This window comes from Pseudolactococcus insecticola, from assembly GCF_011170065.1.
Taxonomy (GTDB): Bacteria; Bacillota; Bacilli; order Lactobacillales; family Streptococcaceae; genus Pseudolactococcus; species Pseudolactococcus insecticola.
Map to the genome: position 1 here is coordinate 1 of NZ_BLLH01000003.1, position 57,671 is coordinate 57,671.

Here is a 57,671-nt window from a genome sequence, read left to right on the forward strand (position 1 = left end):
CTACCCTTTTAATTACCCTTTTGTTGAAATGTATTGCGATTCAGTGAGTATCACTTTTTACGAAATGGCTTAACGGAGCGTTTCACACTATCAGTTGCTTTCTAATGATATAGTGTAGTAAAATAGATGTTTTAACAATATTGAAGAGCTTCAAAGAAGTTAGACAAATTATTTTCATGGCGTTGTATCAGCCTTTTGCTGGTTGTCAATATGCGCTATTTTTTTAAGTAAACGATAAAAACTGTAGGGCTTGCTGTTCAGGCATTTGCGAGGATTGTGTTTTGCCACATGAAACGCAGCGAAAACGTGCAATTGTCCCCATCAAAAGCAAGGAGGCCTATGTCGTATCTTTCTCGGGCGAGGCGTTGTACCGTACGGATATAGCTTGGTTTCTGGTATTTTGGACAGGACTCAAAAGAACACCAGAGACTCTGAGCTCAAAGTGATTCCCAACGGGAACAGGCGCTGGCTCTTTGCATGACCTGTTTTTCTCTTGTAAATGATAGTGACTTAGGATATGATAAAACATATCTTTCCTTCTTTTTTGTGTGGTTTACTAACTTACATTATAGAGGGAAGGATTTTTTTTTGCAAAAAATCGCATGGAAATTTTTCCCACACAATTTGACAAAGAGCCGCGCTTTGTCTAGTTTCAGTTAACTCGCCGTTTTTTCTGATTCTTCATCAGCAACGTGTTTCTCGAGGTCGTCTTGTGTCCAGCCTTTTTCTTTGAGGGCACGGCGTTTGCATGTTTATGCTATTTTTCACTTCCTAAATCAAAAATAGCATATTTAGGTGAGTTTAACAAGACTTTACAGCATCTTTTTAAGCTCAAAAAGCTGATTGAGCGCTTCAAGCGGCGTCAGATTCATCACATCTAACTCATCTATTGCGGTAACAATGGCGCGCGACGCTTCAGACTCGGGTGCGTTAAACAAATCTAGCTGCCCACTTGTTTGACTAGGCGCAGAAACTACTGCTACGCTGTCAGATTCTAAACCAGCGAGTACATCACGCGCTCGGTTTAGCAATGCAGACGGTAGACCTGCGATTTTCGCCACATGAATCCCGTAGGATTTGTCTGCAGCACCTGGCTCAATCTTATGTAGAAATGTCACTTCTCCATCCTTTTCAAGTGTGGCAACGTGGACATTTTTCAAGTGGTCAAGTGTGTTTTCAAGCGTCACGAGTTCATGGTAATGTGTGGCAAACAACGTTTTTGCGCCAACATTTTCATGGATATACTCGACAATCGCCTGAGCAAGCGCGATCCCGTCATAAGTCGCCGTCCCACGCCCCAACTCGTCAAACAAGATCAGAGAGTGCTTGGTGGCGCGACGAATGGCGTGGTTAGCCTCCATCATCTCCACCATAAAGGTCGACTGACCACTGATCAGATCATCAGCTGCGCCAATGCGGGTGAAAATCGCATCAAAAATCGGCAGCTCGACCTGATCAGCAGGGATATAACTGCCCATCTGGGCCATGACAACGGTCAGCGCAAGCTCCCGCATATAGGTCGACTTCCCTGACATATTTGGTCCCGTAATCAGCTGAATCATGGTCGATGCGTCAAAATCAATCGAATTTGGCACGTATTCTTGTGCGCCCATGACTTTTTCAACAACGGCGTGACGACCGTTTTTGATATGGATTTCCTGGGTATTTTTGATAACGTCAGGTCTGATGTAGTGGTTGTTTTCAGCGACCACGGCAAGCGACTGCAAGACATCGATTTCTGCGATGATTTTTGCTAACTGCTGAATCCTTGCGATGAAAACTTCTGTCTGATTTCTGACTTCTAAAAACAGGTCATACTCCAGATTTGACGAGTTTTCTCTAGCATCCAGCATCTGACTTTCCAGTCGCGCAAGCTCCTCTGTCCCGTAGCGCTCCGAGTTTTTCAGTGTCGCCTTACGGAAAAAATGCGCCGGTACCTGAGACAAGTTTGACGCCGTCACGTGAAAATAATAACCATCTTTTTTATTATAGTCAATCTTGAGATTGTTGATGCCTGAATTTTCCCGTTCTTTTGCCTCTAACGCTGCAATCCAGCTGGTGCCATCTCGCATGACGACACGATACTCATCCAGCGTTTCATTGAAACCACTTCTGATGATGTTGCCCTCCGTGATGACGGCCGGCGCATCTGGTGAAATGGCCTGTGTGATCAGCGTCAGAAGCTCTGGCATCTCATCAAGTTGACTGATCAAAGAAGCGAGCACTGGGCTTGCCATATCCGTCAGAACAGCCTTGATGGCTGGGACATTTGACAGCGTTTGCGCCAGTTGCAGTAAGTCTTTAGGGTTTGCCTTACCAAAAGACACGCGCGACGCCAGCCGCTCAATGTCATAAACGCCCTTGAGTGTCTCCGTCAGATCGGAACGCTCAAAAAAATGATCCAAAAAACACTGAATAATCGCCTGACGCATCTTGATAGCAAGCTCACTGACCAGTGGACGATCTATCCACGTCCGAAGCATCCGCGTCCCCATCGCCGTCCGTGTTTCATCTAAAAGCCAATAAAGACTGCCGTGTTTTTTTCCCGTTCGCGCATTGCTAATCAAGTCCAGACTTTTTTTACTCGCTGCATCCATGAGCAAAAAGTCCTTGATCTCATAGTGTTTAACTGGTTGCAAATGCGTGAGATGACGTTTTTGCGTTGACATGATATAGTTCAGCAGCTTACCTGATACCTGTTTTTCAAGATCTGACAGATTATCAGAAATCAGCTCAGGATTATCAATAGTAATGGTTTCACGTGAAACCAGAACATTGAGCTGAGTCTGTAAAATCTGCATCTCGGCATCTGACGGCGCATAGCCCATCACGACTTCACGTGCCTTGAGCGAAGCAATTTCATCCAAAACTGCATCAAAATCTGACAGCAATGTCACAAAAAACTCACCCGTCGCAAGATCCAGATAACTAAGCGCATACTCTTGTGCAATCTTATCTACTGCGGCTAGAAAGTTATTGTCCTTACCGGTATTTAATGCATCCACCGCAGTCCCTGGCGTAATCACCTGGACCACGTCACGCTTGACCACGCCAACTGCTTTTTTAGGATCTTCTAGCTGCTCAGCAATGGCAACCTTATAACCAAGGTCGATCAGAACGTCGATATATTGCTGTACACTATGATGCGGGACGCCTGCCATCGGGATTGGATTGTCAGAATTTTTATTGCGACTGGTCAGAGTCAGCTCAAGAATCTGCGCTGCTTTGACGGCGTCGTCATAAAAGAGCTCATAAAAATCACCCATCCGAAAAAGCAAAAAAGCATCTGGATAGTCTTGCTTAATATCCAGATACTGCTGCATGCCCGGCGAAATCTTGTCAGTTGCCATAGTGTAATTCCTCGTTGATTTGTGTTTCTAAGTTTTCTAAAACATGCTGTAAAACAGCATTTGCCGCGACTAAACGTCTGCGATAGTCGATGATCAGTGGCTCTTCGTTGAGCGTTAGCTCAATCTCTTTTGCACGTGCCATCGTCGCTTTATAGGCATTTTTTTTGTTGATTTTTTTGTATAAAGTTGCGTCTTGCGACAGATCTTTCATTTCTGTTTCCAGATCATAGAGCGTTTTAGCAGCTTTCAAGCGCCTTTCCGCTTTTTGAAACTTGATAATATCAGGATGTTGGGCTAGTTTTGCTTTTAGGGCTGAAACTGCCGCTTCATATTGATTTTCAGGTGATGGCATTTTTTATTTCTCTTTCAACGCGCTCGGCACTTTCAATGTCACGACAGGTGATGAGCAGGGTATCTGCGCCAGCAATCGTGCCCAAAATATCATAACGCTCAGCAGCATCAATGGCGTTTGCCACCAAATCAGCCTCCCCAAGTCCAGTATGCGCGACAATCATAAACATGGTGCGATCCACTCGCAGCACATAGTTCTTAAACGTCGCAAGAAGTCCCGTCACAAGACTTCCCCCAACATGATCCGCAAGTGGACTATTTTGAGAAAACTCAAAAAGTGTATAAAAACTACCTTCGTCATATCGATTTTTGATGATACCAAGCTCCCGAATATCACGCGACAAAGTGGCCTGAGTAGTCGAAATACCTTTCTTCAAAAGGCGTTGCGACAGATCATCTTGTGTTTCTATTTTTTCGTTTTGGATGAGTTGTCTGATGATTTGTTGACGTTCTGATTTCTTCATATGTATATTATACCATATTTTGTATAATTATTACATTTCTTCTGGTGCGTCGACGCCTAGCAGTCTGAGGCTTTCTTTTAGCACCACGCCTGTGGCGTATGCCAGCGCCAAACGTGCGTTCTTTTCGTCATTTTCATCCAAAATCCGCGTGTGTGCATAGTACTTGTTGAAGGCTTGCGCCAAGTTGATGCTATATTTGGCGATGACCGACGGCTCAAAAGTCCTTGCAGCACGTGCCACAGTCGCGTCAAACGCCTGCAATAACTTGATAATTTCCCAGCTTTCATCATCTAGCAAGCTAAGCGCTGACAGGTCAGCCTTTTCAGGAGAAAAGTCAGCTTTTCGTAAGATTGACTGGATGCGGGCGTGTGCGTACTGTACGTATGGCCCTGTTTCCCCTTCAAATGACACCATTTCTTCAAGGTTGAAGTCATAGCCGTTGAGACGTTCATTTTTCAGGTCATAAAACTTGATGGCACCAACACCGACTGCGTGTGCAACTGCGGTTTTATTTGCCAGATCAGGATTTTTGGCATCGATCTGCGTTTGGGCACGCTTGACAGCTTCCTTAAGGGTCGGTTCAAGCAGGATAACGTTACCTTCACGCGTTGAGAGTTTTTTGCCATCTTTTGTGACCAAACCAAACGGCACATGGAAAATGTCATCAGCCCAGTCATAGCCCATTTTCTTAAGGACTGCTTTGAGCTGTTTGAAGTGACCCGACTGCTCATTTCCGACAACATAGAGGGCTTTTTCAAACTTGTAAGTGCGTTTGCGATAAAGCGCTGCTGCTAGGTCCCGTGTGATATAAAGCGTTGCGCCGTCTGACTTTTTGATCAATGCTGGAATTTCAAAGCCTTCCAACTCAACAACTGTTGCGCCGTTTGACTCTGTGAGCAGATCTTTTTCTGCCAAGATGTCTACAATCTCATCCATTTTGTCATTGTAAAAAGCTTCGCCATTCATGCTGTCAAACTCGACGCCAAGCTCCGTATAGATACGGTCAAACTCAACGAGCGACTCATCACGGAACCATTGCCAGAGCGTAAGCGCCTCATCATCACCATTTTCCAGCTTCAGGAACCAGTCACGCGCGGCAACATCGATTGTCGGGTCGACTTTTGCCTCTTTATTGATTCGCACATAGAGTTTGAGTAGCTCTGCGATCGGATTTTCGCGGATAGCCGCCTCGCTGCCGTATTTTTTATAGGCTACGATGAGCATGCCAAACTGCTTGCCCCAGTCTCCTAGGTGGTTGATTTTTACAGGATTATAGCCGATTTTTTGGTAAATCTTAGCCAGGCTATCGCCGATGACAGTCGAGCGCAGATGCCCGATAGAAAAGGGTTTCGCGATATTTGGTGAACTCATGTCAATCGCGATATTTTCACCATTTTGCGGCTGTGTGCCATAGGCTGCACCGTCTTTTAAAATGGTTGTCAGAACGGTTGCGACTGTGTTTGACTTATCCAGAAAGAAATTGACGTACGGCCCTGTTGCGACAACCTTTTCAAAGGCATCAGAACTGATTTTTTCAGCCAGATCGCTAGCAATGAGATTTGGTGCCTTGCGCAGGCTTTTTGCCAAAGTAAAAGCAGGAAAGGCGATGTCTCCCATCTCTGATTTTTTCGGTGTTTCAAGTAGCTTTGTAATCTCGCTCTCGCTCAAAGCACCATCAAGCACTGCAGCAAGCGTCTTTGCGACTAATAATTTATCGTTCATTTTCGTTCATCCTTAAACTAGCATTTGTATAATCGTATACTTCCTATTTTACCATAATTTTAGGCAAATAAAATAAAACAATCAGCCAATAAAAAGGCTGATTGTCTGGTTATGAAATAAGTGCACTACAACACAAGTGAAAGTCAAAAAGCAATCACCTCATCATAAAATGCTTGATTTTTTTCTGTCAGATGGTGCGTCACGACGATGACGAGCACGTCGCTTAGTTTGCTGATGGCTTCATCGACCAGATGCGCATTTTCTGCGTCCAGGGCGCTCGTTCCCTCGTCTATGAGGAGTATCGGTTTGGCATCGTAAAGCCCTTGCGCAAGTGAAATCCGTTGCGCTTGCCCCCTGATAACTCTGCGATTTGCTTGTCGCTAAAATCTCCTGCCTGTGCTTGTGATAAACTGGTCGCAAGTCTATCTGGATCCAAAACGCCAAGCGTGATATTGTCAACGGCTGATTCGTTAAATAAATGCGAACTTTGCTCCACATAAGTCAGATTCCCATGAATATCAGCTGATGACAGTGCGCTGTAAACTTTGTCGTCAGCTAAGACATTACCCTCATAGTCCGTCAAATCTCCTGCCAAAATCTTGAGCAACGTTGATTTCCCAACGCCACTCTGACCAGTAATCGCATACTTTTTACCGTGTTCAAATGTCAGATTTGGAAAGCTAATCTTCTTTTTATCAAAAACCACCGCTAGATTTTCTAAGACAAGCTGACGCTCAAACTTGTAATCTGACGTCACATCACGTGGTGCCACTTTGGGAAATTTATCAAGCAGATTGGCATTGGCTTTAACTTTGGCATAAAACTTCGTAAAACTGCTCAGGTTATTGAAAAACGGCCCTGAGAGATTGCCAATCGTCCAAACAAAACCAACCGTCAAATCTCCTCTCAAAACAAAATAACCTGCGGTTGCGCTCATAGCAAGCTGAGATAGCATACTAAAAAGCGTTAAAACCGTCGCCATGACGGTTTGCGCTTTTTCATTTGTCATGGTTTTCTGACGCAATATCTCATAGCTTTCTGCAATCTTTTCTTTTAGCAGACTGAGTCTTTCATGATGAAATAGCAGGCTAAATCCTGTCAGATAGTCGCTTGATACCTTGGTCAGATTTTCATTTGCCGTTGAGACATCATTAACCGTTTTAGCAAGTTTTTTATCAAAAATCCGAGGGACAAATAACATGGCAAACGCTAAAACAATCATGACGACAACAAGCACTGAGTTATAAATAAAGACGGTAACCGCCGCAAAAGCTACATAGACAGCCATGTCAACCATGTCAAAAAAGTTAATAAAGACTTCGTTTGAGATCATGGTGATGTCGTTGGTCAGCCAAGAAACATACTCACTCGACTTCTTTTTGTTAAACTCCGAAACCTCCATCTCAGCTAGCGACGCAACGATATCACGACGAACTGAGTTGTTCATCTTTTGTGCGATGTTTTCAGTCGCATAATCAAAATATGGCAAGAGAAAAGACCAGACGATATATAACCCGAACTGAAAAGCAATCAACATCCAAAAATGCATCACATCTCTTGATGTTAAAAAATTAACCAGTTGATTAAGTAATAATGAATTTCCTATAGCAAAGGATGTTTTTACGATTGATAATATCAGGACAACTAGACTAGCAAGTTTATTTTGCAAAAGATATTTTTTCATCGGTTACTCCCTTTGTTAGTTTACGCTTTTGTTAGTTTTTACTAGTATAGCATCTTTTGTGAGCTATTACGCAAAATAACTTAAAAAGCCTTGATAGTTGTGGCTTTCTTACTGATTCAATTGCTGCCAAGCATGATACGTATCAGCAAAAATATCAGCTAATACCGCATCGTCATTTGGCTGTGCCAGCCATTTTTCGTAAGCGGTATGAAACACGACGTTCATGGATTGCACGGAGAGACGCGTGGCTAATGGTTCAAACTCGACGCTGAGTTGTTCGGTTAAAAATTGGACAACTTCATAGGCTTTATATAATTCGCGTTCGATAAGTGCTGGTTCGGATTGAATAATCAACTGACGCTGTTTAGCATGCCCATGCAAATTTTTAAACAAGGTCGATGCGACAAAATAATAAACATCATAGACCTTGCTTAGCAAGGTATCAGCTGTACTCCGACTTAAACCATCAGCGTAGTGTGCGATGTAATCTTCGGTTTTACTGAACAGCACATCGCTTTTATCTGAAAATTGCCGAAAAAACGTACGTTCGGTAACGCCCGCGCGATCAGCAATTTGTTGGGCGGTGGTTTGTTGGTAGCCTTGTTGCGTGATCAACTCAATGGCTGCTTGTTCTAATTTTTCTCGACTAGACATATTTTTAACCTCATTTTTGTCAGTAACTGACAAAATACTTGACGTCAGTTACTGACAGTGTTATACTAGTTGTGTCAGATACTGACACTTATACTATCAATTATAGCAATATTTCGCGTAAATTGCTATAAGACATGAAAAGAGGATGCAATGAAAATTTTTGTTACAGGCGGTACAGGATTTATTGGTTCACATGTGGTACCAGAACTATTAACGCATGGTCACAGCGTGCTAGCACTAGCCCGCACACCAGAAAAAGCGGCTCAATTAGAAGCACAAGGCGCAACACCAGTGCTGGGCACATTAGCTGACATTGATTTGCTAAAGCAAACAGCAGGTAAAGTTGATGCAGTAATTCATCTCGCCTTTATTCATAATTGGGCAGATATGTCACAGTCTGGGCCGACTGACCAAGCAGCGATTAACGCCTTCGGAGATGCTTTGCGAGGCACGAACAAAGCCTTGGTCATCACGTCTGGCGTAGCGATTGTACAAACGCAAGGCGCCGTGACGGAAGTTGATCTACCAGCGCACGATTCAATGCGTGGTCCGAGTGAATTTCTAATCCATGATTTGGCTAAACAGGACATTCGAGCGGTGATTGTCCGACCTGCACCAACCGTTCATGGTGTAGGTGATCACGGTTTTGTTAAAATGATTTCTGATGCGGCGGCAGCCAACAAAGAAAGCATCTACATCAGTGACGCGAATAGCTGGGCAGCGGTCAATGTGGCTGATTTAGCTGTTTTGTATCGTTTAGCGGTTGAAAGTGCACCGGCCGATAGTGTCTTGCATGGTGTGGCGGAAAACGTGCCGTTTAAAGCGATTGCTACGGCAATTGGCGAAGTTTTACAAGTGCCGGTTACCCAAGTTGACGCTGATGAAGCACAGAAGCGTGTAGCTGGATTAGCGGGTAATTTAATCGGGGTCGACGCGATTGCGACCAGTGATAAGACACGTGATGTCACCGGCTGGACGCCAACACATGACAGTCTGCTGGCTGATATTGAGAGCGGGAATTATATTTAAAACGAAAAATAAGCGTATCCAGCAAAGTGGATACGCTTATTTTTGGCTATACTTACTTCGAATCTGGGTCAGTTTGCAACATATAATTCGCTTCATAGGCCATTGCCACGCCGTATTCATTGATGACTTGACCTTGGAAATTTTTACCATTGGTAAGCAAATCAACGATGAGCTTGCCACCTTCAACCACAGTTTTCATGTGTGGACCAGTGGCGTTACCGTTCAAATCCGTGGTAATACCGCCGGGCATAATCCCGAAAATTTCAACCGGAATCGCTTGTTTAGTGAATGATTGACCAAAGGCTTCAATCATCATATTAAGCGGGGCCTTGCTGACTTTGTAGGCGAACGGTGAGAAAAACGCGCTCGCGGCGGTTGGAATGGTTAAATTCGCAATGCGACCGTTATTTTCCGCCAAAATCGGGGTAAACGTTTTAATCATTTCAAAATTGCCGTAGAAATTCACGTCAGTGACCTCGCGCAATTCATCAACGGTAAAGTCCAATGGTGCTTTTTGCATATCGCCAGGAATACCGGCGTTGTTAATCAATAGATTAAGTTCAGGATGATTGGCGCGCACGTTGTCAGCTGCTTGGTGAATGGTGTTAAAATCATTCAAATCAATCTTGATCCATTCAGCTGCAATGTTTTCATCTTGTAATTTAGCAACTGCTTCAAGGCCGCGTGTTTCATCTCGCGCGCCAAGTAAAATCGTCCAACCTAAAAGTCCGAGTTGACGAGCAGTTTCAAAGCCAATGCCTTTATTGGCACCGGAAATTAAGGCCATATTTGCCATATCTAAAATTCCTTTTATTCGACTGAGAAAAGGTAAGGATAAACGGGTTGTCCGCCGTCAAAAATGTCGACTTCGATATCTGGATAGCTCGTTTCAAGCTCTTCTGACAAGGTTTCAGCCAGTTCTTTTTTACCGTCAGAACCGACATAGATGCTAACAACTTCTGCGTCTTCATTGTCCGCTAACATTTTACTAAAAGTCGTTGTAAGGACACTATGAATGTCTTTTTCAGACACGACAATCTTGTTATCAATCATGCCAAGCCAGTCATTTTCATGAATGTCAATGCCTTCGATAGATGTATCACGGACGGCATTTGTCACCTGACCGCTGATGACTTCTGACAGGTTAGCCGTCATGTCACTTGCATTTTCATCAAGCGTTTTACTTGTTGCGTCAAAGGCAAGAAGCGCCGTCAGACCTTGTGAGACAGTTTTTGACTCGACAACTTTGGCTGGAATATCGACAACATCTGCTGCAGACTGCGCTGCCATGAAGATATTTTTGTTATTTGGCAAGATGATGACGTTGCGCGCATTAACATCTTCAATCGCTTTAACGATGTCTTCTGTTGATGGATTCATCGTTTGACCGCCAGAGATAACGTAGTCAGCACCCATGTCTTTGAAGATTTTCGCAAGACCATCACCAGCTGCGATTGCGATAACCGCAAACTCTTTTGTTTCTACTGGTTTTGTGGCTGCTGCTGTTTCTTCTTTGATGACTTGCGCATCATGCTGCTCACGCATGTTATCGACTTTGACCTTGACAAGTGAGCCATATTTCAAACCTTCTTGCATAACGATACCTGGGTCTTCAGTGTGGACGTGGACTTTGACGATCTCATCGTCGTTGACAACTAAGAGTGAATCCCCGATTTCGTTAAGATAGTTGCGGAATTCATCATAGTCAAACGACTTGGTTGCCGTTGGTCCTTGGCCGATTGCGACCATGATTTCAGTACAGTAGCCAAACTTGATATCTTCAGTCGCAACGTGGCCTGCCACAGATTTGTGGTGCTCAGCATTGACCATTTCATCCATAACAGCTGGTGTCGCTTCAAACTCGTCAGAAGCGATATAGTCACCTGTCGCTGCCGCCACAAAGCCTTCATAGATGTAGACAAGCCCTTGACCGCCAGAATCGACAACGCCGACTTCCTTGAGTACGGGCAGCATGTCTGGCGTTTTTGCGAGCGCGATTTTTGCCCCTTCAAGCGCGGCTTTCAGCACTTCAATCGCATCATCAGTTGTTTCAGCTTTTTTTCCTGCCAATGATGCCGCTCCACGAGAAACGGTCAAAATCGTCCCTTCGACAGGTTTCATAACAGCTTTATAAGCGACTTCGACGCCATTTTGGAAAGCCTTGGCTAAGTTTTCTGCTGTAAATTCGTCAGCGTCTTTGACAGCTTGACCAAACCCACGAAAAAGCTGGGACAAGATCACGCCTGAGTTGCCACGCGCGCCCATAAGAAGGCCTTTTGAAAGGACTGCTGCAACGTCACCAACAGTGTCTGCTTTGCTGTCAGAAACTGCTTTTGCACCATTTGTGATGGTCATGCCCATGTTTGTTCCTGTATCGCCATCAGGCACAGGAAAAACATTGAGGGAGTTGACATATTCGGCTTGCTTGTTCAAGCGTGTGCTTGCCGCTTGAATCATCTCTTGAAACAAGCTTGCATTGATTGTATTTGCCATGTTACTCAGCCACCACCTTCACGTTTTGTACGAACACATTGACAGAGTTTGCAGTGATGCCTAGTTGGTTTTCTAGGTTAAATTTCACGCGCTCTTGTACATTTTTTGCGACCTCAGAGATTTTCACACCAAATGATACAATCACGTAAATATCAACATCAACGCCATTATCTCCTGCTGCAATCACAACACCTTTCGAGTAGTTTTCTTGGCGTAGCAGTGTTTTGAAATTATCTTTGACAGCGTTTTTGCTGGTCATGCCGACCACACCAAAAATCTCAGTTGTTGACGCACCTACGATCGTAGAAATCACGTCGTTTTCGATGTCAACCGTGCCGTTTTTTGTATTTATTGTAACAGTCATAGAATTGTCCTCGTTTTTAGGGTGGGTATCTAAAGATACCTTTTCCCCATTTTACCATATTTTAAGAAATAAAAAAGCCGTGAAGTGTTTTCACGGTTTTCTACTCAATTAAACGCGTTCAACTGAAAGATTTTTAAGTGCACGAGCTGATGCCCATACTGTTTTAACTTTACCGTTTTCAACGATTTTGATCTTTTGCAAGTTTGGTTTCACTTGTTTTTTCGTTTTGTTCATTGCGTGTGAACGGTTGTTAGCAGATGATGTCTTGCGACCTGTAAAATAACATACCTTAGCCATTTTATATTTCTCCTTATTTGATTTCTTATTTTATCGTTTAGATAACATACTAGATTATTTTATCATATTTTCACGAGATTGCAAGTGTTTTTGCCTGATTTTATGGTAAAATTATCTTATGGAAAATTTTATCGACCAATTAACCGCTAAAAATAGCGAATATGTACACATTGTCACCCGAGAACTTGTCAAAATCGGCAAATCTGACGACGAGATCAAAACAATCTTGTCAGAGATCCTACCGCAAATTGTCGCTGCGCAAAAAGAACGCAAGTTAGCCAAGGATATTTTGGGCACGCCAAACGAATTCACCAGCAAATACGCTCCGAAAACTGCTGCTAAAGGTGCCAAAAACACAACTCCCGCAAGTGACAGATTTACCAATGATAAGCCTGTCTTGATGTGGCTGGATAGTTCCCTTTTGATGTTGGGCGTGCTTGCTGTCATTAACGGCATCATGGCGCTTTTCAGCAAAAATGCACGAACTTACGGTATTATCACTCTGATCATCATGAGTTTTGCTGCTGGTTTTGTCATGTATCTCATGTACCGCCTTGTCTACAAGCCACAGGCTGAGGGCAAAAAAGTCCCTTGGCTGCGCTCATTTGGTCCGCTAACGCTCGCCTTTCTAGCCTGGATTTTGCTCTTTATGGCGACCATGCTCTTGCCTAGCAGCATAAACGTTTCCCCTGCTGGCTATCTCGTTGCTGCTGTTGGTTTGATCGCACTCGCCCTGCGCTATTTTCTCAAACGTCGCTACAACATCAAGTCTGCCATGGGCACACAACCTGTCCGCAAGTAAATAAAATCAGAAAAACACTGACGCATTTTCTGGCGTTAGTGTTTTTTGTTTATTTATTTTGCCTCATACCACGTCTTCCCACTATTTTCATCGACTAAAAGCGGGACTTTGAGTGCGATGGCGTCTTCCATGGTGGTTTTGACGAGTTTTTTGACGGTTTCAAGCTCATCATCTGGGACGTCAAGAACGATTTCATCGTGGACTTGCAGCAGCATTTTCGTCTTGAGCTTGCGCTCACTCAGATTTTTGTCCAGATTGATCATAGCAACTTTGAGAATGTCAGCTGCCGAGCCCTGAATCGGGCTGTTAATCGCTGTTCTTTCAGCAAATGATCGAACAGAGAAATTTCTCGCATTGATGTCTGGCAGATTCCTGCGGCGGTGATAGAGTGTCTCGACAAATCCTGTATCTTTCGCACTTCTGACGATATTTTCCATGTAATTTTTAATGTCAGGGTAGCGCTCAAAGTAGGTGTCAATATAGTTTTTAGCAGCTTTTCTGGAAATACCCAAATTGTTTGACAAACCGAAATCTGAGATGCCGTAAACCACGCCAAAGTTGACCGCTTTCGCATTTCTGCGGTCATTTGCCGTCACGTCCTCAGCTTTTTCGATACCAAACACCCGCATGGCAGTCGCTGTATGGATGTCGGCGCCATGGTTGAAGGCGTCAATCAAGTGCTGATCGCCAGAGATATGTGCCAAAACACGCAGTTCGATCTGAGAATAGTCACTTGATAGCAAGACTGAGTTGGCATTTTCAGGGAGAAAAGCCTTGCGAATCTTGCGACCCTCAGGTAGTCTGACGGGGATGTTTTGCAGGTTGGGATTGACACTCGACAGGCGCCCTGTCTGCGTCAGATCCTGCACATAACGTGTGTGTATCTTACCATCACCCATGATGTCGCCCAAAAGTCCTGTGACATAGGTCGACTGAATCTTTGAAATCTGGCGAAAACGTAGGATTTTATCAACGATTGGTGCTTGTGGTGCGAGTTGTTCTAAGACGTCAACCGCCGTCGAATAGCCTGTTTTCGTCTTTTTTATGACTGGCAAGCCCATTTTTTCAAACAAGATAACTCCCAGTTGCTTGGGCGAGTTGATATTAAACGTCTCACCTGCGAGCTCATAGATCTCCGCTGTCAACTCACTGATGACTTTTTCGTTTTCAAGGCCGATTTCGCTCAATACGCCACCCGATACTTTGATACCTGCGATTTCCATCTTGGCAAGGACGTTTGCAAGGGGCAGCTCCATATCTGACAAGAGTTTTTCTTGATCATTTTCACGGAGTTTTTCGACAAGCAACGGTTTTGTTTTAGCAAGCACATTAATCTTGCGTGCAAGGTGTTCAAACAGCACGGCGTCAGCAGGGACAGCACGTTTCGCACCTTTCCCATAAACGGTGTCATCTTCTGCCAATTGCTCTCCAAAAAGCGATGCAATGGTCGCAATTTTATTATTTTCAATCGTTGAATACAAGTATTTCGCAAGCATGCTGTCAAATGAAACGAGCGGGTAGTCGATGTTCTGACGGGCGAGCAAGACCTTGTTTTTCTTGAAATCATAGGTGTTTTTCGGAAATGGAAAAGTCGCAAGAAGCGCGAGATTATTTGACACATAGATGCCATTTTCTGCATCACCCCAGGCAAAGCCAATGATGTCATCTCTATGGTAATCCTCGTCCAAAATCTCCAGATAGAAAAACTGGTCGTCGCATACCATGTCGTCAGAAATCGCATCGTTCACGATGGTAAAATTGATGACTTCAACTGGTTTTTCAGTCGCACCATCAAGTTCCTCCAGAAATTTATTAAAGCCCATTTCTTGATAGAACTTTTTGAGCTTATCATAGTCGGCGCCGTTGTAAATGGTCTCGTCAAGCGTGAGTTCAATCGGCGCATCCAGATCAATTGTTGCAAGTGTTTTTGACAAAAAGGCTTGCTCACGGTCATTAATCAGGTTTTCTTTCATTTTTGAGGCTTTCATGCCGTCAATATTGTCATAAATACCTTGGAGCGAGCCGTGTTCCAAAAGAAGCTTGATACCTGTTTTTTCGCCAATCTTGGTCACGCCTGGAATATTATCAGACTTATCACCCATAAGTGCTTTGAGGTCTATAAATTGCGCTGTTGTAAGACCTAGTTTTTCAAGCAGATAATCAGGTGTGTAAGTTTCAAGTTCGGCTACACCTTTTATCGTGATTTCCACCGTCGTTTTTTCTGTGGTCAGCTGGGTCAAATCGCGGTCGCCTGAAACAACCGTAATCGCATCAAATCCCGCATTTTCAGCCCGCGTCGCAAGCGTTCCTATGATGTCATCAGCCTCGTAGTTTGCAAGCTCATAGTGTTTGATACCTTGCGACTCAAGCATTTCTTTGATAAATGGCATCTGTTCTCTGAACTCGTCAGGGGTTTTCGCGCGCCCGCCTTTGTAGTCGGCGTACATCTCCGTGCGAAAAGTCGTTTTGCCCGCGTCAAATGCTACCAAAATATGCGTCGGTTGCTCCGCCTCAAGGACGTTGCGCAACATGGTATGAAAGGCGTAAATAGCGTTGTTATGCAAGCCAGAAGGCGCAATAAAGCGGTCAATCTGCGTATAAAGTGCAAAAAAAGCACGAAAAGCGATCGACGAGCCATCAATCAGCAACAATTTTTTCTCTGTTTTAGTCATGTTTCTATTTTAGCATAATTTCAACGTAAAAAGCCGCAATCACTTTGGCTGTGACTGCGACTCATTTCTAAAATCCTGCCCATGCCTCGGCGTCACGGTCATCTTTTATCTTGACAACAACGCGAAACTGTCGCTCAGGATGACTTTCTAGATTGACAAACTGAATCCGTGACTCAAATATAGCAGCATGACCATAGTAAAGCAGCGTGCTAAGCAGGCTATTTTTATTGCTTGGCACGTAGCCAAGCTTGTGACTGCCAAAGTAAATCGCAACAGCTTCAGGATCATGCGGATTATCCGACTCAACCACCAAGGTCACATTTTGCCCAAGCATCAGCTGGTCAATCACGTCGAGCCCGTCATAATAAGCAAAACCTGCGATATGAAAATCCATATAATGCCGACTGGGTTCCCACTTGTGATTTTTCAGTGATTCTCTGATTTTATCTGCTTGACTCGTCATTTCACTACCGCCATTTTCTATTTTTGCAAAGGCAACTGTCGATTATTATTATTTATCTAGTTCTGCGTACAATAATTCTTGTACAACTTGCGGGTTAGCTTGACCTTTTGTTGCCTTCATGAGCTGTCCAATCAAGGCTTTGGCAGAGTTTTTGTTGCCACCTTTGTAGTCTGCGACAGCTTTTTCATTATTACCAAGGACTTCAGTGATGATTGGAATCAAGACAGCAGGATCTGAGATTTGAACCAGACCTGCTTTTTTGACGAATGCTTCAGCAGAGCCGCCATTTTTGGCAAGTTCGACGAAGACTTTTTTCGCGATTTTGCTTGAAATGGTGCCGTCAGAAATGAGTTTGATCATTTCTGTCAGATTTTTAGGCGTCAGACCAATCTCAGATAGGTTTTTACCTTCAGCGTTGAGGTATTGTGCAACCTCACCTTGCAGCCAGTTTGATGCCAGTTTTGCATCAGCACCTGCTGCAATCGCTTTTTCAAAGAAATCAGCCGTTTCTTTTGTTGCTGTCAACTGCTCAGCATCGTAGTCTGACAAGCCGAGTTCAGCGATATAACGCGCACGGCGTTCTTTTGGAAACTCTGGCAATGTTGCTTTGACATCAGAAATCCACTCGTCAGAAATCTCAAAACGTGGCAGATCAGGTTCTGGGAAGTAACGGTAGTCTGATGAGCCTTCTTTGACACGCATGAGCGTTGTTTCACCCGTTTTTTCGTCATAACGACGTGTTTCTTGTTGGATGACACCGCCAGCACGCAAAACTTTTGCCTGACGTTGTACTTCATACTCCAAACCTTTGCGAACAAAGTTAAAAGAGTTCAGATTTTTCAGCTCCGTTTTCGTACCAAATTCTTCCTGACCGTAAGGACGCAGGGAGATATTAGCATCACAGCGCATTGAGCCTTCTTCCATTTTTACGTCAGAAATGCCCGTGTACTGGATGATTTCCTTGATAGCCGTCAGATAAGCATAGGCTTCCTCGGGCGAGCGCATGTCTGCTTCTGACACGATTTCAATCAGCGGCACGCCTTGACGATTGAGGTCGACGTAGGAATAACCATCTGTGCCATGCGTGTTTTTACCGGCATCTTCTTCCAGATGCGCGCGTTCGATCCGCAACGTCTTCTTAGTCCCATCCTCAAGCTCAATTTCAATCGAGCCATTGTAACCAATTGGTTCATCAAACTGCGAAATTTGGTAGGCTTTTGGATTGTCAGGGTAGAAATAGTTTTTGCGATCGAAGTGCATGTTTTGGTGAATGTCCATGTTAAGGGCAAGCGCAGCCTTGATACCAGACTCAATCACGCCTTTATTCATAACGGGCAAAACACCAGGGAAACTCCAATCGACAATATTCGTATTCTCATTTGGTCCAGCACCAAAATGCGCAGGCGCAGGTGAGAAAATCTTCGAGTTGGTATTTAACTCAACGTGGACTTCAAGTCCAATGACTGTTTCAAAATTCATTTGATCAAAGTCCTTTCTTAAAAAATAACCGGTTTATTCTTATGAAACTCAGTCGTCGCTTCAAACGCTGCTGCTGCTTGATAAATCGTTTCTTCACCGAAAGCTTTACCGATGATTTGCAGACCGACTGGTAGGCCGTCAACTTGCCCCGCAGGAATCGAGATGCCAGGAAGGCCAGCTAGGTTGACGGGAATCGTCAACAAATCAGCCAGATACATGGCAACAGGGTCGTGTCCTTGCGTGTCAAGATCGTAAGCCACACTTGGCGCCGTTGGGCCGATGATGAGGTCGTACTTATCAAAAACCTGCTTGAAATCATTCATGATGAGCGTGCGAACTTGCCCAGCTTTTTTGAAGTAAGCATCATAATAACCTGATGACAGGCTAAATGTCCCCAGCATGATCCGACGTTTCACTTCTTCACCAAAGCCTTGCGAGCGAGATTTGACGTAAATATCTTCCAAATCAAGCGCGTCCTCAGCACGAAAACCATAGCGAATGCCGTCAAAACGTTGCAAGTTTGAGCTCGCTTCTGACGAGGCGATGATGTAGTAGACGGCAACGCCGTATTTGCTATGTGGCAAGCTGACTTCTTCAACTGTCGCACCTAGTTTTTCAAAGTGTTTTGCCGCAGCGAGCACTTGTTCTTTGACTTTTGGATCGATTCCTTCGCCCAGATATTCCTTTGGCAAAGCGATTTTCAAGCCTTTGATGTCTTGACCGATTTTTGATGTAAAATCAGGCACGGCAACTTTTGATGACGTTGAATCCTTAGGATCATATCCTGCCACAGCATTGAGCAAGAGCGCATTATCTTCGACATTTTGTGAAAATGGTCCGATTTGATCAAGCGAACTACCAAAAGCGATCAGGCCAAAACGTGAAATACGACCATAAGTCGGTTTCAAGCCAACTACACCGTTAAATGACGCTGGCTGACGGATTGAGCCACCTGTATCAGAGCCGAGTGAGAGCAAGACTTGGTTTGAGGCAACAGCAGTCGCAGAGCCACCAGATGAGCCACCAGGAACCTTGCTTTCGTCCCAAGCATTTTTAGTGGTTTTAAAAGCTGAGTTTTCAGTCGATCCACCCATGGCAAACTCATCCATGTTGGTCTTCCCAACGATGATCATGTCTTTTGCGTAAAGGTTTTCGACAGAAGTCGCATCAAAAATCGGCTCATAGTTATAAAGCATTTTTGATGCTGCCGTCGTCAGAATCCCTTTTGTCGAGATATTGTCCTTGACAGCAAGCGGGATACCTGACACTGGATTGCTTACGTCGATGCCTTTTTCGTCAATGGCAGCAGCAGCCTGCAGGGCAGCATCTTCTGTGATCGTGATGAAACTGTCAACTTTGCTTTCACGAGCTGCTATGTTTTTCAGGGTTTCTTTGGTTAATTCAACTGCTGAAATCTCTTTATTGACCAGCTTTTCGTGGAGTGATTTGATTGTTGTCATGTTTAGTTATCCTCCATAATTGCAGGGACTTTGATGAAACCATCTTCGGTTTCAGGAACGTTTTTGAACAATTCATCGCGATTCCAGCCTGCAACCGCTTCATCTTCGCGCCAAGCATTGACATTATCTGCGACATTTGATGTAAATGGCACATCAGTCGTATCAACTTCTTCTAACATCAAAAACATGTCGACAATTTTGGTCAATGTTGTGGCAAATTCAGCAGTCTCAGCCTCATCAAAGGCCAACTTTGATAAATTTGCGACGTGTTTCACGTCATCTTTTGTGATTTCCATAAGGGAGTTTCTCCTTCATATTTCGGGACAATTGAACTGTCATTTTCATTCTCAATTATACCAGTTTTTATCGCATTTCGCTCAAGCTATCTCACTCAAAATCAATATCCAGCTGTAATTTCAACTCATTCAATTGTTTTGGATCAACGTCGCTTGGCGAATCCATCATCAAGTCAACACCGGCAGCACTTTTTGGAAAGGCAACAACTTCACGAATATTATCTTCGCCAGTCAACACCATGAAAATACGTTCCAAGCCAAAAGCACAGCCAGCATGCGGTGGCGCACCAAATTTGAAGGCTTCAAGCATAGCGCCGAATTTTTGCTCAACAAAGAATTTGTCATAGCCAAGCACTTCAAAAGCCTTATACATGACCTCGGGATTGTAGTTACGAACCGCACCAGAACTGATCTCATAGCCATTCATGACCATGTCAAACTGATCGGCTTTGATTGCAAGTTTATCAGCATCTGTTTTAGCACTTTCTAGTGCCTTCACGCCACCTTTTGGCATTGAAAATGGATTGTGACCAAAGTCGACTTTGCGGTTGCTTTCGTCAAACTCGTAAAATGGAAAATCAACCACCCAGCAAAGTGCGACTTTATTTTTATCTTTCAGATCATAAAAGTCAGCAAATTCATTACGCATGCGACCCAGCACACGATTGACAACAGCCGGTTTTCCCGCACCAAAGAAGACAATATCGCCATCTTCAGCACCAGTTTTTTCAGTGATTTCAGCAAGTTCCGTCTCACTCAAGAACTTAGCAATCGGTGATTTGATGCCGCCGTCCACATAAGTCAGGTAAGCAAGGCCGCCAGCACCTTCTTTTTTGGCAATTTCAGTGAAATTGTCAATCTGTGAACGTGTCATGCTCGCTGCGCCTTTGACAGCAATAGCTTTGACTTTTTTCGCATTTTTGAAGACTGCAAACTCAGTATTTGCAAGCGTTTCGTCAAGGTCAATCAAAGTCATACCGAAACGCAAGTCAGGCTTATCGCTACCGTAGATATTCATGGCATCTTCATAGGAAATACGTGGAATTTCAGTCGTGACAAGCTCTTTTCCGGCAAAATCCTTGACCAAATTTTGGATCAAAACTTCCATCTCAGAGCGGATTTCTTCGCCATCTTCGACAAAGGCACGCTCCAAGTCAAGTTGATAAAAATCACCATAAAGACGGTCAGCACGCGGATCTTCGTCGCGGAAACATGGCGCAATTTGATAGTATTTGTCAATGCCACCAACCATAAGCAACTGTTTGAACTGTTGTGGGGCTTGTGGCAATGCGTAAAATTTACCAGCTTGCAAACGGCTTGGAATCAAGAAATCACGCGCACCTTCTGGAGATGAATTTGCGAGAATCGGCGTTTGAACTTCCAAAAATTCTTGGTCTTCCATAAAACGACGGATAAACGACAGGTATTTTGCCCGTTGTTTCAAAGTCTCCTGCATTTTCGGACGACGCAAATCCAGATAACGATATTTCAAACGCAAGTCTTCACTTGATTTATTGGCTTCGTTTAGTGAGATTGGGAGTGGTTGTGAGGCGTTTAGAATCTCAAAACGCTCAGCCACAAGCTCAACATCACCTGTGACAAGATTAGGATTTTTAAGGCCTTCACCACGGGCGCGCAAGATCCCTGTCACTGAAATTGCGTACTCATCACGCAAATGCTCAGCTGCTTCAAAATTAGCCACATTTTCAGGCTGAATAACAACCTGTAAAAGTCCTGAATAATCACGCAAATCGATAAAAATCACGCCACCATGGTCTCGCCGTGAATTGACCCAGCCTTTAACCGTGAGTGTTTCACCTAGTTTTGAAATCGTCTGTGTTGCTTTTGTTCTCATCTTTTTTTCCTTATCATTTTGTGATAAAAAAGCGCACCACAAATCTCGTCAGAAAAGGACGAAATTCGTGGTGCCACCTTAATTCGTTGTCAGAATTGACAACCTTATTTTACGTTATTGAGTTGGATTAAAATAGTGTTTTTCGACAAAATTATCAGACGCCATTTTCAGCACCAGGCGCTCTCTTAGCTGATATTATCTTGTTTACTGCTATTTTTTTAGAAGTTACGACCTTCAAGTTTTTCGTAGATGCCTTTGTTGACAACTTTCAAGTAAGTGCCTTTCATACCAAGCGAACGTGACTCGATAATCCCAGCTGACTCAAGTTTGCGCAAAGCATTTACGATAACTGAACGGGTAATACCAATTTTATCAGCAATTACTGACGCCGTCAAGCGGCCTTCATCGCCACCAAGTTCTTCCAAAATGGCTTTAACAGCCTTCATTTCAGAGAAGGACAGGGTACTAACCGCCATATTGACAGCGGCATTTTTACGGATATTTTCTTCCATCAACTCGATTTGCAGGTTAGACAGTTGGATCCCGATGACCGTCGTTGCAAGCTCAACCAAGACTAGATCTTCCTCAGTAAAACTTTCTTCATTGCGCCAGATGACAAAAGTACCTAGACGCAGACCGCTACCATAGATGGGTGCGACTGTTGTTTTACCTTCCGGAAAATCCTGGATGACCTCTTGCGGGTAAAGTGACAAGGTTGCATCAGCAGGCAAATTAGCCTCTGTATCATAAGTACGTGATGCCGCTTGAACGTATTCTGTTGTTAGTTTACGTTCAGCAAACATGGCTTCAACACGGTCGTTGTTTGTTTTATAAGGCATTGCATATCCTAAAACTTGGCCTTTGCCATCAATGACAACTGAGTTACAGTCGATTACGGCTGAAAGACGTTCTGACAAGCCATTGTAAGGCAATTCGTCATGATAATCATTGAGTCCTTCCTGCAGAATAGCTGTGATTTTTCTTGTTTTTTCTAATAAAGTAGCCATACTTCTCCTATTTTTGAAAGTTTTGATACTTTCATTATAACAGTTCAAATCCGTAAAAGCAACAATATTCAGAAAATTATTTATTGTTTTTATCTTGAAAACAATTTAGTTTACTTATGGGAGATTATTCAGTTTGGAATTGTCAAATTTAGTTGCTTGAGAAATTTCTACTGGCAATGACTCTTTTTCACTTCAGTGAATTTTCTATATTGATATTTCACGCACAACATCAAACGGCAGGCCCTTGAAACCTGATTAGCTGGTTGACGATTGTATAAACGCTTGAGCAGCTGATATTAGTAGTGATAGCGACATTGCAAGATTTCCATACCATCATCTGATATTCGATAAACTAAACGATGTTCACTTGTTATTTTCCTAGACCAGTAGTTCGTCAAGTTATATTTTAGAGGCTCTGGTTTTCCAAGCCCTGTATAAGGTGTTCTATCAATGTCTTTGATTAGCAAGTTAATGCGCTTTAGTGTTTTCTTATCTTCACGTTGCCAATAGAGATAATCTTCCCATGCCTCATCAGACCATAGCTTAATCATCTTCTACCTCAATTATATCGTGGTTCGCTCCCTTACCTTGATTAAATTGTGCCATGGCGCTATCTAATCGGTTGCGGTTACTTTTTGAGCTTAACAAATGGAGTGTCTCATTTAGGGAATTTAAGCTGCTTTCTGAGATCAGTACGGCATTTTTTCCTTTGGAATTGACGATATGAAGTTCTGTATCGTTTTCTGTCACATCTGCTAATATCGAAAAGATATTTTTTCTTATGTTTGTTGGCGTTGTCGCTGTAATAGCCATGATTCTGTTCCACCTATCTTTTTATGTACTTAATTATAGCACATATAGCGTACATTTTCAAATGAAGACGGCTTCTACAAAGTTGTTTTCGCTAATTTTTAAATGCGTAGTGTTTCATTAACTTCTTGTACTTTTTCGTCTATGATAAGTAGTCCTTTGCTTTAACAATGGTTTATCCAGCAGTAACGACTGGTATTTTTCTGATAAGGCTTTTGCTGAAAACCACACTGTGAAATCTGGTGATAGCTTGTGGCTAATTGCGCAAAAATATGAAACGAAACGAATCAAAAAAAACGAACTGGATGAGTTCAATTCAATACTGTTTAGCTGATTCAAAATAATAAAAAAATCAAGTAACAAATACTTGATTTCAAAAGTCTAGCTTTTTTTTTTGGGGGGCACATCAGTTGTCTTCCCTTTTTTTAGCTTTGAGCTTGCTCAATATCCAATATGTTTTTAGAATTTTCTATAAGGGGTAACTAACGTCATTTTACATTTTACTGTTTGTATTTCGCCAAAAAACGTGTCATTTTTTCTTGAATCTGTGCGAGTTCATCGACCCTTGGCATGTAAACGATACGAAAATGGTCAGGATCTTTCCAGTTAAACCCACGACCATGGACCAGCATGACTTTTTCTTGTTTGAGAAAATCAAGCACAAATTGCTCGTCATCGTGGATATTGTACATGGTTGTATCAATCTTTGGAAAGATATAAAAGGCCGCTTTGGGCTTAACTGCTGAAATGCCAGGGATTTCGTTCATGGCTTTGTAGATAAACTCACGTTGCTCATAGATCCGACCGCCGGGTAATAATAGTTCATCGACAGACTGCGTGCCACCAAGCGACGTTTGCACGACGTGTTGGGCAAGAACATTTGAGCAAAGCCGCATATTGGCAAGCATGTCAAGACCTTCTATATAGCCTTTGACGCGAGATTTGTCGCCTGATAAGACCATCCAGCCAACGCGGAATCCAGCGATACGATGTGATTTTGACAGACCATTCATGGTCACAACAAATAGATCTGGCGCCAGTGTTGCAATCGGGATGTGTTTGATGCCGTCCATGATGATGCGATCGTATATCTCATCAGAAAAGATGATCAGATCGTTCTGACGCGCAACGTCAACAATGTCCATCAGAACCTCACGTGGATAAACAGCTCCCGTCGGATTATTAGGATTGATGATGACAATCGCTTTGGTATTTGATGTGATTTTTGACTTGATATCCGCAATATCTGGGTACCATTCGGCAGACTCATCACATAGATAATGCACAGCATTTCCGCCAGCAAGGCTGATCGACGCCGTCCAAAGCGGATAGTCAGGCATAGGTACAAGAACTTCATCACCGGTATTCAAAAGACCGTTCATTGACATAGAAATCAACTCACTCACACCATTTCCTGTGTAAATATCCTCAACATCGACGTTTGGAAAACCTTGCACCTGACAGTATTGCATGATTGCCTTGCGTGCACTGAAAATGCCCTTGCTGTCAGAATAACCTTCGCTATCACGCGCATTCATGATCAGATCACGGATAACCTCATCAGGCGCTGTAAAGCCAAATTCCGCAGGATTACCCGTATTTAGACGTAAAATTTTCTCGCCATTTGCCCGCATGCGATTGGCTTCATCCAACACTGGACCACGGATATCATAGGCCACATGTTCAAGTTTATCTGATTTTTCAAATACTTTCATCTTTTTTTCTACCGTTTCGTTAGCTCCGTTAGTTTCAGCCGTCAATTCACTCAAATCTACTTGATATAATGTGGCAATTTTTTTGAGACTTTTTTCTTTTGGTTTGGCGTTCCCTTTTTCCCACGCCCAGTAAGACGGCTTAGAGACGCCTAGTTTCCTTGCGACTTCCGCCTGGCTAAAGCCTGCTTTTTCTCTTAATCGTATTAAATTTTGTTTTATGTCCATTTGCACCTCGTTAGTCAATTTAGACTAACGTTAGTTTACTACTTTTTTTGTGCGGCGTCAAGTCAGATTGTCATTTGCTCAGCACTTGATTTTTTCTTATCAGATCATAGAGTTCTTGCTCTCTGATTGCCATTGGCTTGCGGCTTGTTTGACTAATATTTGATCTTTGGACCCGCTTGTAAATGCTAGCAAAACGCTCAATTTCCCGAAATGTATGAAATCGTTTGTGCTGGTAATGGCGTAGAAAGGTGATATCGTCTTGTTTAGTCATACTTTTACATACGAAAAAATCCCTGATTTTACTCAGAGATTTTGATTTATTCAAAAAATGATTTTACAAAGTCATTTGCCGGATGCTCCCGAATCTCATCTGGACTGGCACACTGAAGCAGCTTGCCTTCTTGCATTACTGCTATCCGGTCTCCCAGTCGCTGTGCCTCTTTCATATCATGCGTCACAAACACAATGGTCGTGCCAAGATTTTCGTGAATATCAAGCACCAACTCCTGCAAGTTATTACGTGAAATCGGATCAAGCGCACTAAATGGCTCATCCATGATGATCACATCAGGATCCGCAGCTATGGCGCGCAATATGCCAACACGCTGCTGCTCGCCCCCTGAAAGTTCGCTTGGCAACCGCTTCAGATACGTCGCGTCCAGCTTAACTTTTTCAAGTAATTCCAAACTACGCGCCTGACGCTTGTCTTTTGACCAACCCAAAATTTCTGGAATCAGCTCGATATTTTGCTGAATGTTTAAATTTGGAAAGAGCGCAATCTGCTGCAACACATAGCCTACCTTGAGGCGCAGCTTTTTGAGATCATAATCAATGATCCGCTTATTTTCAAAATAAACATCCCCTTCGTCAGGTGCGACAAGGGCATTGATCATCTTTAGCGTGCTTGTTTTCCCGCTACCACTGGGACCTACTATGACAAAAAACTCACCTTTTTCAATGGTCAAATCAAGTGAATCAATCACCTTTTTACCCTCAAAAATTTTCGAAACCTTGTCAAATTTGATAATATCTGTCATTTATTTCTCCAATAATCCATGTTTTTCAAGATAGTCTTGTGCGACTTTTTCAGCTGAAACTTTCTTGACAGCCACATCATAGTTCATCTCGCTCATGTCACTTTCAGAAATCTTGCCTGCAAGTTTGTTCAGCGCCTTGACAATCTTTGGATGCGCCTTAGCAAAATCTGCTTTCAAGATTGGTGCTCCTTGATAAGGCGGAAACAGCTGTTTATCATCTTTCAAAACAACCAGATCATAACGCTTGATCTCGCTATCAGTTGAATAGGCATCAATCACATTGACGGCGCCACTGTTGATGGCTTGATAGCGAAGCGCAGGCTCCATGCTGCTCACGCTGGCAAAGTTTTCACCATACTTGCTTTGAATCCCTTTGTAACCATCCCCGCGATCAATAAATTCTAGTGTGAATCCAGCTTTCACCTTGTCCTGAATGGCTTTGAGATCTGAAATGGTCGTCAAGTGATTTGCCTTGGCAAATGATTTCTTAACAGCAACAGCATAGGTGTTTTGGTAGCTCATCGGCTTCAAAAAGTCCATGTCAAACTGAGACTTGAGCAATTTCTTACCTTTTTGATACGTCGCTTCTGACGAGAAAACTTTGCCTTTCTCATTTTCAGGCACCTTGACAATGCTTTCAAGTACTGTCCCTGTAAACTCTGGATAGATATCGATTTTATCAGATTTGAGGGCATTGAACAAAAAGGTGGTCTTGCCAAAATTCGGCTTGAGCGTCACGGTCACATTTTTATCCTGTGCCTCAATCAAATCTTTATACATATTGATCAAAATTTCTGGCTCACTGCCGAGTTTTCCTGCAATGACAATGTTTTCTTTGACTTTTGGTTTAAAAATATCGCTTTGTGCAAGGCTAATCCCGCCTAAAACAACTGTCAAACTCAAAAGCGAGATGACCGCAACAATTGGTCGTTTCTTCTGCATAAAGCCAATTAGGGCTGAAAAAATAATAGCAAGTAAAGCCGATAAAACCGCACCAATAATAATTAAATTTGTATCATTGCGATCAATCCCTAAAAGTATGAAAGTACCAAGTCCGCCAGCACCAATCAAGGCGGCGAGTGTCGCCGTCCCGATGATCAAAACTAACGCCGTTCTGACGCCCGATACAATCACAGGCAAAGCAAGCGGAATCTCAAGTTTAATCAGCTTTTGCAGCCTTGATAAGCCAAAAGCATCCGCAGCTTCTGATAAACTAGGATCGATCTGCGAAAGCCCGACAAAAGTATTTTGAAAAATAGGCAATAAGGCATAAATCACAAGCGCAATCAGGGCTGGAATCGTACCAATCCCGACAAGTGGAATCAGTAGCCCCAAAAGCGCAAGCGATGGAATCGTCTGCAAGATACTCGTGATCTGCAATACAATACCAGCTGTTCGTTTATGATGGCTAAGTACGATTGCCAGAAAAATCGCAATCACACTGGCAATCAAAAGTGCAAAAAATGAAATCGTCAAATGCTCGAAAACAGCCGTGACAATATCGCCTCTTCGCTCAGAAATGGTCTTAAATAATTGGCTCATAAAGCTCCTTTTTTAGTAATGTAATATCGAGTGAGATATTTCGGTCATGGTCAAAAAATGGTGACAGCACACGTACTTTGTCATACAACACCTGTGTTTTTTTGCCTAATTGCAAGTTTTCCGTCGTCAATTTTCGCAAATCTATCGCCTGCGTGCTGTGAATCAGCTCTATCGCAGATAAATAGCTAAATTGTTCAAGAATAGCTTCGATTTTCTGCAAGATTTCGGGCAAATTGGTCGCATAGTCTTCCACGCCTGAGGAAATCGCATAAAAATTTTGTGCGATTGGGCTTGCCAAATCTTGTATGGTCACATCAAGCGTTGCAACCGTTTTTTGCACCGTTTGAAAGCCTAGCATTTGTTCATTGGCAGCTAAAAAACGTGGTAGCCCTGTCACCTGACTATCAGCCAGCTTGAAAATCCGAAAGGCTGATAATCTTGCCAGCTGAACATAAGAACTCGATAATAACTGCGCTGCAAGTGCAAGAGCTGTCGTATCATAGTTTGCCGTTGAATAAATCTGTTCTGACGTGTGATCAACATAGGGATTCTCGTCAGAAACCTGCAGACTTTCTGTCACATGGCGACTAAAATAGGTCAGATTATCCCTGAAAGCTCCCGCCACACTCGTAAAATTACGGAAAGATAATGGATCCTGAATATAGGTCCGCTTGTGCCCGTCAAGTAAGTAGGAATTTTCTAGGTGCTTCAAAACATTTTCAGTCGTTCTTGCAAGGCCAGTAAATCTGGTTGTTCTGGGATGCGACTGGACAAGCAAGTTGCTATTGGCATCAAAGCCCTCCATGCTCAGCGCATAGATCTGCTCAAGCTGGTCAACAAACTGATGGCTTTGATAACTGACAAAAGCAGCTTGCGCCTGCGAATAGGCGTTTGAGCTTACAATGCTCAAGCCCTCTTTTGCGCCCAATTTCAGTGGTTCTATCGCAAGTGCAGCAAAAACGTCAGCTGTTTTTCGGATTACACCTTGATAGTAAACCTCCCCTTCGCCAATCACGACTAGCCCAACAAAGGCAAGAGTTCCTAGGTCTGACTCTCCCAGTGATGACGTTTTTTTCATGACTGGTGTGATATTTTTTTCGACCAAAACTTTAAGTAACTCTATCAACTCTAACGACACGCCTGAGCAGGCACGCAAATAGGCATTGAGCTTGATGATCAAAGTCGCACGCGCAACGAGTTCAGACACATTATCTCCCACCGCAACCAGGTGCGAATAGATCAAATCACGGTTGAAATCTGCCATCTGATCCGGTGCTATTTTCTTATCTTTATTTTGACCGACGCCTGTATTTAGGCCATAAATCAGCGCGTCACCATGCACCGCAGCCTGCACAATCGCGTGTGCTTTCTGCGCCTTTTCTAGTGCAGTTGCACTTAAACTCACCTGCACATGATGACTATGTGTTGCTGCGATCAAAGTGGCAATCGTCAGAGTAAAACCATCTAGCGTTAAAGTCTCAGTCATCATGCTGCTCCTTTAATGAGTTTGGAAAACTATGGTCATAAAGCGAGATATTCAGCGCCCGCTCCACATCTGGATAGACTGCAGGATCTTTGACACCTGTCGAAAGTGGCAGAAACTGCTTGTCGATCTTGAACACAACTACTTCCTCGCCAACCTCTATCTCATTTGTCGACAATGGAAAAGCAGTGCTAGCTTTGAAAACCGTCTCCACATCCGGATAAGTCGACAAACGGTTACCTGCCTCGTCATCAATCGCCATAAATTCATTTTGCACATGAAGTATCACGCGTTTCTTACTCGTTGCATCCTCAACGGTGATGGTCCCAATGTCAAAGGCTTCGTTTGTGTAGTTAACATTTTTTTCAACAACACGACCGCTTGCAATGATCTCGCCCTGCGTCTTTTTGACAATCTTGTTAATCACTGCCTTGGGACCGCGTTTTTTCGACTTGATAATCTCGTGTCCTAGTGCAATCGCGGTAGACAGACCGCCGACAACACCATTTTCTTTGATATATTTGACAGTCAGTGGATGACGCGCCGTTGCGATAAAGCCACCTGACTGATCACTTGCCGTACGCAAGATTTTCGAGGTATGTTTTGATAGCCCCTCAACAAGCACTTCCGTATAGCGTCCAGTTTCCTTTTTCCCACCAACGGCCGCCTGAATCGTTCGATAACTCAGATCCGAGTTGATCCCCATATCGCCCATTTCACCTGTTGGATGCGCCCGAATATCACCAGTCGCATCAACGATAAATAAATCAAGTGCAGCAGCTGAAATCCAGCCGTTAGTTGAGCTAGATTTTCCGTTTTGTGGCGTCATGAGACCAACGATTTTGCCGTTATATTTTGACTCATACTTTTCTTTGACAAGCTCAACTGCACGAATATAGTCTCGCCCCGTCATCTGCCAATCTGTCGTACCGCCTGGTGCACCAATCGCCGTTTGCGTCAGAATAATATCGTCATCAGAAAGCTCATCAAGACTTACGAGATTAACATCTCCCAAACTCAAAGCAGCATTCCCCATCTCAAGGCCGTGTGCATAAAAAGCACCGCCACCACTTGCATAAACACTCCCGCCTTCAACGGCAGCAAGCACATCTTCTCTCGTCAGTTTTCTCATAAATCTACTCGTCTCACTTCATGTTTTGCGATTTCTTCTTTTGCTCCGGCATAACCCGCATCAGCGTAGCGCAGCAAGCCCGTTCTTGTATCATTGTCAATGGCTGATAGCAAGCGTTCGCGTGCAGCTTTTGTGCCATCAGCAGTGATTGTAAGCCCAGCCGACTGCATATAGCCAGCATAGCCACCGCCACCTGCATGGATGGCAACCAGATCAGCCTGCGAACTCGTCGCCACCAAAGCATTTAGCAAAGGCCAGTCAGATATAGCATCTGAACCATCTTGCAAATTTTCCGTCATAATATTTGGATGCGTCATAGCCCCAGCGTCAAGGTGATCTCGGGTGAAAGCTACTGGTCCAATCTCGCCGTTTGCTACCATATCATTGACCGCGACAGCTAGACGGCTACGTTCTGTATGCCCTAGCCAACAAATCCGTGCTGGCAAGCCCTGAACAGGGACATTTTTTTCAGCCAGACGAATCCAGTCTGTCACGATTGGATTATCCGCAAAATTTTTCAGTAAAAACTGATCAATTTTTTGAATGTCTGCCTGATCCCCAGATAGTGCAACCCAGCGAAATGGCCCAATCGCCCGCTCAAACAGTGGCCGCAAGAAGGCTTCTGTAAAAATCGGAATGTCAAACGCCTTGTCAACACCATAAGCTTTTGCCTGCGTGCGAATGTTGTTTCCATTGTCAAAAACGATACTGCCTGCTTTTTGGAAAGCCAATATCGCTGCAACTTCCTTAGCAATCGCCTTGCCAGCAGAATCAATCACGAAATCAGGATCTTCCTTACGCAGCTGCGCAATCTCAGAAAGCGCGATGTTACTTGGCACATAGCCATAAAGCAGATCATGCGCCGCAGTTTGGTCGGTCACAATATCAGGAATAACACCTGAGTCCAGTAACTGCGTATAGATGTCCGCGGCGTTGCCAATCAAACCAACTGAAATCGCTGCTTTCTGCGCCTGCGCCTCACGAATCCAAGCAAGCGCCTGCGATAAATCTGTCGTCTTTTTCTGCAAAAATCCCGTCGCAATCCGCTTGTCCGCCTTTTCTTCGTCCACTTCAACAACGAGAATGGCAGCGCCCGCAAGTACACCCGCAAGTGGCTGAGCACCACTCATGCCACCAAGACCAGCGCTCAAGATAAACTTACCTGCGAGATCCCCAGAAAAATGTTCGCGCGCAATTGCCTTAAAAATCTCATACGTCCCTTGAATGACACCCTGGCTGCCGATATACTGCCAATCGCCAGCCGTCAGACCGCCCCACATGGTCAGATTTTGATCATAAAGTTTATAAAATTCTGCACTCGTTGCCCAGTGCCCGACGATATTACCATTTGCCATGATGACAATCGGCGCTTTTTTGTGTGTCGGAATCACACCAATCGGCTTTCCTGACTGGATGATCAGTGTCTCATCTTCTTCAATCGTTTTCAAAATAGCAACAATCGCGTCGTAGCTTTTCCAGTCACGCGCTGCCTTTCCAATAGACCCGTAAACAACCAATTCATCAGGATTTTCACCATTTTCAAGGTTATTTTCTAACAGGCGTAAAAGCGCCTCCTGACGCCATCCTTTTGCCCTAAGTTCTGTCCCGCGCGCTGCTGTTATTGCCATGATTTTCTCCCACCTGCTCAGTTTGATAAACATTATTATACCGTGAGAATAGCATGTTTCGTGTTCACGATTTTTTATGACACCATTGAAATTTTTTATCAGCTCTAAAACAAAAAATCCCTGATTTTATCTAAATCAGAGATTTTTGCATGTTTAACCTTGTTGGCGTTTTAGGATCATGAGGCCTGCGCTTGTTGCGAGGGCAACAAAGGCTATCATCATCAGAGCAGCAAGGCCATTGCCACCAGTTGCTGGTAACAAGCCAAGCGGTTGATTTTTAACCGCAACCTTGATCTGGTTTTGGTTACTACCGCCGTGCGTACTCGTGCTAAACTGCCACCAGATACCCGTCACCGCATCGTCAGGGAAGCTAACCGTTCCGTCAGCGTTGATCGTAAAATCAACACTTGGCACATTTAGCTCGGCATAGCCGATTTTTGTCCCTGTTTCAGCGAGTGTATAAGTGCCAGGTGCCAGATTTTGCGTCTCGATAGAGGCGTTTGCCCCTGTCGTCACTGCTTTGAAAATGTCGTCAGACTCGCCTGATTTTGTCAGTGTAAACTCAACACCGACCAGCGGTTCATCAGAAATGCTATCTGTTTTCGTCACGGTCAATGTAAAGTTTTTCGTCTGATTAACAACTTCAATGACGTTGTTTTCAAGGCTAACGTCAGGAGGACTAGCTAGCGTTGTTCCCGTGATGTCAGTCACAAGTGTAACTGTCCCGTCAAGTGCAACTTTGATAAAGAAATTATCAATTTTCGCAAATCCTGTCGGTACGTCTTTTTCTTCAATCTCATAAGTGCCAGGTTTGAGTCCGACAAACTTGAGATTGCTATCGCCTGTGGTCACAATCGTATCCGATATTGCAGAAACGAGTCGTTCGCCGTCAGCTGTATAAGCATTTTGCAAGCCATCAGATGCCGTCGCGATACCAAAACTCGCACCTGACAGTTTCTTGCCTAACGCGTCTACTTTATTGATTAGAACGTCATAGGTATTGAAGTTATTGATGATGTAGAGCGTGCCATTTGAGTCGATGCCTGCACTTTGAGATGACTCTGAAAGTGTGCCATCGACCGCTACGGTAAAGTAGATGTTTTCGCTAAGTGGTGCATAGCCTTGCGGCGCACCCGTTTCATGTAGCACGTATCTACCCGGCGCAAGATTTGGCAGAGCAAGCTCACCTGATTCATCCGTTACTGCGATGTCACTCGGTGTGATTGCGATGCCTTCATTTGTCGCACCTGTCAGCTGGAAACTTGCCCCAGCAAGTGGCGTCACAGCGTCTTCTGACAGCTTGATTGCCTTGATAGGAAATGTTTTAAGTGTATTGATCACTTCGATCGTGCGTGTCAGACCACTCGGTGCATAGGCCATGTTACTGCCGTTATCACTTGCATCTGCAAGTGGCGTAAACGTGCTATCTGTCAGAGTCACATGAAGCGTATGCCCTTCATCTGCATCATTTTCATTTTTTTCAACAATGAAGTAAGTTTTTTCGCCAACAGCATCTTCATATCCGTCTGGCGTTTTAGTTTCTTCAAGTATCCAGCGACCTGGTGTCAAGTCAGCAATGTTAAGCTGACCTGCAGGCAGACTGGCTGCAGCTGACCTGGCTTCACTAAGTGTGTCATACTCAGTCCCACCAAGCTTGCTATCTTTATCTACTGCCTTAAAATAGTCGTCTGAACCCGCAGAATCATCAGGTTCACCGTAAACTTTAAACTCAGCACCAGCGATGCCAACGCGACTACCGTTATCCGTGCGAGCACCGACTTTGCGAATCGAGATCACATCACTCAACAGACCGTTTGCGATTTCAAGCGTGCTTGTCGTATTGTTCCAGCGAATGCCGGCACCTGTTTTGCTATCGGTTTGGCCGTCGTTAATGCTTAAAACACCATTTGTTACTGTAAATGCAATCGCGTCTTCGCGCAGCTGATAATTCGTCGGTGAAATCGTTTCTGTTAGGCGATAATCACCATCAGCAAGGTCAAGAAAGACACCTTCATCACCTGGAATAACCGTCTGCGTCTGATGTGTCGTCGTGTTTTCTAGTGAAAACTCACTACCATCGAGAAGTTGCCGGAAGCCAAATGTGGTCTTGACGATTTTCAGCGTGTAGGCTTTCAAGATAAAGTCAACAGTATTTTGACCTTCCTGTAAGACAAAGTTTGCCGTTATATCTGGATTCGTCACGTGTGGCGAATAGCCAGCTGGGAGAGCAGCAAGTGCAGGGATAGCCGTCATAGCATCTGCATAGCTTTCGTTATAAAACGTAAACTTGTCGCTTGGCGTGCCAACTAATAGCGATGACTCGTCTGGATAGGCATAGCCGTCATGCAGATGTGCCACACTATCCAAGTGATAGTTGATCGTAAGCTCAGCTTTTTTCGGTGTCGCAATGGCTGCGGCGTCACACGACTCCCAGTCATTGAGTGACGTTGGCTCAGCACTTGCGACCAGCTGATAAGTCACGTCTTGGTAGCTTGTAATGGGTACATCACTGATAAAGTAGTAGGTCGCCGTGTCATGTAGCGAGAAGCTCGTGTTAAGATCAGTTCCGACTTCAACGAGATTGCCATTGTCCACACGATAATATTTTCCTGCCACTGATGTGTCAAGGGCACCTTTCAAGAGACCATTTACCGTGTTTGAGTTTGAGTTTTTCGTCAGATCGACCTTGTAGACCAGATAGTCGCCATAAGTCACGTCTTTTTCTGGTGCAAAATCAAGTGCAGCTACATTGTCAAGCGTTGTCGGACGTGTTTTAGTCGTCGCAACATTATTTGTAATCGCAACGTTTGCAATCAAGACAACTTCTGAATCTGAAGCGTTCGCCATCCCGATCCCGTCATTTGAGCGCACGTGAGCCGTGAATTTATTGTAAAGCTGATTGTTCTGATAGGTATCCTGCGTGCCTAGACCCAAGTCCTTGCTGAGGTCAATGTCATAGTAAAATGTCACATATCCGCCAGCCGGAATAGTAATCCTGCCCGCTTCATTGCTGCCGTCAATCTTAATCTGACCGCTTTGCGCATCGACAATCGCCGTGTGACGCTCAGGCGAGTCTCCAACTGAATAGCTCAGAAGGCTCACGCCGTCATCAGCACCATCGTTGAAATCAAGGAAGACACCATTTGCATCATAGTTATCACCGAGATTCATGTAGTCGGCGATCTTGTCAAGGCTGACCGTATTTTTCGGGTCTTGGTTGACAACAGCCGCCGTATAATGGAAAATCTCAGGATTTTCACTGTCACGCACGCCCTCTTTCAACGTTGTCACCTCTGGTGCGAGAAGCGACGTCGTCAGGGTAAAGTTTGACTCCGTCGTGTGGCGCTCAGCAAGGAAGAAACTCAGTTTGTGGCGACCTTGAGAAATGCTTGCGATGTTGGCAGTTGTCGCGTTAGTCCCCGCAACAATGGTGCCATCAGCGTTAATCACAAAGTTGCCTGCCGTGTTTTCGTGCTGTCCACCGATATCCACGACCAATTTGCCGTCGATAAAGACCCAAACATCATCATCCCCTGAAAAGTTAAAGGTTTCGCGCTCACCTGTGAAGGTAAACTCTTTTTCCATCTTCATGGTAAAGTTGAAGTTATGCGCGTTGCCGTTCAGGTTATTGTTCGGGTTATTACCGGTATCACCGGTGTTGACGCCAGCATTTCGGTAGGTGTCAAGCGGATAAAACGCATTGCTTGAGACTTGGTAAGTCCCGTCAGTTTGTTTTGTCATCGACAGACTGCTATCGTATTTCTGGCTGACCTGACGCGAGTTTGCGCCTGTATTTTCTGCCGTATAGGCCGTTGAGTCAACATCTGGCTGATAAGCCGTGTGGAACCAGCGGTAAAACGGCGTACCCTCAAGCCCAGTCGCACCCCAACCATAGTTGATCTGCGCTTTGGCGTTGTTTGCAGGACGGTTAATCCCCGCAGGTACAGGCAGCCCCTCATCATCGAGATCTACTGCGACAAGTCCAGCGTGGCGCGTCGTATCACCGACAATGGCGCCACCCTCGAACATCACGCCGTCTTTAAACCTTGTAAATCGGGCGTTCGAGTTTTTGACAGCTTGTGTAGGCCAAGTTGACCCTTCCGAATAGTTGATAATATCTTCTGCTTGGTCAAAATACGTGACGGGCACTGAGATAGTATCAGGCAGGTTGTTTCTGACCTCAAAGCTATTTGGCACGCCCTGGGTGTTTGCGATAGAAGATCCTGCTGGATTAGTCGTATCTGCTGTGATTTTCAGATCACCAAAGCCCGACACATATGTGCTTAGGATGGTAGCAAGCATGAGCTTTTGCTGCCAATTTTTGAAAATTTTCATCATCTTGCTACCTTTCTATGTTTTTCGAGTCTTTTGCATGATCTTTCTGACCACGACGTTTGAAGATGAACAGCATCATACCGATCACCATACAACCAACACCTGTCGTCAGCCACATCTCAGGTTTTTCACCAAATTCGCCGAAGAAGCTTTCAGGTTCTGGCAAAGCTGGCACAAGTTCTGCTGGCGGGTCGATATTATCTGACGGTACAGCAGGTACTTCTGACGATGTTGTTGTGCTTGGTTCTGGCGTCGAATCTGACGGCACTGGCGTACTTGGTTCTGGTGTCGGGTCCGACGGCACTGACGTGCTTGGTTCTGGCGTCGGATCTGACGGCACTGACGTGCTTGGTTCTGGCGTCGGATCTGACGGCACTGGCGTACTTGGTTCTGGTGTCGGATCTGACGGGTCTTCCCCTTCAGTATCTGGCAAGAACAGGCGATAGTTCAGGTATTTGAAGTCTTCTGCGTCTGTCACCGTTGTCTCGATTTCATTGTAGTCGGCGTCAAATTCGTCTGTTGTGAACTGATAGCTGCCGTCTGCCGCAATCTCGATTTTGACATCGTTGATATATTGCGCACCAACCCAGTTACCGTATTTTTCAGGATTTTCTTCTTGCGGATAGTCCGTTTCAAAGAAATAGTAAGTTCCTTCTGGCAAATCAAGTGCAACTTGACCTGCGGCGTCTGAGATAAATCTTTCTGCAGATACCATTGAGACATCGTTATAGTCGGCGTCAAGCTCAGACATTTTCCAAGTTTTATGATCTGGTTGCAAGAAATACTGGTTGCCAGCATCGTCTAGTTTGTAGACGACAAAGCCAGCGCCAGCAAGCGCACCAACATCGTACTGGTCAATGATTTCCCCGCTCGTTGCGTCAAGCGTCTGATGCACTCCCCATTTTGTAAATGATACAGGATGCAACTCAAGCTCTGGTTCGGGCTCTGACGGTGGCGTCGTCGGTGGGATTGTTGTTGGCGGTGTGCTTGGTTCTGACGGATCTGATGGATCAGTTCCCGTGTCGTTCCAGATGTTCCAGTTGATAAACTTGAAGCCATCCGCCGCATTTATCGCCGTTTCAACCAGGTTATAGTCGTCGTCAAATGTTGCCGTATAAAAGGTAACCTGACCATCATTTGCAACCACAACACGGACATCAGTCATATAAGACTGCGTCCAGCCAAGGTCGTCTGCATCATCACTCGCGCGCGGCGCTACCATCTCATAGAGATAGTACTCGCCAGTCGGCAAGTCGAGCGTGACCTGACCATTTTCGTCAGAAACAAAGCGTTTTGCAGAAAGCTGCGACAAATCATTCCAGTCATCATCAAACTCAGACGCCTTGAAGCTGCCATCAGCTTGTAGCCAAGTATAGTTGTAATCCTCGTCCACACGATAGGCCAAAAACTCAAAACCAGCCTGTGCACCGACATCTATCGAGTCAATCACATTACCATTATCGTCCTGGATCTGCTTGACGCCCCACTTTGTAAATGTCACCTGACTTGCAGGATAGTTATAGTAGATGGCAGCGTCGCTGTCACTGGTTGTCAAGCTTGCGCCAGATGCATCAGGCAAGGTATAGCGTACTTCGCCATTTTCAGCGACAGCTACACTAACGTCACCAAAATGGTTCAGTTCATAGCCGTTTGGTGCTTTTGTTTCGACAAAAGTATAGTCGCCCGCTGGCAATTTGTAATCACCAGTTGACACAAGACCTTTTTTATCAGACGTGAACTGCTCAAGCGACTTGTCAGAAGCCTTATCAGACCATGTCAAGCTGCCGTCAGAAGACGTTTTCAGATAAAGTGTTTTACCTGACCCATCTTTTTTCGTCAGAACAAAGTCAGCTCCCGAAAGTGCACCCGCATCAGACTGCGTCGTCATATTCCAAGCATGTTTTTGAAACCGCAAGGTAAAATCAAGCGCATAATGCTTGGGAAATAACTCAACCTGCGACAAGCGTTGACCCGTTTCCTGATCATATTGAGGCAAGCTCAAGATGATTGGCTGCATCGCCGTCTGCACAGCATTTTCCTCAACAAAGAGGTAGCTTGCGTGTTTGCCCGCACTGACATTTTCGAGTGTTACCGTGCTTGCGACGTCGCTCGCTGTTGTGACAGCTGCTGCATCAGCGACTTCTTCTGCCAATGTTTCAGGTGATTTGACACCGTCATTTATCGCTGTCACATCATAGACTTTGACCGTCGTATTTGGCGTCAAGTCATTTAGATGGACGTCTGTCGTTGCTGCGCTCGCAGTCATACCGCCCAAAATCACGAGCAGAGGCAACGCAAGCATTGCGATAAATTGTTTATATTTTTGCAACATTTGCAACCGTTCCTTTCCGCCGTCCTTTAGACCTTTTCTTCAAATAACTTTTGAGCGTGGTCGCGACGACTGCGATCATCGCAACCACAAACGCCGCTGCGCCTGCAATCATCAGATGATTTTTCGTCTTCGTTTCTTTTGTGATATTTTTTACCGTTTTCAGCATGCTGGGTGTAAATGGCACACGTCGTCCCGTGACAAGCAAGCGATGAGAGTTGATCCCGATTGGCGTACAAGTGACGAGCGTCGTCAGATCCTCACCTGACTTTACAGCAATCGCCTTTGAATCCTCAGGCTTGACTGTTTTCTTCTGAAACACTTGGTATGCCTCATAGACATCGCCTACCTTATAGATGATCAAGTCACCCTTTTTGAGTTTTGCGATATTATTAAACAAACTTGCCTTGGGAATGCCGGAGTGTCCGCTGACCACGGAGTGCGTTCCCGCACCACCTGTGATCTTACTCGACGATGCAAGCCAAGCTGCCCCGCGAGCCAAAAACTGATCACTCGCCACATCAAACACTGGTAAATACTGACTGATCGCCGGTAAAAATATCTCACCAATCATATGCTTAGCATAGATGTCGATCGAAATCGGATCAGACACCAATCCGTTTAAACTCTCATCAGAGTAGGGATCAAGAAGAGCCTCACCTCGAGCCTCTTCCTGTCTCTTTGCCATTTGTGCTGCTAACGCTTCTTGCGACTTTTTGTCCTGCGTTCGTTTTGCAATCAAACGATCCGCATACCAGTCACTATAGGCGTTAGCCAGACTCGGATAGGCAAGTGCAGCCGCACCGATCGTCAAACTCACGACCATTCCAAGCGTTAGTAGCACATCTCGCAACCCCGTTTTGCGCTTTTGCTTTGTCATAAAACCCCTTTATGCCATATTTAGCGATTAAGCTTGACTAGATTTTTTCTTTAAGATGTAGAAACCACCCGCTGAAGCCATACCAGCTGCCGCTACAAATGTGAAGATCATGAAGCCATTACCGCCAGTTGATGGCAATACTGTTTCTGGCGTGTTGTAGATGTTGTAGTAACCATCATCTTTGTTGATTTCCAACTCACCTGTTTGGTCAAAGTCACCGGCCCAGCCATTTGCATCTGATTTTTTATCTGTTGGCGTGAAGTCGTAAGACGTCTTTTCCAAACGGTAGTTGTCTGGCGCTTTTGTTTCGACAAGGGTATATTCTTCATTGTCCAATCCGTAAAGCGGCAATGTTCCGTCTTCGTTGACTACGAGATCTGTCACAAGTTTTTCCGAATCTTCATCTTCACCTTCATCTTTAGACACGCGGTAAACATCTTTCCCGTCCAATATGACTTTCTTGAATGTTAAGGGGACATCTTCGTCTTCTACCTTTTGTGTCACTTGGAACACAGCACCTGTCAAAGCTTTACCATCTACAGCATCATTTTTTTGGAAGATATATTTAAATGTTTCGATATCTGGCGTTGATGGCTCAGACGTGATAGTTTTCCCGCTACTGTTTGTAATGCTATATGTCGCTGTATTTTTAACAACCATGTCTGTCGTTTGTGAGATGATAACATTATCGTTGATCTTACCTGTAACACTAAATGTCAATTTCTTGCCAGCAAGCGCTTCACGTAGATCTGCATCTGTTGATTTGAAGTCAACACTAAGCGTAGCTGCAGTTTCTCCATCTCCGGTAACAGGATCTGGTGTAATCGTTGGATCGTAATCTTCCAAGAACTCAGCCCAAGTCATTTCACTTCCCTCGACTGTTATGCCTGTAAATCCTGTAAAGGTCAATCCTGTACCCGGCACATCTGTCACGGTGAAGTTTTTGTATTTTTCAAGTGCAAAGTCACTCGGGATATCGATGTCGATCGTGTATCCAACCTCATCGCCGATTTCAAAATCTTCAGATCCTTTCGTTGGTGTCTTGACTGCTTCACCATACTCATTTTTCGGGTAGATTTTGATTGCTCTACCCGCTACCGCATCTTCCGCGGTATAGTAATCACTTGTAAACGGAAAGGCGATAAATACCGGTGCCGAACCGATAACAATGCTTTCTGTTTCATCGGCATTAATAAGATGATTAGCCAAAGTTGTTTCTAAAATCGCGTAAACGGCATCCTTTTCTTTTCCGTCAACTGTTGATTTTTCAGGCAATTTAGTGATGTCAACACGACCATCTCCAAGTCCTACAGTTTCACCTGTTGCAGCTGTTTGATTTGTATTAACATAGGCTTCAAAGTTTTCAGGCTTGATTCCGGCGTGCTCCGCAATCTCCTCGTTTGTTTTACCACGTAAACTAGCCACGTAGGCTTCATAAACATCTTGAGGCGTTTCTCCTGATGTTTTATTCTCTTTATAGTATGCCGTATAGTCAGCTGTTAAATCAACTGTTGTGAACTTAGCACCATTAAGCTTTATCACGTCCGCACCGAACGGATTAGTCACACCATCATTGACATGTAGTGTGCCAACATCATTTTGAACTTTAGTGATTTCGATAGTTGCAGCACCAGCGATTGTTGACAATGCCGAGCTACAAGCCAGAGTGATGAGGCCCGCAGCCATCATCTTTTTAAACGAACGTTTCTTTACCATGTGTTAAATCTCCATTTTCTTTTCTTGGTTTTATTTGTTTATAATCATATTATAATCGATTCAGCTTATATTAAGAAATGATATAGGAGATATTTAAAGCGTTTTCAAGATTTGATTTTGTTATTTTATTTGATTTTTCATGGCAAACAAAAAACTCATCCGCAGATGAGCCTTTTAGACATGATCTAAATACTTGATTAAAATGCCTTTTGTACCATTTTGGCAGTTGTATTTATTTGCGAAAAATTTGATTGATTTCTGGTCAATATGACAAGAATATATGGATGTTCGCCATCAAATACAATGCCTGCATCATTACGAATATCCCACAAGAAGCCAACTTTATCTGATACTAGTTTTCCAGTTGCTGCCGGAATACCCGAACGATAGATCTGACCTTGCATTAACCCAAGCAAGTATTTCACATTGCCATTGTTTCTATTTGCATAGTAATATCTTAAAATATTGACAAGATCATTGGCAGAAGTTGTTGAACGTACCGGTTGCGTCCATAAACCAGCATATCCTTTACTTCGTAAATAACTACCAATGGCAGATTGACCATAATGATTGATAATCCATTCGGAAAAAGTATTCCCAGAATTGTGGATCATATCGTAAAAGCCAGAGCGCCAACTTCCACCACTATAACTACTATTCCAACTTGCTTGACCCGTATCAAAAAGATGGAACACATAGAGAGCGATAAAAAGTTTATAAGTTGATGCAGATGTATCAATTAAATTCTGATTTTTAAATACGCTAGCGCCTGTTGTTAGATCATAGTATCCTGCGCCCCAAACATTGCTTGAACTATTAAAAGCTGCTTTAATTTTTGCTAATTCATCACTGAGTTTCTTTTGCTGTTCCCAATCCGCTTTGTTTTTGTTGCTCTGATCAACCAGCCCTTTATCACTATTATCCTGGTATCCTGCGCCATAAGCGTACCAACCTACATTTTCATTTTTCCAACCTACTTTAATTAAGTTATTTTGTTCTGCTTGGTTAGTAGTGTAGTTATGACTTCCTGCTTTTTTAGCATTAGGATTATAAGCTCTCAGCAAAGGAACATTTTTATTATCTGTATAGGAATAGAAGTTAATACCTTCATATCGCCAACCTTTTTTTACTAATGAATTTTTTTCATTAGCATCAAGCGTATAAAAATGGTCCCCAGCATTTTTATTGTATAAACGATAAACAGGAACAGAAGAGTTTTCTGGCGCTACCCATCCTATACCTTCATACTCCCATTTAGAGTTATATACTAGTGAATTTCGTTCAGCGCTTGATGTTGTATAAAAATGTTCTCCTGAGTTTGGATTGTATAAACGATAGACGAGAACTGTTTTTACTGCTGGAGATGGCTCATCTGCTACTACTGTCGTTATAGTGGTAATTCCTAAAATGAGGAGTGCCGAAAATACGGCTGCGACCAGCAATAGTAGTTTACTTGAAGTAGATTTTGATTTCATTATTTTAGTGAAGACTTTCTAAATTAAATTTGCACTTTTATTTGATCACAAATACTGGTCTTCCCGCATCCCAATCCATTGTCTCTCTAGAAGGTATTGACCACAAATAACTGATACTATACCAGCCATTAAAAAATTTTCGTCCATAAGGATCAAGGACTTCGGTCCTACCGCCACTATCCCCAAAAGAAACAACTGCATGTCCGATACCGACATTTACCAGCCAAATCAAAGGATAGCCTTCTTTTAGGCGTTGCTCAGCAACTTGCTGTGACGTGACAACTTCTACCGATCTCCCGTAAGATTTCGCTGTTGCGATAATGTCCTTACCTGATGCACCAAATGCCCAACCGCTATAACCGTCCATGCGGCGTGCAACATCAATCGGCGTAACATTTAAACCGTAACTTCCTTTTAAAATCATCGCCAAACTTGTTGGTACACAGCCCGTAGGGCCAACTGTTGATGCGTTAAACCTGACACCTGACCAGCGCGGATCAAGCTGAGAATAATAAACAGGTTTCCCAATCGCTGCTTTGATTCTGGCTAATTCATCACTGAGTTTCTTTTGCTGTTCCCAATCCGCTTTATTTTTGTTGCTCTGATCAACCAGCCCTTTATCACTATTATCCTGGTATCCCGCGCCATAAGCGTACCAAGCAATGTTTTCATTTTTCCAGCCTGCTTTAACTAGATTGTTTTGTTCTCCGCTGTTAGTCGTGTAGTTATGACTTCCTGCTTTTTTAGCATTAGGATTATAAGCTCTCAGCAAAGGAACATTTTTATTATCTGTATAAGAATAGAAGTTAACGCCTTCATATCGCCAACCTTTTTTTACTAATGAATTTTTTTCATTAGCATCAAGCGTATAAAAATGATCACCAGCATTTTTATTATACAAACGATAAACAGGAACAGAAGAGCTTTCTGGTGCTACCCATCCTATACCTTCATACTCCCATTTAGAGTTATACACCAAAGAGTTTCGTTCAGCGCTTGATGTTGTATAAAAATGTTCTCCTGAGTTTGGATTGTATAAACGATAGACCAGAACTGTTTTTTCTGCTGGAGATGGCTCATCTGCTACTACTGTCGTTATAGTGGTAATTCCTAAAATGAGGAGTGCCGAAAATACGGCTGCGACCAGCAATAGTAGTTTACTTGAAGGAGATTTTGATTTCATTATTTTAGTAAAGACTTTCTAAAGTACGTCTAGATTTGTACATTTTAATTAGTAGCTTTTTGTATTGTCATAAAGCTTGAATGTATAAGAATAAGTTGATGAACCTAAATTAACAGTTATGGTATATGAGTTATCAGCAGCTAATGGAAGAGAATTTGGAATTGAAAAGGTTATTGAATCTCCTCCTAACCTAGAATACATACTCGTATCAGTAACTGATTCAGCATTAACTGTTATATTTTGAGAATTATTTTTAATAGTAACGGTTGGTAATGACGTGAATGAATATCCGCTGTTTGAACCGAAGTCAATGCTACATTTATTTTTAATATCTGTTGCATCTTGAACTGAGAATAAACTATTACCGGGAACTGAAAGAATTTTTGAACTGCTACGTGCGTATCCCATATCTTGCATATATAATGCCGATGAATTTGGTGCCGTTCCAAATCCAACACCAGTTACGTCTCCAAGCATTGTTTGACGATGGCCCACAGAAGCTGCCCCACCCATCGCATTATTTGAATCGGTAAACCATCCATTCATTAGAGATTCTATGGTAGCTCCACCACCTAATCCATAGCTATATAAATTAGAACTTGAAGCTCCAGTATTTGCTGTAGACCAATCAGCATCTGAAATTGCAGCTGGTTTGTTTGGATAATTGTACGATAAGCTGTGTGTCATTACGCGCATATAAGACTCAACGGATGCAGTTACTTGGGCTATATCAGTTAATGTTTGCGTATTACTTACATTACCCATTCCTGACAAATTGCGATAATAGTTCAACCAATCTACAGCAAGTTGTACTGCAGTTGGAGTTAATTTTCCAGTTACATAAGTTGTGGCACCTGAAGCGGAAGGCTGTGTTTGATAGTAATTGCCATTTAATGCAGTTTCTCTAGCTCTTAAACTAGCTAATTTAGTATTATTCGCATTGATAGTGTTTTTTTCAGCACTTGTGAATGTTACTTTTGCATATGATTGCCAAACTGCATATAAAGTTATATCAGAAGTAACATTTGAAATCGTAGCACCTGCAGAATAAGAAGCAGACGTTGCTGATGAAGAAGTAGACCAGCCTAAGAATTTATACCCAGTTGATGAACTATCTTTAGTAGGAGCATCTGTTGATAAAATTACTGAAGATCCATTACCTACAGTTTGACTAGCTGGAGCAGCTGAGCCTCCATTCGCATTATAACTAACAGTTACGCCTTGGTTTAAGTTAATTGAATAACTACCAGTTGCATTAGGATTATATAATTTAGCTACATAGTAATAAGTAGTTCCTGATGTTAAGTTAGCGGTTAATTTAAAGTTAAAACTACCATTGCTGTCATCATCAGATGAAATTTCAGTTCCACTGGCATCATACAAAGTAACATATGAATCAACTGAACCAGTTGATAAAATTGTGTAAGAACCAGAAGTTCTTGGTGTGAATTTATAGTAAACGTTCTTACCAGCTGTATTGATATTATTTGTTCCATTATATGGTGAAGTAATTGTAGTTGGAGCTGTCCACTGAGCGGTTAATGTTGTATTTGCAGTTGGAGTAAATGACACTCCTGCTTGAACAATAGCATTATCATCACTTCGCTTCCATCCTACGAATGTATATGCAAATTTAGTTGGAGCGGTAGGGGCGGTAATACTTGTTCCGCTTGTTATGGTTTGGCTCGCTGGGGTAGTTGAACCACCGTTTGAATTATATGCAACTATAAATAGTTTATGCCAAGTTACTGTAGTCGTTACTGTCTTTGTAACATCACCATTCTTGGCTGTTGTTGAAACGGTTGTTGATTTAGATGATACTTTTGTGTATCCAGTTGTAGATGTTAATGTTTCACCTGTATCTGAAACATTTACTGTTTTGTTAACAGTCTTAGTTACTGGTTTATGCCAAGTTACTGTAGTCGTTACTGTTTTTGTAACATCACCATTCTTAGCTGTTGTTGAAGCAGTTGTTGCTTTTGAAGATATTTTTGTGTATCCAGTTGTAGCTGCTAATGTTTCATTTGTATCTGAAACATTTACTGTTTTGTTAACAGTTTTAGTTACTGGTTTATGCCAAGTTACTGTAGTCGTTACTGTTTTTGTAACATCACCATTCTTAGCTGTTGTTGAAACGGTTGTTGCTTTTGAAGATATTTTTGTGTATCCAGTTGTAGCTGCTAATGTTTCACCTGTATCTGAAACATTTACTGTTTTGTTAACAGTTTTAGTTACTGGTTTATGCCAAGTTACTGTAGTCGTTACTGTTTTTGTAACATCACCATTCTTGGCTGTTGTTGAAACGGTTGTTGCTTTAGATAAAACTTTTTTGTATCCGGTTGTAGATGTCAATGTTTCACCTGTATCTGAAACATTGACTGTTTTGTTAACAGTTTTAGTTACTGGTTTATGCCAAGTTACTGTTGTCGTTACTGTCTTTGTAACATCCCCATTCTTGGCTGTTGTTGAAACGGTTATTGATTTAGATGATACTTTTGTATATCCAGTTGTAGCTGCTAATGTTTCACCTGTATCTGAAACATTTACTGTTTTGTTAACAGTTTTAGTTACTGGTTTATGCCAAGTTACTGTGGTCGTTACTGTTTTTGTAATATCACCATTCTTAGCTGTTGTTGAAGTTGTTGTTGCTTTTGAAGATATTTTTGTGTATCCAGTTGTAGCTGTTAATGTTTCACCTGTATCTGAAACATTTACTGTTTTGTTAACAGTCTTGGTTACTGGTTTATGCCAAGTTACTGTTGTCGTTACTGTCTTTGTAACATCCCCATTCTTGGCTGTTGTTGAAACGGTTGTTGCTTTTGAAGATATTTTTGTGTATCCAGTTGTAGCTGTTAATGTTTCACCTGTATCTGAAACATTGACTGTTTTGTTAACAGTCTTGGTTACTGGTTTATGCCAAGTTACTGTTGTCGTTACTGTCTTTGTAACATCCCCATTCTTGGCTGTTGTTGAAACGGTTGTTGCTTTTGAAGATACTTTTGTATATCCAGTTGTAGCTGCTAATGTTTCACCTGTATCAGAAACATTTACTGTTTTGTTAACAGTCTTAGTTACTGGTATATAAGGCGTTTTAGTAGCGGGAACGCTAGTCTTCAACCCATACCAAGCTGTTCCTTCATTACGCCAGCCGACACTGACTAACATTTTCTGCTCGGCAGCATTTGCTGTATAGTTATGACTCCCCGCCTTAGCATTGGGATTATAGGCACGCAAAAGCTTAACACCTTTTGCATCGTCTGAATACCAGCCAATCCCCTCATATTTCCAACCAAGTTTGACGAGCGCGTCCTTCTCACCTTTATCCGTGGTATAGTGATGATCGCCTGCATTTTTATTATAAACACGATAAACTGGCGTATTACTACTTGTTGGGGCGTTCCAGCCAATACCTTCGTACTTCCAACCAAGTTTGACGAGATTATTTTTCTCTGCAACGCTCGCCGTATAAAAATGTTCCCCGCTATTTTTATTGTAAACACGATACATACCTTGACTACCAACAACTGATGCAAAAGTTTTCGTTTCGCCAACAAACAGGTCACCAGCTACGAGTACTGCTGATAACCCAAGTGCTACTTTTATACTATTTTTCATAATTTTCCTCTTTGTAATTTTTCTTTCCTTTTCCTATATACTTATTATCCTATAAATCAAGGCGTTTAGCAAGATTTTTTATAACATTTTCCAATAAATAAAAAAGCCGATATCGATAAACCATCGATATCGGCTTTTTCATATGATATTTCAAAATCGGTACTGTCTTAAGCTTCCTCATCTTCAACAAAAGTATTGAAAACTTCTTCGATCATATCCCATTCTTTGTCAGAATCTTCGTCGATTGGCAAAAGGTCGCCTTCTGTGCCGTCTTCGTTTTGTGTGTAGGCATAGGCTTGAATTTCAACTTCGCCGTTTTCGTCTTCTTCGACGCCTGCTGGCACGACAAGCACGTAGTTTTTGCCAAATTCTTCCTGACCGTCGATGGTCAAGAGGATTTCAAACAGGGTTTCATTACCTGCTTCATCAACCAGTGTGATGAATTCTTGCTCGTGTTCATGATTGTGGTCGTGGTCGTGTCCATGGTGATCATGATGCGTATGTTCAGTCATTTTTGAGTACTCCTATATTTTTCTTTAACTTTTACAAGCTATGGCTATCCAGATAGTTTTGTAAGATTAGGACGGCTGCTAGTTTGTCGATATATTTTTTGCGATTTTCACGGCGTGTATGCCCAGCTATCAGGACTTTTTCGGCTTGCGCAGATGTCAAGCGCTCATCTTGGTAGCTAACGGGAATCCCGAAACGCTTTTCAAGCAGATCGCCATAGTGGCGACTGGCTTTGGCGCGGACGCCCTCGTCGTTGTTCATGTGCTTTGGCAGGCCTAGCACAAAACGCGCAGGCTGGTACTCAGCAACAAGCTCTGTCAAGCGCTCAAAACCGTAGTCTTGACTCGCTTCATTGATCCGAATCGTCTCAACGGGTTGCGCCGTATAGCCCAGCAAGTCACTGACCGCCACACCAACTGTCACACTCCCAACGTCAAGCCCAATCAGTCGTTGAAAGCTCAAAGTGCAACACCCTTATCTTTCAGGTAGCTTTTGATTAACTCTTCAACGATGTCATCGCGGTCAAAACGGCGAATCTTGTTGCGTGCGTCATTATGGCGCGGAATGTAGGCAGGATCCCCTGACAAGACATAGCCGACCATTTGATTGATAGGATTGTATCCTTTTTCACCCAAAGACGTGTAAACACTGACAAGCGTTTCGCCGATCTCTTTTTTGCTCGAGTCATCGAACTCGAAGCGGACTGTTTCATCTGTAAAGCTCATATGTGTTCCTCACTTCTCTTATACTTTTTTTGAGTTAGATTCATTATAAGGTATTTTCTGGAAAATTTCAAATATTTTTCTTATTGTTTTTGATTTGTTGTGGCAGCAGCCGTAAAAAAACGAAAATTTCTGCGCGTGTATCGCAAAAATTTTTATATTTTATGGTAAGATGTTGCCAGCACTCATGTAAAGGCTGTACCATTCTTCACGGGTAAGGACGAGATCTGCCGCCTCTGTTGCTTCGATGATACGACTTGGAGTCATTGTCCCGATGATCGTTTGGATATTTGCCGGGTGGCGATTGATAAAGGCAACAGCGATACCGCTAGGTGTGACGTTATATTTATCTGCCAGCTCAACCAGTTTGGCATTCAACTCTGGGAATTTGTCGTTACCGATGAAAATGCCGTCAAAGAAGCCATATTGGAAGGGTGACCAGGCTTGGATGGTCATGTCGTGAATACGTGAGTACTCAAGGATGCCACCATCACGATTGAGGCCGGCGTTATTTTCCATATTGACATTGAGGCCAGCGTCGATCATCCCTGTATGTTTGAGCCCAAACTGAAGTTGGTTGATATTGAGATTTTGCTTAACAGCTGTTTTCAACAACTCGATTTGACCAGGATTTTGATTTGACACGCCAAAGGCACGAACTTTACCAGATTTTTCGAGCTCGCTGAAAGCTTCAGCAACCTCCTCAGGCTCGACCAATGTATCAGGGCGGTGCAAGAGGAGTGTGTCCAGATAATCCGTGTCCAGACGTGTTAAAATGCCTTCAACAGACTCGATGATATGCTTTTTGGAAAAATCAAAGCTCACACCTGGGATAATCCCACATTTTGACTGAAGATAGATATCGCTGCGTGACACACTTGTTTCTTTGAGCGCTTTTGCGAAAATCGTTTCGCACTCACCGCCACCGTAGATGTCAGCGTGATCAAAAAAGTTAATACCATTGTCGTAAGCAGTTTGAATGATCTCAGCAGGATTTTTCCCGTCTTCGTTCATGCGCATGCAGCCAAGAATAATCTGGCTAGCCTTGATATCCGTGTTTGCGAGTTGTATGTGTTTCATGAGATAAGTTCTCTTTTCTATATAAAATAATAACAATGTAACCGTTTCCATTATATCACAAAACAAAGCAGTTATGCAAATTTTGCACAAAAAAATAACACAGACTCGAGTTTCTGCATTATTTTTTGTTTGTAAGATTAAGCGCTCAATACAGCACGTCCTTTGCGACGGCGACTAGCGACGACACGACGGCCGTTCTTAGTTGACATACGTTTACGGAAACCGTGTGTTTTTTGGCGTTTACGTTTACTTGGTTGGTAAGTGCGTTTCATTATATTTTCCTCCTGTACAAGATTAACATGTCTAGCCTAGGCTTTTGATCAATTACTAAACATACCTTAATATTCTACTTTATTTACAAGCATTTGTCAAGACTGTTTGAGTTATAATGTCGTTAATCTTTTGTCACGACGATATAGCGTGCGTTATCTCTGCCTTCTGAACGGCTTGAGACGCCATTTTCACGTGTGATAATAGCATGAACGATCCGACGTTCGTTACTTTGCAAGTCATTGACATAGACAGTTTCACCGTTACGTGCACGCTTAGCCGCCTGATGGGCAAGGCTTGTCACGTAGACTTTGCGTTTTTCGTGGTAGTCGCCAACGTTGATAGCAAGCGCAACACGCTCTTCAGTCAAGCCGTTGGCATAGGCTTTTGCGAGGACTTGCAGGCTTTGCAAGATTTTACCATGTTTACCAATCAAGAGACCGTCTTGAGACGACTGTAGATTGAAAACAATGAGATTACCTTCATTTTTGACTGAGACTGACGCTGGCACGCCCATGTCTTGCGTGATCAGAGTCAGATATTTTGAAACTTCCTTGATGACTTTGTTCTGACCAGATGTGATTTCTTGCGCCTTGACGATTGCTAGTGCTTCATCGTCAAGCAAAAGGTCATCTTGTTCTGCGATTTTACGTTCTGCAATTTCATTTTGCGCTTCTTCGATGACTGCATTTTTTTCAGCTTCTGACAAATCACCTGAACTTGCTTTTTCAGCTGCTCTGACGGCTTTAACGACTTGTGATAACTCAAGCGTTGCTTCCATTGCTGACTGAACTTTTGGCGCTTCAGCGATAAATTCAGCGTCAAGACCACGTGTAGCTAGGCGATCTGCCTGACGAACCGTCTCTTCTTGGATGGGCTCGATGTTGATCCTAGCACGTTTTTTGCCAATGCCTAGAAATCCCTTTTTATCTGTTTGTTCGATTTGGATGTGGACATTTTCGCGTTTTGCACCTAGCTTTTTCAAGCCACGCTCAATCGCTTCTTCCACTGTATTCCCCGTAAAAATAGCCATATAATAACTATCTCCTTATCTTTTCTTTTTAGCCTTTGCTAATGCTTTCTGGCGCGCTTTTTCTTTATTTTTCTCAGCATTTACTTTTTGCGCACGCTCTTCTTGAATCTTGAACGGATTATTGAGTAAAAGCGTTTGGAAGACTTGGTAGGCGTTTGACACCGTCCAATAAAGCGCAACCCCTGCTGCAACACTGATCCCCATGAAGAAGATCATGACGGGCATGATGTAGGTCATGGCGGTTGTCATCGTGTTACGCTCAGGCGCAGCTTTCATAGCCAGCCACGAGCTCGCAAAGGTAAAGAGCGCCGCAAGCACGGGCAAGACGAAGTAGGGATCGTGACCCGAGATGTCAAACCAGAGAAAATGCCCATCACGCAGAAAATCAACTCGCGTAATCGCTTGGTACAAAGCCCACAAAATCGGCATTTGAACAACTAACGGCAGACAACCCATGTAGGGATTCACGCCATTTTCTGCGTAAAGTTCTTGCGTTTTCTCAGCAACGATGCGACGGCTCTCCGTATCTTTTCCGGGATGCGCAGCTTGAATTTTTTTCAGCTCAGGCTGGATGTCTTGCATCTTGCGCGTTGACTTTGTCTGCACGTGCATGAGCGGTAGTAAAACCGTTCTGATGACAATGGTAAATAAGATAATGCCGAGTCCGACCAAACCACCAAATGACAAAAACTTGATGATCTGTGCAAAGCCAAAGACGAATTGATCCCAGATGCCGCTTGATTTTGAGGTTATGTCTGAGCGACCACAGCCCGTCAGAATAAAGATTGCCAGGCTAGCTAGTCCTGATAGTTTTAGTTTTCTTTTCACACGTATTCCCTATTTTCTTACTATAATATTTTATTGCTGTTTGTAAATTTTCGAAACCTTCAATGCATGCGTCAAATTTTTTTGAACCTCTTCAAAGCTCAATTCTTCAACACCTTTTCGACAGACGATAACAAAATCTGTCGTTGAAAGATCATCAGAAATCGCCATGACAGCATGTCTGACCAGACGTTTGACACGGTTTCTGACGACAGCATTGCCTAATTTTTTGCTGACTGAGACCGCCACACGAAAATGATTGGTTTCTGACGGTACTTGGTAGATGACAAATTTTTTATTGGCAGCTGAATTTCTCGCTAGGAAAATTTTATCAAAGTCTGTTGTTTTCTTGATTCTCAACGCTTTTTTGATTGCCAACACACACTCTCCCAGGGTAATTTATCTAGTTAATTTTACCACAAATGTACGAAAAAAGCACCTTTTCGGCACCTTTTTTCTTCATTTTCTGATTATGCTGGCGCAAGTTTGTAGATCCAGACTTGACTGTACCCGTCGTCAGCACAGGTTTGGAGTGTCATGCGGCCATCAAATATCACGGCTGCACGGTCAACGCCACTATAAACATCCTTGTAGCGTTTAGCCTCAGAACTACCTGGATAGGTTTCAGGTGGTCCCCAGATGCGATAAATCTCAGAAACACGGTAGACAGCACCGTTGATTCGTGCTAGACTGCCGACGTTCAGCGCTAAAAATGCAGCGCCTGATCCAGGATTATGCGCAACGATGTGGTTTGCCATCCATTGGCCAAAGCCTGTGTCTGGCACGTAACCTGTGTAGGGCGCCGAGATGTCGATCGTATAGGGCGAGGGAGCTGGTTGACTCGGTGCGGGCGTGACCGCTTGTTGTGGCGCTTGATTAGCCACGCTTGACTGCTCTTGTGACGGCTGTGTTACTGGTTCAGCTGGTGCTACTGGTTCTGAAGGCGTTGCGACGGGTGCCGGTGCAGGCGCTGGCTTTTCCTTGTATTTGACGACAATTTTTTTGTCTTTGTCAAAGTTGATGTCTTGCGACGGTGCGCTAGCTAGGATTTGCCCCGCTAGCTCAGCCTTGGCTCTGTAAGTTTCAGCCGTGTTTTGCGGTTTAGTCAGGGTCTGCGTCTCAAGGACTTTGCCATCTTTACCGACAAGCTCGAGTGTTACAGTAATTGCCTTAGTATGGTAAAAAGTCAACGTTTTGCCGTTTTTAGCAATTGCGCCAATTGTGCTGTCAGGTTTTATGTAACCTGCTATCTGAGGTTTTTCAACATAGACCAGATCGTCAGAAAAATAAGTTTTTTTCTCAGTTTTGACAACCTCTTGTGAGATTTTATCTACGTGCTTGATCGTCACAACAACATCCGACTTGACAATATGTGTGACCGAAAATGTCGTCAAGATAGCGAGAAATGCTAGTATTTTTTTCATGCCTATCTCCTTCTCATTTTTTTCGTTTTATTTGCAGATGTAAGTGTTTATATTATTATAATATCATTAGAACTTTTATGTACAAAATCATATCGGAGTTTTCATGTGCTTATTCTTGCAAGGAAAACAAAAAATCCACCCTAACGGTAGATTTTCATCTGTTATTCTATTTATTTATTTTTCTGACTCAAGGGTATCTTTAGCGCGCTCAATTTGCATTTTGACTTGTTCAAACCCTGTCCCGCCAAATGAATCACGCCGTTCAACTGCTGTCCTAGATTTCAAAGTTTCATAGATATCAGCTTCAATCAAGGGCGACACTTCTTGATAGCGCTCAAGTGGTACGTCTTGCAAATAATAACCCGCCTTCGTGCATTCTAGTACCATTTCTCCAACGATTTCATGCGCCTGACGAAAGGGCAGTCCCTTAGCAGCCAGGTAGTCCGCAAGCTCTGTCGCATTTGAAAAGTCTTTCTCAGTCGAGCTGCTCATGATTTCCTTGTTGACAGACAGGGTTGACAGCATGCCAGCCATGACGTCAAGGCTCGTCAGAATCGTGTCTGCCGTGTCAAACATGCCTTCCTTGTCTTCTTGCAAATCTTTATTGTAGGCGAGTGGCAGAGATTTCATGACGGTAAGCAAACCGAACAGATTACCATAAACACGGCCAGACTTGCCGCGAATCAGCTCAGCCATATCTGGATTTTTCTTCTGAGGCATGATCGACGATCCCGTTGAAAAGGCATCAGACAGGGTCACAAACTTGTACTCATTGCTACACCAAAGGATGATCTCCTCACAAAAACGCGACAGGTGCATCATGAGAATGCTTGCATTGCTCAAAAACTCAAGGATAAAATCACGGTCACTCACCGCATCCATGGAGTTGACATAAACGTCGCTAAATCCCATGAGACTGGCTGTTTCTTTGCGGTCAATCGGGAAAGTCGTCCCGGCAAGTGCCGCCGCACCAAGCGGCGAAATGTCGGCATGCTGGATATTAAACTCAAAACGCTCAAAATCGCGAGTCAGCATGCTATAGTAGGCCATGAGATGGTGCCCAAAAGAAATCGGCTGCGCATGTTGCAGATGCGTGTAGCCTGGCATGATCGTCTCAACGTGTTCTGACGCAAGCGCAACCAGCACCTCACGCAGGTTATGGAGCTTCTCTAAAGTCTCTGTCAGCGTGTCTTTCATCCAGAGGTGCATGTCCGTTGCGACCTGGTCGTTACGCGAACGCGCCGTGTGGAGTTTCCCCGCAACAGGACCGATTTCGGCATGCAGATAGGTCTCCATGTTCATATGGATGTCTTCGTTCTCAATCTTGAACTCAATGTCACCCTTTTCATATTTTTCTTCAACTTTTTTGATGCCAGCCTTGATCTGATCAGCCTCGTCAGCCGTCAGAATGCCTGTTGATGCAAGCATCGTCACATGTGCCAAACTGCCTTTCAAATCTTGACGCGCCATTTTCTTATCAAACGTGATTGAAGCACCAAACGCTTCTGTTTTCTTGTCGAGTCCCTCTTCAAAGCGACCGCCCCATAATTTTGCCATGGTATTCCTCTGGTTTCTAGTTTTATTTTTAGTAACACTTATTCTTCGTCTTTAATTATAACAAAAAAAGCGCTCATCACGCTTAGAATGCGAAATTGTAATTCTCTGATTACGTTTAATTTCTTGTTTTAGGTGAAATTTCACTGAATTTCTTAACCCGACCAATCGCCCTCTCTGTGACAATTATTGGTTTTATCGTCTCAAATCCTGTTCACTGACTAGGTTTATTTGATGACTTATCTCATTTTCAGTCTCAAGTCGTTTAAAATAGAGGACTCATCCGCACGAACTGCGTTCGCTTACGGCGATTCCCTAATTTTCTACAACTCAAAGCAGGCGCTTCAACCTTTTAGTTTATCCCACACTTGTGCATTTACTTGTGATGGTAGGCCCCAAAGTTTGATGAAGCCAACTGCTGCGTCTTGGTCAAACTCGTCTGCAGCTGTATATGTTGCCAAATTTTCATCATAAAGTGAGTTTGGTGATTTACGACCAACACAGATGGCGTTACCCTTGTAAAGTTTGACTTTTACAGTTCCGTTAACCACTTCTTGCGTGCTGTCGATATATGATTTGAGTGCATCTGTCGCTGGATTGAACCAAAGACCGTTGTAAATCGTGTTAGACAGTTCGTTTTCGATAACTGGTTTGAAATGCGACACTTCACGAACAAAGGTAATATCTTCAATGTCCTTGTGGGCTTTCAGGATAACCGTCGCACCTGGGCACTCGTAAACTTCACGTGATTTGATCCCAACCAGACGATTTTCCACATGGTCGATCCGGCCAATGCCGTGTTTACCCGCGATAATGTTTACATCATTGATCAATTGGTACAAAGGAATTTTTTCGCCATTAAGCGCAACTGGAATCCCTTTTTCAAATGTCAACTCGATAAATTCGGCTTCATCAGGTGCATTTTCGATGGACGTTGTCATGAAGAACGCATCTTCTGGACATTCATTCCATGGATTTTCAAGAATACCCGCTTCGATAGCACGTCCCCAAAGGTTCATGTCAATTGAGTAAGGATTGTCAAGGTCCGCAGGAACTGGAATGCCGTTTTCTTTCGCGTATTCGATTTCTGCTTCACGTGACCATTTCCACTCACGGACTGGCGCCAAAACTTTAAGATCAGGCGCAAGCGAGTGAATCGCTACTTCAAAACGAACTTGGTCGTTGCCTTTACCTGTACAGCCATGCGCAATGCCAGCCGCACCAGTTTCACGCGCCACTTCTACCAAAGCTTTTGAGATCAATGGCCGTGAGAGCGCTGAAACAAGTGGATATTTTTGTTCATACATAAGATTACCTTTGATGGCATATCCCACATAATTATGCGTGAAGTCATCTTTAGCGTTAATCACGTAAGACTCGATTGCGCCGATTTTGAGGGCTTTTTCTTTGATAAAGTTTAAATCTTTACCTTCGCCCACGTCCATACATGCTGCAACGACGTCGTAGCCTTCGTCAACGAGCCATTTGATTGCGACTGATGTGTCAAGTCCGCCTGAATAGGCGAGTACAATTTTTTCTTTTGCCATGAATAAGTTACTCCAATTTATTTTGTTTTTTGATTATATATACAGTATAGTGCATAAAAATACATTTGTCAAGTGATTTGTGCATATTTTTTCAGTTTTTTTCTTCTGACGAAATCTTATATTTTCTGTTACAATAAAAAGTATGAAAAAATTTGTTAAAATCCTGATCGCTTTTCTTCTCGTTTTAGTTGCGGCAACGGTTGGTGCGAGCTTCTACTTTTTCCACGTGGCGCAGGTGCGCGAAGATAAGTCGTTTATCAGCAAAAAACCGACTCCAAAATCCTCCCCCATTTACCAAGATGAAAAAGATTTTCTGACGCTAAGTAAACAAACGCTGACTCTGGAAAATGACGATCTGACGCTCAAAGCTTGGTATGTGCCTGCTGAGACGAAAACTGATAAAACCGTGATCGTCGTCCACGGTTTCAACGGTAGCAAAGAAAAGATGACCGCTTACGGCATGATGTTCCACAAGCTCGGCTACAACGTCCTCATGCCCGACAACCGTGCCCATGGCGACTCGGAAGGCACGCTGATCGGCTACGGCGTAACAGATAAACGCGATCTGATCAAATGGACAAACAAGCTCATCAAGGCAGATCCAAAGACCGATATCACCTACTTTGGCCTGTCTATGGGCGCTGCGACGGTCATGCTCGCAAGCGGCGAAAAACTGCCCGAAAATGTCCATAACATCATCGAAGATTGCGGCTACAGCTCAGTATGGGGCGAGCTGACTTATCAGGCGAAAGAAATGTACGGCCTGCCCAAGTTCCCGCTCTTATATGAAGTCTCTGCCATTTCAAAAATCCGTGCTGGCTTCTCATATGGTGAAGCGGGCGCAAGTTCAGTCAAAGCACTCGAACACAACAAGCTACCTGTTTTATTTATCCACGGCAGCGCCGATGACTTTGTCCCTACAAAAATGGTTTATCAAAATTACGCCGCAACAAAAGGCCCCAAAGAACTATTCATTGTGAAAGGCGCCAAACACGCCCAAGCCTTAGAAAAAGACAAAAGCGGCTACTATGCGAAAGTCACTGCATTTCTGAAAAATAATTCTTTTTGATAATTATTATTGGCAAATTCGCAAGTCCAAACACGTTTTTTAGTCATCCACCTACACAAACTTACTATAATATGGTAAAATTAAAAGAAT

45 protein-coding genes and 1 pseudogene are annotated in these 57,671 nt (G+C 43.4%); 3 read left to right on the forward strand and 43 right to left on the reverse strand.

Annotated features, from left to right (window positions below; translation table 11 throughout):
* Positions 1 to 812 precede the first annotated feature (812 nt).
* The 6 genes from mutS to Hs20B_RS03910 form a co-directional block, all read right to left on the reverse strand.
* Complete coding sequence (gene mutS, locus Hs20B_RS03885; protein ID WP_172355828.1) at positions 813 to 3,350, reverse strand: DNA mismatch repair protein MutS; 2,538 nt, start codon at positions 3,348 to 3,350, stop codon at positions 813 to 815.
* Positions 3,340 to 3,702: a YlbF family regulator gene (locus tag Hs20B_RS03890; RefSeq protein ID WP_172355830.1), complete on the reverse strand. Its 363-nt coding sequence runs from the start codon at positions 3,700 to 3,702 to the stop codon at positions 3,340 to 3,342. Before Hs20B_RS03890 ends, mutS begins: the two co-directional genes overlap by 11 nt.
* Entirely contained in the window at positions 3,689 to 4,165 is a 477-nt protein-coding gene (gene argR, locus Hs20B_RS03895; RefSeq protein ID WP_172355832.1) for an arginine repressor, read from the reverse strand. The genes Hs20B_RS03890 and argR overlap by 14 nt, the downstream gene beginning before the upstream one ends.
* 30 nt (positions 4,166 to 4,195) lie before the next feature.
* The gene (gene argS, locus Hs20B_RS03900; protein ID WP_172355834.1) at positions 4,196 to 5,887 is read right to left on the reverse strand and encodes an arginine--tRNA ligase; all 1,692 of its coding nucleotides are present in this window, start codon (positions 5,885 to 5,887) and stop codon (positions 4,196 to 4,198) included.
* A 289-nt stretch (positions 5,888 to 6,176) separates the two neighbouring features.
* Positions 6,177 to 7,571, reverse strand: coding sequence for an ABC transporter transmembrane domain-containing protein (locus tag Hs20B_RS03905; RefSeq protein ID WP_172355836.1), 1,395 nt, complete (start codon positions 7,569 to 7,571; stop codon positions 6,177 to 6,179).
* 108 nt (positions 7,572 to 7,679) lie between these two features.
* A complete protein-coding gene (locus Hs20B_RS03910; protein WP_172355838.1) occupies positions 7,680 to 8,225 on the reverse strand; it encodes a TetR family transcriptional regulator in 546 nt (181 codons plus the stop codon).
* Positions 8,226 to 8,375: 150 nt separating this feature from the next.
* Here Hs20B_RS03910 and Hs20B_RS03915 point away from each other — a divergent pair, with 150 nt between their 5' ends.
* The gene (locus Hs20B_RS03915; protein WP_172355840.1) at positions 8,376 to 9,254 is read left to right on the forward strand and encodes an SDR family oxidoreductase; all 879 of its coding nucleotides are present in this window, start codon (positions 8,376 to 8,378) and stop codon (positions 9,252 to 9,254) included.
* A gap of 52 nt (positions 9,255 to 9,306) precedes the next feature.
* Here the strand turns inward: Hs20B_RS03915 and Hs20B_RS03920 are convergent, their stop codons facing one another.
* The 4 genes from Hs20B_RS03920 to rpmB all read right to left on the reverse strand — a co-directional run bounded on the left by Hs20B_RS03920 (position 9,307) and on the right by rpmB (position 12,408).
* Positions 9,307 to 10,050, reverse strand: coding sequence for an SDR family NAD(P)-dependent oxidoreductase (locus Hs20B_RS03920; protein WP_172355842.1), 744 nt, complete (start codon positions 10,048 to 10,050; stop codon positions 9,307 to 9,309).
* Between the two features lie 14 nt (positions 10,051 to 10,064).
* On the reverse strand, positions 10,065 to 11,747 hold the full coding sequence (locus tag Hs20B_RS03925; RefSeq protein WP_172355844.1) for a DAK2 domain-containing protein: 1,683 nt from the start codon (positions 11,745 to 11,747) through the stop codon (positions 10,065 to 10,067).
* Between the two features lies 1 nt (position 11,748).
* Positions 11,749 to 12,111 (reverse strand): Asp23/Gls24 family envelope stress response protein, encoded by a 363-nt coding sequence (locus tag Hs20B_RS03930; protein WP_172355846.1) that lies wholly within the window; start codon positions 12,109 to 12,111, stop codon positions 11,749 to 11,751.
* A gap of 108 nt (positions 12,112 to 12,219) precedes the next feature.
* A complete protein-coding gene (gene rpmB, locus Hs20B_RS03935; RefSeq protein WP_172209892.1) occupies positions 12,220 to 12,408 on the reverse strand; it encodes a 50S ribosomal protein L28 in 189 nt (62 codons plus the stop codon).
* A gap of 118 nt (positions 12,409 to 12,526) precedes the next feature.
* Here rpmB and Hs20B_RS03940 point away from each other — a divergent pair, with 118 nt between their 5' ends.
* Complete coding sequence (locus tag Hs20B_RS03940) at positions 12,527 to 13,210, forward strand: DUF1129 family protein (protein WP_172355848.1); 684 nt, start codon at positions 12,527 to 12,529, stop codon at positions 13,208 to 13,210.
* A gap of 53 nt (positions 13,211 to 13,263) precedes the next feature.
* On the opposite strand, the gene polA is transcribed toward Hs20B_RS03940, so the two are convergent.
* The 33 genes and pseudogenes from polA to Hs20B_RS04110 all read right to left on the reverse strand — a co-directional run bounded on the left by polA (position 13,264) and on the right by Hs20B_RS04110 (position 56,512).
* Complete coding sequence (gene polA, locus Hs20B_RS03945; protein ID WP_172355850.1) at positions 13,264 to 15,882, reverse strand: DNA polymerase I; 2,619 nt, start codon at positions 15,880 to 15,882, stop codon at positions 13,264 to 13,266.
* A 67-nt stretch (positions 15,883 to 15,949) separates the two neighbouring features.
* Complete coding sequence (locus tag Hs20B_RS03950; protein WP_172355852.1) at positions 15,950 to 16,345, reverse strand: HIRAN domain-containing protein; 396 nt, start codon at positions 16,343 to 16,345, stop codon at positions 15,950 to 15,952.
* A 48-nt stretch (positions 16,346 to 16,393) separates the two neighbouring features.
* Complete coding sequence (gatB, locus tag Hs20B_RS03955; protein ID WP_172355854.1) at positions 16,394 to 17,824, reverse strand: Asp-tRNA(Asn)/Glu-tRNA(Gln) amidotransferase subunit GatB; 1,431 nt, start codon at positions 17,822 to 17,824, stop codon at positions 16,394 to 16,396.
* 17 nt (positions 17,825 to 17,841) lie between these two features.
* Positions 17,842 to 19,284: an Asp-tRNA(Asn)/Glu-tRNA(Gln) amidotransferase subunit GatA gene (gene gatA / locus Hs20B_RS03960; protein WP_172355856.1), complete on the reverse strand. Its 1,443-nt coding sequence runs from the start codon at positions 19,282 to 19,284 to the stop codon at positions 17,842 to 17,844.
* Between the two features lie 2 nt (positions 19,285 to 19,286).
* Positions 19,287 to 19,580: an Asp-tRNA(Asn)/Glu-tRNA(Gln) amidotransferase subunit GatC gene (gatC, locus tag Hs20B_RS03965; protein ID WP_172355858.1), complete on the reverse strand. Its 294-nt coding sequence runs from the start codon at positions 19,578 to 19,580 to the stop codon at positions 19,287 to 19,289.
* Positions 19,581 to 19,671: 91 nt separating this feature from the next.
* A complete protein-coding gene (gene aspS / locus Hs20B_RS03970) occupies positions 19,672 to 21,435 on the reverse strand; it encodes an aspartate--tRNA ligase (RefSeq protein WP_172355860.1) in 1,764 nt (587 codons plus the stop codon).
* Between the two features lie 218 nt (positions 21,436 to 21,653).
* Positions 21,654 to 22,442 (reverse strand): GTP-sensing pleiotropic transcriptional regulator CodY, encoded by a 789-nt coding sequence (codY, locus tag Hs20B_RS03975; RefSeq protein ID WP_172355862.1) that lies wholly within the window; start codon positions 22,440 to 22,442, stop codon positions 21,654 to 21,656.
* Positions 22,443 to 22,738: 296 nt separating this feature from the next.
* Positions 22,739 to 22,993 (reverse strand): Txe/YoeB family addiction module toxin, encoded by a 255-nt coding sequence (locus Hs20B_RS03980; protein WP_172355864.1) that lies wholly within the window; start codon positions 22,991 to 22,993, stop codon positions 22,739 to 22,741.
* Complete coding sequence (locus Hs20B_RS03985; RefSeq protein ID WP_172355866.1) at positions 22,986 to 23,255, reverse strand: type II toxin-antitoxin system Phd/YefM family antitoxin; 270 nt, start codon at positions 23,253 to 23,255, stop codon at positions 22,986 to 22,988. Before Hs20B_RS03985 ends, Hs20B_RS03980 begins: the two co-directional genes overlap by 8 nt.
* A 497-nt stretch (positions 23,256 to 23,752) precedes the next feature.
* Positions 23,753 to 25,192: an aminotransferase class I/II-fold pyridoxal phosphate-dependent enzyme gene (locus Hs20B_RS03995; RefSeq protein ID WP_172355870.1), complete on the reverse strand. Its 1,440-nt coding sequence runs from the start codon at positions 25,190 to 25,192 to the stop codon at positions 23,753 to 23,755.
* A gap of 320 nt (positions 25,193 to 25,512) precedes the next feature.
* Positions 25,513 to 26,229: pseudogene (locus tag Hs20B_RS04000) on the reverse strand (ABC transporter ATP-binding protein); the annotation flags it as partial.
* Positions 26,230 to 27,771, reverse strand: a complete 1,542-nt coding sequence (locus Hs20B_RS04005; protein WP_172355874.1) for an ABC transporter permease/substrate-binding protein — start codon at positions 27,769 to 27,771, stop codon at positions 26,230 to 26,232. It abuts the pseudogene before it with no gap.
* Positions 27,755 to 29,260, reverse strand: a complete 1,506-nt coding sequence (locus Hs20B_RS04010; protein WP_172355876.1) for an aromatic amino acid lyase — start codon at positions 29,258 to 29,260, stop codon at positions 27,755 to 27,757. The genes Hs20B_RS04005 and Hs20B_RS04010 overlap by 17 nt, the downstream gene beginning before the upstream one ends.
* A complete protein-coding gene (gene ertC, locus Hs20B_RS04015; protein ID WP_172355878.1) occupies positions 29,250 to 30,386 on the reverse strand; it encodes a thiohydantoin desulfurase in 1,137 nt (378 codons plus the stop codon). The genes Hs20B_RS04010 and ertC overlap by 11 nt, the downstream gene beginning before the upstream one ends.
* Entirely contained in the window at positions 30,383 to 32,014 is a 1,632-nt protein-coding gene (gene ertB / locus Hs20B_RS04020; protein WP_172355880.1) for a thiourocanate hydratase, read from the reverse strand. Before ertB ends, ertC begins: the two co-directional genes overlap by 4 nt.
* A gap of 153 nt (positions 32,015 to 32,167) precedes the next feature.
* The gene (locus tag Hs20B_RS04025) at positions 32,168 to 36,352 is read right to left on the reverse strand and encodes a SpaA isopeptide-forming pilin-related protein (RefSeq protein WP_172355882.1); all 4,185 of its coding nucleotides are present in this window, start codon (positions 36,350 to 36,352) and stop codon (positions 32,168 to 32,170) included.
* A gap of 4 nt (positions 36,353 to 36,356) precedes the next feature.
* A complete protein-coding gene (locus tag Hs20B_RS04030; protein WP_172355884.1) occupies positions 36,357 to 38,681 on the reverse strand; it encodes a SpaA isopeptide-forming pilin-related protein in 2,325 nt (774 codons plus the stop codon).
* Entirely contained in the window at positions 38,665 to 39,558 is an 894-nt protein-coding gene (locus Hs20B_RS04035) for a class C sortase (RefSeq protein ID WP_172355886.1), read from the reverse strand. Before Hs20B_RS04035 ends, Hs20B_RS04030 begins: the two co-directional genes overlap by 17 nt.
* A gap of 27 nt (positions 39,559 to 39,585) precedes the next feature.
* The gene (locus tag Hs20B_RS04040; RefSeq protein ID WP_172355888.1) at positions 39,586 to 41,274 is read right to left on the reverse strand and encodes a SpaH/EbpB family LPXTG-anchored major pilin; all 1,689 of its coding nucleotides are present in this window, start codon (positions 41,272 to 41,274) and stop codon (positions 39,586 to 39,588) included.
* 197 nt (positions 41,275 to 41,471) lie between these two features.
* A complete protein-coding gene (locus Hs20B_RS09845; protein WP_172355890.1) occupies positions 41,472 to 42,749 on the reverse strand; it encodes a serine hydrolase in 1,278 nt (425 codons plus the stop codon).
* A 37-nt stretch (positions 42,750 to 42,786) separates the two neighbouring features.
* Complete coding sequence (locus Hs20B_RS09850) at positions 42,787 to 43,932, reverse strand: C39 family peptidase (RefSeq protein WP_172355893.1); 1,146 nt, start codon at positions 43,930 to 43,932, stop codon at positions 42,787 to 42,789.
* A 48-nt stretch (positions 43,933 to 43,980) separates the two neighbouring features.
* Positions 43,981 to 47,547 (reverse strand): InlB B-repeat-containing protein, encoded by a 3,567-nt coding sequence (locus Hs20B_RS04055; protein ID WP_172355895.1) that lies wholly within the window; start codon positions 47,545 to 47,547, stop codon positions 43,981 to 43,983.
* Positions 47,548 to 47,714: 167 nt separating this feature from the next.
* The gene (locus Hs20B_RS04060; RefSeq protein WP_172355897.1) at positions 47,715 to 48,059 is read right to left on the reverse strand and encodes a DUF1292 domain-containing protein; all 345 of its coding nucleotides are present in this window, start codon (positions 48,057 to 48,059) and stop codon (positions 47,715 to 47,717) included.
* Positions 48,060 to 48,090: 31 nt separating this feature from the next.
* Positions 48,091 to 48,519: a Holliday junction resolvase RuvX gene (gene ruvX / locus Hs20B_RS04065; RefSeq protein ID WP_172355900.1), complete on the reverse strand. Its 429-nt coding sequence runs from the start codon at positions 48,517 to 48,519 to the stop codon at positions 48,091 to 48,093.
* Complete coding sequence (locus tag Hs20B_RS04070) at positions 48,516 to 48,782, reverse strand: IreB family regulatory phosphoprotein (protein WP_172355902.1); 267 nt, start codon at positions 48,780 to 48,782, stop codon at positions 48,516 to 48,518. Before Hs20B_RS04070 ends, ruvX begins: the two co-directional genes overlap by 4 nt.
* 159 nt (positions 48,783 to 48,941) lie before the next feature.
* On the reverse strand, positions 48,942 to 49,859 hold the full coding sequence (locus Hs20B_RS04075; RefSeq protein WP_172355904.1) for an aldo/keto reductase: 918 nt from the start codon (positions 49,857 to 49,859) through the stop codon (positions 48,942 to 48,944).
* Positions 49,860 to 49,996: 137 nt separating this feature from the next.
* Positions 49,997 to 50,131, reverse strand: a complete 135-nt coding sequence (gene rpmH, locus Hs20B_RS04080; RefSeq protein ID WP_172355906.1) for a 50S ribosomal protein L34 — start codon at positions 50,129 to 50,131, stop codon at positions 49,997 to 49,999.
* Positions 50,132 to 50,253: 122 nt separating this feature from the next.
* The gene (gene jag / locus Hs20B_RS04085) at positions 50,254 to 51,162 is read right to left on the reverse strand and encodes an RNA-binding cell elongation regulator Jag/EloR (protein ID WP_172355908.1); all 909 of its coding nucleotides are present in this window, start codon (positions 51,160 to 51,162) and stop codon (positions 50,254 to 50,256) included.
* Between the two features lie 15 nt (positions 51,163 to 51,177).
* The gene (locus tag Hs20B_RS04090) at positions 51,178 to 51,990 is read right to left on the reverse strand and encodes a YidC/Oxa1 family membrane protein insertase (protein ID WP_172355910.1); all 813 of its coding nucleotides are present in this window, start codon (positions 51,988 to 51,990) and stop codon (positions 51,178 to 51,180) included.
* A gap of 30 nt (positions 51,991 to 52,020) precedes the next feature.
* Positions 52,021 to 52,365 (reverse strand): ribonuclease P protein component, encoded by a 345-nt coding sequence (rnpA, locus tag Hs20B_RS04095; RefSeq protein WP_172355912.1) that lies wholly within the window; start codon positions 52,363 to 52,365, stop codon positions 52,021 to 52,023.
* A gap of 92 nt (positions 52,366 to 52,457) precedes the next feature.
* Positions 52,458 to 53,411 carry a hypothetical protein gene (locus Hs20B_RS04100; protein ID WP_172355914.1) on the reverse strand — a complete coding sequence of 318 codons (954 nt, stop codon included), beginning with the start codon at positions 53,409 to 53,411 and terminating at the stop codon, positions 52,458 to 52,460.
* Between the two features lie 174 nt (positions 53,412 to 53,585).
* Entirely contained in the window at positions 53,586 to 54,968 is a 1,383-nt protein-coding gene (gene argH, locus Hs20B_RS04105) for an argininosuccinate lyase (protein ID WP_172355916.1), read from the reverse strand.
* 341 nt (positions 54,969 to 55,309) lie between these two features.
* Positions 55,310 to 56,512 carry an argininosuccinate synthase gene (locus Hs20B_RS04110; RefSeq protein ID WP_172355917.1) on the reverse strand — a complete coding sequence of 401 codons (1,203 nt, stop codon included), beginning with the start codon at positions 56,510 to 56,512 and terminating at the stop codon, positions 55,310 to 55,312.
* Positions 56,513 to 56,654: 142 nt separating this feature from the next.
* Between Hs20B_RS04110 and Hs20B_RS04115 the strand changes: the two genes are divergently transcribed.
* Positions 56,655 to 57,581, forward strand: a complete 927-nt coding sequence (locus Hs20B_RS04115) for an alpha/beta hydrolase (protein ID WP_172355919.1) — start codon at positions 56,655 to 56,657, stop codon at positions 57,579 to 57,581.
* The last annotated feature ends 90 nt before the right edge of the window (positions 57,582 to 57,671 follow it).

Bases quoted from the DNA above. Each gene is read 5' to 3' on its own strand.
- Hs20B_RS03890 (WP_172355830.1), bottom strand. From the start codon at position 3,702: ATGCCATCACCTGAAAATCAATATGAAGCGGCAGTTTCAGCCCTAAAA.
- Hs20B_RS04115 (WP_172355919.1), top strand. From the start codon at position 56,655: ATGAAAAAATTTGTTAAAATCCTGATCGCTTTTCTTCTCGTTTTAGTT.
- rpmB (WP_172209892.1), bottom strand. From the start codon at position 12,408: ATGGCTAAGGTATGTTATTTTACAGGTCGCAAGACATCATCTGCTAAC.
- mutS (WP_172355828.1), bottom strand. From the start codon at position 3,350: ATGGCAACTGACAAGATTTCGCCGGGCATGCAGCAGTATCTGGATATT.
- Hs20B_RS04100 (WP_172355914.1), bottom strand. From the start codon at position 53,411: ATGAAAAAAATACTAGCATTTCTCGCTATCTTGACGACATTTTCGGTC.
- Hs20B_RS04030 (WP_172355884.1), bottom strand. From the start codon at position 38,681: ATGTTGCAAAAATATAAACAATTTATCGCAATGCTTGCGTTGCCTCTG.
- Hs20B_RS03940 (WP_172355848.1), top strand. From the start codon at position 12,527: ATGGAAAATTTTATCGACCAATTAACCGCTAAAAATAGCGAATATGTA.
- ertB (WP_172355880.1), bottom strand. From the start codon at position 32,014: ATGGCAATAACAGCAGCGCGCGGGACAGAACTTAGGGCAAAAGGATGG.
- Hs20B_RS04035 (WP_172355886.1), bottom strand. From the start codon at position 39,558: ATGACAAAGCAAAAGCGCAAAACGGGGTTGCGAGATGTGCTACTAACG.
- Hs20B_RS03910 (WP_172355838.1), bottom strand. From the start codon at position 8,225: ATGTCTAGTCGAGAAAAATTAGAACAAGCAGCCATTGAGTTGATCACG.
- Hs20B_RS04040 (WP_172355888.1), bottom strand. From the start codon at position 41,274: ATGGTAAAGAAACGTTCGTTTAAAAAGATGATGGCTGCGGGCCTCATC.
- Hs20B_RS03925 (WP_172355844.1), bottom strand. From the start codon at position 11,747: ATGGCAAATACAATCAATGCAAGCTTGTTTCAAGAGATGATTCAAGCG.
- Hs20B_RS03920 (WP_172355842.1), bottom strand. From the start codon at position 10,050: ATGGCAAATATGGCCTTAATTTCCGGTGCCAATAAAGGCATTGGCTTT.
- gatB (WP_172355854.1), bottom strand. From the start codon at position 17,824: ATGAATTTTGAAACAGTCATTGGACTTGAAGTCCACGTTGAGTTAAAT.
- ertC (WP_172355878.1), bottom strand. From the start codon at position 30,386: ATGAGAAAACTGACGAGAGAAGATGTGCTTGCTGCCGTTGAAGGCGGG.
- Hs20B_RS03995 (WP_172355870.1), bottom strand. From the start codon at position 25,192: ATGGACATAAAACAAAATTTAATACGATTAAGAGAAAAAGCAGGCTTT.
- Hs20B_RS03980 (WP_172355864.1), bottom strand. From the start codon at position 22,993: ATGATTAAGCTATGGTCTGATGAGGCATGGGAAGATTATCTCTATTGG.
- Hs20B_RS03950 (WP_172355852.1), bottom strand. From the start codon at position 16,345: ATGACGAGTCAAGCAGATAAAATCAGAGAATCACTGAAAAATCACAAG.
- gatC (WP_172355858.1), bottom strand. From the start codon at position 19,580: ATGGAAATCACAAAAGATGACGTGAAACACGTCGCAAATTTATCAAAG.
- Hs20B_RS09850 (WP_172355893.1), bottom strand. From the start codon at position 43,932: ATGAAATCAAAATCTCCTTCAAGTAAACTACTATTGCTGGTCGCAGCC.
- Hs20B_RS04010 (WP_172355876.1), bottom strand. From the start codon at position 29,260: ATGATGACTGAGACTTTAACGCTAGATGGTTTTACTCTGACGATTGCC.
- argH (WP_172355916.1), bottom strand. From the start codon at position 54,968: ATGGCAAAATTATGGGGCGGTCGCTTTGAAGAGGGACTCGACAAGAAA.
- Hs20B_RS09845 (WP_172355890.1), bottom strand. From the start codon at position 42,749: ATGAAATCAAAATCTACTTCAAGTAAACTACTATTGCTGGTCGCAGCC.
- Hs20B_RS04110 (WP_172355917.1), bottom strand. From the start codon at position 56,512: ATGGCAAAAGAAAAAATTGTACTCGCCTATTCAGGCGGACTTGACACA.
- rpmH (WP_172355906.1), bottom strand. From the start codon at position 50,131: ATGAAACGCACTTACCAACCAAGTAAACGTAAACGCCAAAAAACACAC.
- Hs20B_RS04005 (WP_172355874.1), bottom strand. From the start codon at position 27,771: ATGAGCCAATTATTTAAGACCATTTCTGAGCGAAGAGGCGATATTGTC.
- Hs20B_RS04075 (WP_172355904.1), bottom strand. From the start codon at position 49,859: ATGAAACACATACAACTCGCAAACACGGATATCAAGGCTAGCCAGATT.
- Hs20B_RS03985 (WP_172355866.1), bottom strand. From the start codon at position 23,255: ATGGCTATTACAGCGACAACGCCAACAAACATAAGAAAAAATATCTTT.
- Hs20B_RS03930 (WP_172355846.1), bottom strand. From the start codon at position 12,111: ATGACTGTTACAATAAATACAAAAAACGGCACGGTTGACATCGAAAAC.
- Hs20B_RS03915 (WP_172355840.1), top strand. From the start codon at position 8,376: ATGAAAATTTTTGTTACAGGCGGTACAGGATTTATTGGTTCACATGTG.
- Hs20B_RS04070 (WP_172355902.1), bottom strand. From the start codon at position 48,782: ATGAGCTTTACAGATGAAACAGTCCGCTTCGAGTTCGATGACTCGAGC.
- argS (WP_172355834.1), bottom strand. From the start codon at position 5,887: ATGAACGATAAATTATTAGTCGCAAAGACGCTTGCTGCAGTGCTTGAT.
- Hs20B_RS04060 (WP_172355897.1), bottom strand. From the start codon at position 48,059: ATGACTGAACATACGCATCATGATCACCATGGACACGACCACGACCAC.
- Hs20B_RS03905 (WP_172355836.1), bottom strand. From the start codon at position 7,571: ATGAAAAAATATCTTTTGCAAAATAAACTTGCTAGTCTAGTTGTCCTG.
- jag (WP_172355908.1), bottom strand. From the start codon at position 51,162: ATGGCTATTTTTACGGGGAATACAGTGGAAGAAGCGATTGAGCGTGGC.
- aspS (WP_172355860.1), bottom strand. From the start codon at position 21,435: ATGAGAACAAAAGCAACACAGACGATTTCAAAACTAGGTGAAACACTC.
- argR (WP_172355832.1), bottom strand. From the start codon at position 4,165: ATGAAGAAATCAGAACGTCAACAAATCATCAGACAACTCATCCAAAAC.
- Hs20B_RS04055 (WP_172355895.1), bottom strand. From the start codon at position 47,547: ATGAAAAATAGTATAAAAGTAGCACTTGGGTTATCAGCAGTACTCGTA.
- gatA (WP_172355856.1), bottom strand. From the start codon at position 19,284: ATGACAACAATCAAATCACTCCACGAAAAGCTGGTCAATAAAGAGATT.
- Hs20B_RS04025 (WP_172355882.1), bottom strand. From the start codon at position 36,352: ATGATGAAAATTTTCAAAAATTGGCAGCAAAAGCTCATGCTTGCTACC.
- polA (WP_172355850.1), bottom strand. From the start codon at position 15,882: ATGACTAAAACAGAGAAAAAATTGTTGCTGATTGATGGCTCGTCGATC.
- codY (WP_172355862.1), bottom strand. From the start codon at position 22,442: ATGGCTACTTTATTAGAAAAAACAAGAAAAATCACAGCTATTCTGCAG.